Consider the following 56,882-nt stretch of genomic DNA (forward strand, 5'->3'; position numbering starts at 1 on the left):
TGCTGAGGAGGGGCTTGCGCGGTCGGGCCATGGCGCACATAGTAGGGCTGCGAACCAGAAACTAGCAGTGCTAATTAAAAGCAGGGGTTGATCAGAGTGAACCTGGAACTCAGTGAGGAGCAGACCGCCGTCCGGCGCCTGGCCAGGGACTTCGTCGCGCGCGAGATCACCCCGAACGTGATCGCCTGGGACCGCGCGGAGGAGGTCGACCGCTCGATCGTCAAGAAGCTCGGCGAGGTCGGCTTCCTCGGCCTCACCGTCGACGAGGAGTACGGCGGCTCCGGCGGCGACCACCTCGCGTACTGCCTCGTGACGGAGGAACTGGGCCGGGGCGACTCCTCGGTCCGGGGCATCGTCTCGGTCTCGCTCGGGCTCGTCGCCAAGACCATCGCGTCCTGGGGGAGCGAGGAGCAGAAGCGGCAGTGGCTGCCGGGGCTCACCTCCGGCGGGTACATCGGCTGCTTCGGCCTCACCGAACCGGGCACCGGATCCGACGCGGGCAACCTGTCGACGAAGGCGGTGCGCGACGGCGACGCGTACGTCATCAGCGGCAGCAAGATGTTCATCACCAACGGGACCTGGGCGGACGTCGTCCTGCTCTTCGCCCGCTCGACCGACGCCCCCGGCCACAAGGGCGTCTCCGCCTTCCTCGTGCCGACCGACAGCCCCGGCCTGAGCCGCCGCACCATCCACGGCAAGCTCGGACTGCGCGGCCAGGCCACCGCCGAACTGACCCTGGAGGACGTCCGGGTACCCGCCTCGGCGATGCTCGGCCCCGAGGGCAAGGGCTTCGCCGTCGCCATGTCGGCGCTGGCCAAGGGCCGGATGTCGGTGGCGGCGGGCTGCGTGGGCATCGCCCAGGCCGCGCTGGAGGCCGCCGTGACGTACGCGACCGAGCGCGAGCAGTTCGGGAAGACCATCGCCCACCACCAGCTCGTACAGGAACTGATCAGCGACATCGCCGTGGACGTGGACGCGGCACGGCTGCTCACCTGGCGCGTCGCCGATCTCGTCGACCGCGGACAGCCGTTCGCCACCGAGTCCTCGAAGGCCAAGCTCTTCGCCTCGGAGGCCGCGGTGCGCGCCGCGAACAACGCGCTCCAGGTCTTCGGCGGCTATGGCTACATCGACGAGTACCCGGCCGGAAAGCTGCTGCGCGACGCCCGGGTCATGACGCTCTACGAGGGCACCAGCCAGATACAGAAGCTGGTCATCGGGCGTGCGCTGACCGGGGTTTCGGCCTTCTGAGTACGCGCCTGAGTACCTGAGCGGATGTGCTGTCGGCCACCGCGGCCGATTCTGGTCGCATGAGTGAGACACAGGTCAAGCAGCAGTCCACCGCGGCCTTCTACGGCCAGGCGGTCCTCTCCTTCGCGGTCGCGATCATCGCCACCGCCATCGGTATCTTCAAGCTGGAGGCCGACACCTGGGTGCGCGCCTTCCTGGGAATCGCCGTGCTGTACCTCGTGACCTCGGCGTTCACTCTCGCCAAGGTGATCCGGGACCGGCAGGAGGCCGGCCAGATCGTCAGCCGTGTCGACCAGGCCCGCCTGGAGAAGCTCCTCGCCGAGCACGACCCCTTCGAGAAGCTGTGAAAGCCGTGAGTCGGTGCGGCCCCGAGCGGTGCGCCGTGCCGGATTCGCACGGCGCTGAGCGGGCACTCTAAGCGCTCGCTCAGTATCGGAGGTATGGTGTTCGTTCTGTCACTGGAAGGGGCGAACGAGCGATGAGTACGGCGGAGGAGACGGCCGACGGCGAACTGCAGCCGTGGGCCGAGGTCACCCCGGACGCGGCACGGCGGCTGCTCGTCGCCGCGGTGGAGGCCTTCGCCGAGCGCGGGTACCACGCGACGACGACCCGCGACATCGCGGGCCGGGCGGGGATGAGCCCGGCGGCGCTCTACATCCACTACAAGACCAAGGAAGAGCTGCTCCACCGGATCAGCAGGATCGGCCACGAGAAGGCCCTCGACATCCTGCGGACCGCGGGCGCCCGTGAGGGCAGCCCGACCGAGCGGCTCGCCGACGCCGTGAGCTCCTTCGTCCGGTGGCACGCCGGGGGGCGCACCACCGCACGGGTGGTGCAGTACGAACTGGACTCGCTCGGCGCCGACGCCCGCGCGGAGATCATCGGCCTGCGCCGGCAGGTCGACGCCGAGGTGCGCGCGATCATCGAGGACGGCGTGGCCGCGGGTGACTTCGACGTCCCGGACGTGCCGGGGACCACGCTCGCCGTGTTGTCGCTGTGCATCGACGTGGCCCGCTGGTTCAACGTGAACGGACCCCGCACCCCGGAAATGGTCGGCGACCTGTATGCGGATCTGGTGCTGCGGATGGTGGGGGCGCAGCGCCGTCCATAAGGCGCGGTGGGGCTGCGCCGCTTGTCGCCGGGTGGAGCGTCTGCGGGTCTGCTGTGGCTGGGGTTGCGCCGTTCCCCGCGCCCCTAAAAGCCAAAGACTGCGCCGTTCCCCGCGCCCCTGAAGGCAAAAGACTGCGCCGTTCCCCGCGCCCCTGAAACGGTCGTTCCGTGGGTTTCCGGGGGCGCGGGGGACCGCGTGGCCAGTCGCGGCGTACCCGTGGACGATCCGCGGCCCGCAGCCACCTTCGTAAACTCAGAAGTAGTACCGGGACACCGACTCGGCCACGCAGACCGGCTTCTCCCCGCCTTCCCGCTCCACGGTGAAGCCGACGGAAACCTGTACTCCCCCCGCCACCGGATCGACAGCCGTGATCTTCGCCGTGGCCCTCAGCCGTGAACCGACCGGCACCGGCGCCGGGAAGCGCACCTTGTTCGTCCCGTAGTTGACGCCCATCTTCACGCCCTCGACAGCGATCAGCTGCGGCCCGAACAACGGCAGCAACGACAACGTCAGATACCCGTGGGCGATGGTCGTCCCGAAGGGCCCGGCCGCGGCCCTGGCGGCATCCACATGGATCCACTGGTGGTCACCGGTCGCCTCGGCGAACAGATCGATCCGCTTCTGGTCGACCTCCACCCAGTCGCTGTGCCCCAACTGCTCACCCACCGCCGCCGTCAGCTCGTCGGCGGACGTGAAGATCCTCGGCTCTGCCATGTCGCTGGCCTTTCCCGTCGCGGTGTCCCGGACTGCCCTGGAGAAGAATTTCTAAGCAACTGCTTAGCATGGTCGCAGGGAAGTCCTCTGTCAACGGACCGGAAGTGTGACGGGCTGGGTAGGGTTCGAGGGGTGCCCCAGATTCCTGAGACGATCCATGAACTCACGGTCGGCCAGCTGTCGGCCCGCAGTGGTGCCGCCGTCTCGGCCCTGCACTTCTACGAGTCCAAGGGCCTGATCAGCAGCCGCCGCACGTCGGGCAACCAGCGCCGCTACCACCGTGACGCCCTGCGCCGGGTCGCCTTCGTACGGGCCGCGCAGCGCGTCGGTATCCCGCTGGCCACGATCCGTGACGCGCTCGCCGAACTGCCCGAGGAGCGCACGCCGACCCGGGAGGACTGGGCCCGGCTCTCGGAGGCATGGCGCTCCGAACTCGACGAGCGCATCAAGCAGTTGGGCCGCCTGCGGGACCACCTCACGGACTGCATCGGCTGCGGCTGCCTGTCCCTGGAGAACTGCGTGCTGTCCAACCCCGACGACGTCTTCGGCGAGCGGCAGAGCGGTTCCCGCCTCATGGTGGAGCGCGGCGGACAGCGCGGGAGCCGGAAGCCGGAACCGCGGAAGGATCCGCGGAAGGACCCGGGGAACTGCGGTTGAGGCGGTTCCCCGGGCACTCGGGGCGGGGCCCCGCCCCTCACTCGTACTCCGTGCCGCCCTTGCGCGTCAGATAGGCGGGGCTGACCGCCTTCGCGACGGCCCGGCCGCCCGTCACGGTGCTGTACCGCTCGACGACGGGCCGGACGACGACCCCCTCGCGCAGATGGATCCCCTGCCCCGAGACGCTCTCGCGGCCGGAGGCGAACTCCAGCACCCGCCCGATGTCGTACGGGCCCGTGTACAGCCTCGGTACGAGCGGCAGTTCACCGGTGAGCAGCTCCGCCGCGTCCAGCCAGCGGACCTCGCCGTCGATGTCCGCGGACACGTCGAACACCGCGTACCCGAGGGTCGCGCGGCGGCCGTCGGCGCCGTACGTCAGGTCCTGCACCCCCGCCCCGTACACCTCGCCGAAGATGCCGATGCGGCGTGCCCCGAGCCGTTCGGCGAGCCGGGCCGCGACCGCCGTGACGTCGTGGCCGTGGACGGCACGCCAGTACAGATTGCGCGGGTCCTCCTTCAGCGCCAGGCGTTTGGCGCCGAAGCCCTTCGAGGAGACCTGGACGCGGCCGTCCTCGGCGAAGTACGTGACCAGGCAGGCCGTGCCGTGCAGTTTCTCGGTCAGGACCACCTCCTCGCCCGGGGCGAAGATGCCGGGATACCGCTGGATGTTCTCGATGTCGACCCAGGGCAGCAGATCGGGAGCCGGCTCGATGTCGCCGTCCATGGTCGGAGGGACGGGCGGTACCCACTTGGTGACGCCGAGCTGTGCCGCGAAGTCCGTGCCGTCCGCGGCGGCCCGCGCCAGGTCGACGCCGGCCAGTGCCTTCGGCCGGCAGACGATCCCCTGGGACAGCTCGCCGCGCAGCCGGACCGCCTTCACCCGGTCCGAGCCGCTGCCCGCGAGACGCCCCGTCAGCCCCAGCTCCTCGATCAGCTCCCGCGGCAGCACGGACTGCTCCGGGATGTAGACGGCGCTCTCGCCGGTGCGGTACGCGCCCTTGGCGACCACGGCTCGGTACAGGCCCACCTGGGCCAGTTCGAGCGCGTCGGCGTTCGGATGCTCGTGGACGGTCAGTACTTCGGCGGTGACGCGCAGCGTCGACATGGTGGGGCTCCTCGCGGTCTCACATGGTGCTCAGCCTGGTCTCATCGCCTCCAACTGTCCGGACGGGAAAGGGGTGGAGCGAGGGGTTTCGGGGCTGCTAACGTCACGGCCGCCGCCCGGAGGAGCCGCCCCCGGACTCGGGCCCGCACTCCGCCGCGGACTCGGGCCCGGCCCCGCGCTCGTACCGGCGCAGGGCCTCCGTCACCAACTCGGCGTTGGACGCGGCCCGTCGGCCGTCCGGCAGGACCAGCGTGTCCTCCAGGCCGATACGGGTCGCCAGGCCCAGGCGCACGGCGAGACGCAGCACGGGCCAGGCGCCGCCCTCCTCCCCGTGCAGCAGGACGGGGCGGCCGTGCGCGGTGCCCAGGGCGGCCAGCAGCTCCCGGGCCGTGACCTCGGCGGAAACCGGATGCGGGTCCGTCACCTCCGCCAGTACGCGCAGCACCCGCGGCCCGAGCGGTGACGCCATGAACCGCGCGGCCCCGTCCGTGCCGGACCAGATGCCCGCCTCGACGCCCACGCCCCGCTCCAGGAGCGCCGCGGCGACCTCCTCGGCGCCCGGCTCGTGCCAGTTGACCGAGGCGTGGTCGGGCAGGACGCTCCACTCATGAACGCGCGCGACGCGGGCCGCGGGGTCGGGCTCGGCCCAGGCGCCGGTGGTCACTCCGACGGGAACGTCCACCTGCGACCGGATTTCGTCCAGTGTCGCCGCAACCGCCTTCGACGACAGCGTGTCTTCCCCACAGGGGGACTTGGGATGCACATGGATGTCCGACGCCCCGGCCGCGACGGCTTCCGCCGCGGAGTCGGCCATCGCTCTCGGCGACAGCGGTACGAGCGTGCCGTCGCCGGACCCGCGCCCCCCGTTCACACAGACCTGGACCATGCCCCCGATGGTGCCAGGCCGCACCGACAACCGGAGATCGAAAGGGGAGCAGGCGATGAGCCTGGCCATTTGCTCGCTCAAGTGGGAAGCCGCGCACACGGGGGCCCAGCGGATCACGTACGACAGTGACGGGTACCACCTCGTGCGCTTCCCCTATGTCACGGGTGAGGAGCAGTACGACCGCTGGAACATGCACGACCCGGCGAGGGGCGGCGCCGCCTCGGCGTTTCCCGACGCCCGCTCGGGTCTGATCTGGCCGAGCCACGACGGCTGGGGCGTCCTGTCGGCGCTCGTCTTCTGGGAGCCGGACGCCGCGGGTCTGGAGTACCGGGCGCGCTTCGTGCGCGACCCGCTGAACCTCACGGCGGCGCGCTACGACTCGACCGCCACCACCGACTACGCGCCCACCCGCGGTGGTCAGTACCGGACCTACATGTGGCAGATGTTCGTCCACCCGGGCACACCGGTCGGCCTCAAGGTGTCCGTGCGCGGCGCGGGGGACGCGAAGGTCTCCACACCGCTGATGTGCGTCGAGTTCAAGCTGGCCATCCACACCGACGTCAAGGTTCCGTAGGCATGTGTCCGGGGGTGCGGTTCCGCCGGCGCACCCCCGGCGTCGGCTAGCCCGCGACCGCCATCAACAGACGTCCCCGACGGCATTCCGCCAGGGCTTCGGGGGTGAGGACCGGTCGGGGGACCACGATTCCGCAGGCCGTGCAGACCGGGCCCGAGGACGGCTCGTGGGCCAGGTCGTACTTCCAGACGAGGCGCTCGCCCGAGCAGACGGGGCAGACGGCGCCGGGTTCCCGCTCCAGGGCGGCGATCAGCCGGCGCAGCACCTCGGCCAGCGGCTCATGGGGGTGGATCCCGGGGTCGTCGCACCAGGCGACCCCGAAGCCGCCCCAGGTGAGCCGGTGCCAGTCGTCCACGCTGCCGGGGCTGCGCAGACCGTCGTGCTTCTCCTTCTTGCGGCGCTGGGCGAACCCGGCCTCGTAGGTGAGCCAGACGGAGCGGGCCTCCTCCAGTTCGTCCAGCGCGGCCACGAGCCGCACCGGATCGGGGGACCGGTCCTCGGGGCCGAACCCGGCCCGGGAACACAGATGGTCCCAGGTCGCCCGGTGACCGTAAGGAGCGAACCTCTCAAGGCACTTGCGCAGTGAATAGCGCCGCAGTGCCAGATCGCTCCTCGGGTCGCGCACCTGTCTCGCCAGACTGCGGAATCCCGCCATCGCCCTGCACCTCCGTCACACCTGCACCTGTACTTCGGTCACTTCGGCGTCGTCGTAAGGACGTCGCCGAATAGACGTATCGACACGCGATTCGGCTCCATCTGTTTTTCGGCGACCGCCATAAAACCGCCAATCAGCCGGTTATCGGCCATCCGCAAGACGGTTGTCGGCCGTCTCTCGGGTCCTTCCCGGCCGTCGTCCGAGGCGGTCGGCGACCCCGGCCGGGCTCCGTCGGCCCCTCCGGCGCCAAAAGTGACGCATGTTCATCTTCAAACACGGGGATACCGGCGGTAACGTCCGGCCCACCCCCGTCGTGAGGAGTCAGCCATGCCTCGGCGTATCCCACGCACCATCCTCGACAGACTGAGAACTCCCCGCAGATTCTCCAAGTTCCTCATGGGCGCTTCCGTATGCGTTCTCATTACCGGTCTCTTGTCACCGCTTTCCCGGGCGGCCGCCGCCGACACCACCGCACCGGCCGCGAACGACTACTGCGGCAGCCAGTGTTCCGACATTCTTCCGGCAGGTCAGAACGGCAACGCGACCCTCGCGGAGATCCTTCTCAACCAGGCTTTCGGCACGCAGCCCGCCCACGCGGACGATCAGCTGGCCCCCTACGGCAATCTGGCGTCCGGCTACTCCGCGCTCACCGACGCCAAAATTAATGACTTCTTCAGGGACGCGTCGTTCGGGGTCCCCGCCGACCAGGTCGAGTCCACCCTGAAGCCCGCCGGACGCACCGACGTGACGATCGTCCGCGACAAGAAGACCGGTGTGCCGCACATCACAGGCACCACCCGCTACGGAACCGAGTTCGGCGCCGGTTACGCGGCAGCCCAGGACCGGCTCTGGCTGATGGACGTCTTCCGGCACGTCGGACGCGGCAAGCTGACCCCGTTCGCGGGCGGCGCCCCCTCCAACCAGGGTCTGGAGCAGGAGTTCTGGCGCCACGCCCCGTACACCGAGGCCGATCTGCAGGCCCAGATCGACAGCGCGGTGGCCACCAACGGGGCGCGCGGCCAGCAGGCCCTCGCCGACGTCAGGGCCTACCTGGACGGCATCAACTCCTACATAGACGCCTCCGACAGCGGCCGCTACTTCCCCGGCGAGTACGTCCTGACCGGCCACAAGGACTCCATCACCAACGCCGGGACCATCGAGCACTTCAAGGAGACCGACCTCGTCGCGCTGGCCTCCGTCATCGGCGCGCTCTTCGGCTCCGGGGGCGGCGGCGAGGTCGACAACGCCGTCTCACTGCTCGCCGCCCAGTCCAGGTACGGCGTGGCGGAGGGCACCAAGGTCTGGGAGTCCTTCCGCGAGCGCAACGACCCCGAGGCCGTGCTCACCGTCCACAACGGCGAGAGCTTCCCGTACGCCACCAAGCCGGCCACCCCGCAGGGAACGGCCCTGCCCACCGCCGGCACGGTGACCGAGGAACCCCTCGTGTACGACCGCACCGGCAGCGCGGCCACCGCCACGGCCACCGGGACGACCGCCTCGGCGACGGCGAGCGCCCTCAGCTCCGCGAAGCGCGGCATGTCCAACGCCCTCGTGGTGAGCGGCAGGTCCACGGCGAGCGGACACCCGATCGCCGTATTCGGCCCGCAGACCGGCTACTTCGCGCCACAACTGCTCATGCTCCAGGAGATCCAGGGGCCAGGACTCAGCGCCCGGGGCGCCTCCTTCGCGGGCCTGAGCATGTACGTCGAACTCGGCCGCGGCCAGGACTACGCGTGGAGCGCCACGACCTCCGGCCAGGACATCATCGACACCTACGCGGTCGAGCTGTGCCAGGACGACACCCACTACCTGTACCGCGGCACCTGCACGGCCATGGAGAAGATCGAGCAGACCAACGCCTGGAAGCCCACCACGGCCGACAGCACCCCCGCCGGCTCCTACCGGATGCAGGTCTGGCGCACCAAGTACGGCCCGGTCACCCACCGGGCCACGGTCGACGGCAAGAAGGTCGCGTACACCACGCTGCGCTCCTCCTTCATGCACGAGGCCGACTCGATCATCGGCTTCCAGATGCTCAACGACCCGGACCACGTGAAGAGCCCGCAGACCTTCCAGGCGGCGGTGCAGCACATCAACTACACCTTCAACTGGTTCTACGCCGACTCGCAGCACACCGCCTACTACAACAGCGGCGACAACCCCGTACGCGCCACCGGAGTAGACGCCGAGTTCCCGGTGTGGGCGCAGCCGGCGTACGAGTGGAGGAACTGGACGCCGACGACGAACACCGCCGACTACACCCCGGCGTCCGCGCACCCCAACTCGATCGACCAGGACTACTACATCTCCTGGAACAACAAGCAGGCCAAGGACTACACCACGGCTCCCTGGGGCAACGGGTCCGTCCACCGCGGCAACCTCCTGGAGGACCGGGTGAGGAAACTGGTCACCGCGGGCGGGGTGACCAGGGCGTCGCTCACCAAGGCGATGGCCGACGCGGCGCTGGCCGACCTGCGCGCCGAGGACGTACTGCCGAAGCTGCTGCAGGTCATCAGGAGTTCGCCGGTCACCGACACGACGGCCACGGCGGCCGTGACGAAGCTGTCCGCCTGGGTGACGGCGGGTGCCAAACGCAAGGAGACGTCGGCCGGGTCGAAGACCTACGCCGACGCCGACGCGATCCGCCTCCTCGACGCCTGGTGGCCGGCGCTGGTGAAGGCCGAGTTCGAACCCGGCCTCGGCAGCGATCTCTACACCGCCATGACCGCCAACCTCCCGGTGGACGAAGCCCCTTCGGCGGGGCACGGGCCCACCGGGTCGCACGCCGGCAGTTCCTTCCAGTACGGCTGGTGGAGCTACGTCCACAAGGACATCCGGGCGGTGCTCGGCGAGTCGGTGCAGGGCGGACTGGCCAGGTCGTACTGCGGCGGCGGCAGCCTCGGCGCCTGCCGGGACATCCTGATCAGCACGCTCAGGACGGCGGCCGGCAGGACGGCCGCCCAGGTGTATCCCGGCGACGACCTCTGCTCGGCGGGCGACCAGTGGTGCGCCGACTCGATCAACCAGCGGACGCTGGGTGGCATCAAGCACGGCAGGATCAGCTGGCAGAACCGGCCGACCTACCAGCAGGTCGTGGAGTTCGCCTCGCACCGGTGACGTACTCGCCGGTGGGGCGGGCACGCGTGTACGGGCGGCGGGTCAGCGGATGCGGCCCGCCGCCAGTACCAGCCGGGCCAGTTCCCGGTGGCAGATGTCGCTGTGGGCGCCCGACGGGGCGCCGCCGCGTCGCACCACCTCGGACGCGTCGACGTTCACGCACCCCGAGGCGGGCAGCTTCGCCCGCAGCGCCTCGGCGAGGGTGAACACCTTCGTGCCGGACACCGCCTGCACCCCGTCGTGGCCCAACGCCCCCCACCTGGTGCCGAGAAGACGGGGGAGAGCGAGGTCGGCGGCCGTCCGGTCGTCGCCCGCCGTCCGGGAGGCCAGCGGATAGACCCTGCTCAGCGCCGAGTCGAAGCGGGAGAAGCAGCAGACCAACGGGCCGTCGATACGGTCCTGTTGACCGTGCAGCACACCGCTGTCCCGTACGTCGTGCGGGAGCCGCGTCGCGAACGCGTAGTGCGAGAAGGCCGCTTGGAGCAGCGTCACCGACTTCACGGTCCGCACCCCCTTGGGCAGTCCGCGCAGCGCGAACGACACCAGGCGCCCGCCGAAGCTGTGCCCCACGAGGTGCACGCGCACCCCGGGCGCGGCCTGGGCGAGCCGCCCGATCAGCCGCCCGAGCCCACGCTCGCCGACCGTGCCCGCCCGCCGCTTCATCGCGAAGTACGTCGCCTGGCGCAGCAGTTCGTGTGCTCCGTCCCAGGCCCGCGCGAGGCGGGGCGCGGCCTGTGCTCCGTCGCTCCCGTCGCCGGCCTCCTCCTCCGCCAGTGCCCGCGCGAACTCGCGGCAGATCCGGGCGGTGTTCCCGAGGAGCATCTCCGGATCGGCCGGGGTTCCGGGCGGGGCCCCCGGCTCCGTCAGCGTGTCCGCGGCGAACGCGGCGCCCGGAGCTTCCGCGCGCAGCTCGACGAGCAGCTTCACCAGCCGCCCGTACTCCTCCAACGCGGCGTCGCCGTCCGGCTGTTGGTCGAGCATCCGGGCAATCTGGTCGACCAGGGTGGCCCGGCCGGGAAAGACCGTCAGGAGGGCGCTGCGGGTGCCCTTGTCCAGCGCCGGGCCCACGGACACCGCGGTCACGGAACGCCCGAAGTCGGGGATCGGCTCGTCGGCGAAGCGCATCGACGGCCAGATCACACCCACGTATCCGAGCCGGGCGTTCGGCGCGAGGGCGGGGATCGGCTCGAAGAAGCGGCTGTAGAGCCGGGTCGCCGCCGAGCGGTCGTTGTTCCAGCCGTGCGAGAACACGATCAGGTCCTTGACGCCCCGGTCCACGACCTCCCGGAGCAGCCGGTCGCGCTGCCTGCCGTCCACATCGCCGTCGGCGTCGAACGTCAGCTCCCAGTAGGGAGTCACGCCCACTTCAGGATCCGCCATGACAAGCCCCCTTAGGCCTCCGCAACCCGTGCGATGTGCACGCATCGTCCCGCCGACCGCGGGAGTTGGCCAGGGGCCACGTCCAGTCTGACCAGCCCGAACTCATGTCTCAGCGCAATCCGGAACGGGTGGTCCAGGATAGGGGATCCGGTGCGGGTGAGGCGCCACCGGATGGCGCCACCTGATGGCGTCACCGGCTTGGGCCGCGGTGACGCCACGGGTGACGCCGAGGCGCAGGGGCGGCCGTGTCAGCGGTAGAGGAGGTACTCCTTGCGCACGCGCCGGAACGCGGCCAGTTCGTCGTGCCAGCCCGCCACGACCTCGTCGGTGGTCGCGCCCGCGTCGATCATCGTGCGCACCAGGGTGGAGCCCGTCAGCTTGTCGATCCAGTTGTCCGGCCGCCAGGCGAAGCCGCTCCAGACCTGCTTGGCGGTGATCAGCAGCGCGATCCCGGTCCGTACGGGGTCGTACGCGGCCCGGTCGTGGACGTGGATCTGCACACCGCCGACCGTCTTGCCCTGGAACTTCGAGAAGGTGGGGGCGAAGTAGGCCTCCCTGAAGTGCACTCCGGGCAGGCCGAGCTGTCCGGCCTCGGCGGCCCAGCGGCGGTCGATCCCCTCCGCGCCGAGCAGTTCGAACGGGCGGGTCGTCCCGCGCCCCTCCGACAGGTTCGTCCCCTCGAAGAGACAGGTGCCCGAGTAGACGAGAGCGGTGTCGGGCGTCGGCATGTTCGGGCTCGGCGGCACCCAGGGGAGACCGGAGGCGTCGTAGAAGTCCGAGCGCTTCCAGCCCGACATCAGCACGGTGTCCAGGAGCACCGGTTCCGTGAGGAACTCCTCGTTGAACAGCCGGGCCAGCTCCGCGACCGTCATCCCGTGCGCCTGCGCGATCGGCTCCCGGCCGACGAACGTCGCGAACTCCTTGTGCAGCACGGGCCCGTACGCGCCACGCCCCGTCACCGGGTTCGGCCGGTCGAGCACCACGAAGCGCTTGCCCGCGAGGCGCGCCGCGTCCATGCAGTCGTACAGCGTCCAGATGTAGGTGTAGAAGCGGGCGCCCGCGTCCTGGATGTCGAAGACGACCGTGTCCACGCCCGAGGCCGTGAAGATGTCGGCCAGCGGCTGCCCGCTCTTCAGATACGTGTCGTAGACGGGGAGGCCGGTCGCCGGGTCGTCGTAGCGGCCCTCGGAGCCGCCGGCCTGCGCGGTGCCGCGGAAGCCGTGCTCCGGGCCGAAGACGGCCACCAGGTCCACGTCGTCGTCGGCGTGCATCACGTCGACGATGTGGCGGGCGTCACGGGTGATGCCCGTGGGGTTGGTGACGATGCCGGTGCGCTTGCCCTTCAGGAGGGCGTAGTCGTCTGCCGCGAGACGCTCGAAGCCGGACCGGAAACGGCGGGGCGCCGTTTCCGGGGCGTGGGCGGCTGCGGCCGTGGCTGTGGCGGGTGGGCCCGCCGAGACCGCGGCCACCGTCGTGGTGGCGGCCAGGAGACTTCGTCTGGACAGGCGGCGCATGTGGGGCCTCCGTGTTCGCGGAAGGTTGGCACGTGCACGGTATGGCTTCCGCCGGTTGTTCGTAAGCTGCGGGCTCGTCGCGGCTGGTCGCGCAGTTCCCCGCGCCCCTGACGGGCCGCTGGTCGCGCCCACGCGGCGGAGCCGCATGTCGATACGGCCCCGCGCCCCTCAGGGGGCCCTTCGCGGAGCCCTTCCAGACGGCATACCGACCGGTTAGTCTGGCGGGAGCGGAGCAGAGATGTCGTCGTGTCGAAGGAGACCGATGGTGGAAGCCATGCAGGATGCCGGAGTGGTCGTCACCGGAGCGGGCGGCGGGATCGGGGCCGCGCTGGCCCGGCGGTTCGCCGCCGCGGGAGCCAGGGTCGTGGTCAACGACCTGGACGCGGCGAAGGCAGGGGCCGTCGCCGAGGAGATCGGCGGGATCGCGGTCCCCGGCGACGCCTCCGCGATCGTGGCCGACGCCCGGGACGCCCTCGGCGGCACGGTCGACGTCTACTGCGCCAACGCCGGGCTGCCCTCCGGCGGCTCGGAGGCGGCTCCCGCGCAGGTCTGGGAGCTCGCCTGGGACGTGAACGTGATGGCGCACGTCCGGGCGGCCAACGAGCTGCTCCCCGCCTGGCTGGAGCGCGGCAGCGGCCGTTTCGTCTCCACCGTGTCGGCGGCCGGGCTGCTCACCATGATCGGCGCGGCCCCGTACAGCGTCACCAAGCACGGCGCGTACGCCTTCGCCGAGTGGCTCTCCCTCACGTACCGCCACCGGGGGGTGAAGGTGCACGCGATCTGTCCGCAGGGGGTGCGCACCGACATGCTCGCGGGCACCGGCAGCGCCGGGGACCTCGTCCTGCTGCCCACCGCCATCGAGCCCGAGGCCGTCGCGGACGCCCTCTTCGCGGGGATCGAGGAGGACCGCTTCCTGATCCTTCCGCACCCCGAGGTGGCCGAGTACTACCGGGCGCGCGCCGGTGACCCGGAGCGCTGGCTGACGAACATGAACCACATCCAGCAGAAGTGGGAGGCGGACGGCCGATGAGCACCACCTCCCCGTACGCGGCCCGGCCGTGGGTCGCGCTCCTGAACGAGGCCCAGCGTGGCCCCGTCAGCCCCGACGACTCGGCCGTCCACGCCCTGCGCCGGGCCGTCGCCGAGACCCCCGACCGCGCCTTCCTCACCTATTTCGACGGACGCCTCGGCTACCGCGAGATCGACGAGCTGAGCGACTCCGTGGCCGGGCATCTCGCCGCCCGCGGCCTGGAGCGCGGCGACCGGGTGGCCGTCCTGCTGCAGAACAGCCCGCACTTCGTGCTCGCCGTCCTCGGCGCCTGGAAGGCCGGCGCGACCGTCCTGCCCGTCAACCCCATGTACAAGTCCGGCGAGGTGACCCACGTCCTGCGGGACGGCGAGGTCGCCGCGCTGATCTGCTCGGACCGGGCCTGGGAGTCGTATCTGCGCGAGACGGCCGCCGACTCGCCCGTACGGATCGTGCTGACCGGCTGCGAGCTGGACTTCCAGACGCGGGACGACGCGCGCGTGCTGACCTTCGAGCGGCTGCCGCAGGCGCCGGACGCCGACGACCTGGTGACCGTCGCGAAGGCGGGCCACAAGGCCCCGGGAGACCGCGATCCCGGCCCGTCGGACATCGCGCTGATCAGCTACACCTCGGGTACGAGCGGCGCCCCCAAGGGGGCCACCAACACGCACGGCAACATCATGTACAACGCCGAGCGCCAGCGCACGGGCCTGGCCCTGCCCGAGGCGCCCGTGTACTTCGCGATGGCGCCGCTGTTCCACATCACCGGGATGGTCTGCCAGTTCATCGCCTGCCTCAACAGCGGGGGCACGCTCGTCCTCGCGTACCGCTTCGAGTCGGGGGTCGTCCTCGACGCGTTCGCCGAGCACCGGCCGCACTACACGGTCGGCCCGTCGACCGCCTTCATGGCGCTGGCCGCGCATCCGTCCGTGACGCCGGACCACTTCTCCTCCTTCGTGAACATCTCGTCCGGCGGCGCGCCGCTGCCGCCCGCGCTGGTCGAGAAGTTCCGGGCGGGCTTCGGGCCGTACATCCGCAACGGCTACGGACTCACCGAGTGCACCGCGCCCTGCGCCTCGGTGCCGCCCCACCTGGAGGCGCCGGTCGACCCGGTCTCCGGGACGCTCGCCGTCGGCCTGCCAGGACCCGACAGCGTCGTACGCATCATCGACGACCACGGCCAGGAGGTGCCGCTCGGGGAACAGGGCGAGATCCTCGTACGCGGCCCGCAGGTCGTGCCCGGCTACTGGCGGCGCCCAGAAGCCACCGCGGAGACCTTCCCGGACGGGGAACTGCGCACCGGTGACATCGGGTTCATGGACACCGACGGCTGGCTGTACGTGGTCGACCGCAAGAAGGACATGATCAACGCGTCCGGGTTCAAGGTGTGGCCGCGCGAGGTCGAGGACGTTCTGTACACGCATCCCTCCGTGCGCGAGGCGGCTGTCGTCGGCGTGCCGGACGGGTACCGCGGCGAGACCGTCAAGGCGTACATCAGCCTCCGGCCGGGCGCGGAGGAGGACCCGGCCGCACTGGCCGCGTACTGCAAGGAGAGACTGGCCGCGTACAAGTACCCGCGGCAGGTCGAGATCCTGCCCGACTTGCCGAAGACGGCCAGTGGGAAGATCCTCCGGCGGGAACTGCGTTCCCGGCCGCACGTGTAGAACTGAACAAAGAGAACTGGAAGGCAGGTGGCGGCAGTGCCCAGGACGACGGACGGGGACGGCACGCCCGTTCCGCGGCGGCTGCTGGCCGCCGCCACCCGGCTCTTCGCCGAGCGCGGCTACGACCGCACCTCGGTCCAGGAGATCGTCGAGGCGGCCGGTGTCACCAAGGGCGCGCTCTACCACTACTTCGGGTCCAAGGACGATCTGCTCCACGAGGTGTACGCGCGGGTGCTGCGGGTGCAGCAGGAGCGGCTCGACTCCTTCGCTGACGCCGACGCGCCGGTGGAGGAGCGGTTGCGCGGCGCCGCGGCCGATGTCGTCGTCACGACGATCGACAACCTCGACGACGCGTCGATCTTCTTCCGCTCGATGCACCATCTGAGTCCGGAGAAGAACAAGCAGGTGCGGGCCGAGCGGCGGCGCTACCACGAGCGGTTCCGTGCGCTGATCGAGGAGGGGCAGGAGGCGGGGGTCTTCTCGAAGAAGACTCCGGCCGATCTTGTCGTCGACTACCACTTCGGTTCCGTGCACCACCTGTCCACGTGGTACCGGCCCGACGGCCCGCTCACCCAGCAGGAGGTCGCTGACCACCTCGCCGACCTGCTGCTGCGGGCGCTTCGACCGTAAGCCGTCCCCTGGCGGTGGTCACCGGCACGGGGGCCGGTAGGCCAGGCCGCCGAAGTACTTGGTCCACTGAGCGGGTGTGATGGTGGGAGCGGCGGTCCGGCACACCCGGGCGGCGACGCGCTCCGGGTCGGTCTCCCACAGCCGGGCGGTGCGGGCCGCGCTCCCGCTGGCCAGCGTGTGCCCGTCGGGACCGAACGCCGCCGTGTAGGTGTGCCCGCCGTCGCCGACGAGAGAGGCGGGCGGTCCGGGCCGGTCCGGATCGCGCACGTCCCACAGCCGGACGGTGCCGTCGGCGCCCGTGGTCGCCAGCGTGCGCCCGTCGGGGCTGAAGACCGGTGAGTGGACGGCGCCGACATGACCGGCGAGGGTCGCCGTCCCGTGCAGGCGGCGGCCGTCGACACGCCACAGGCGCACCGTGTCGCCGAAGTCCGTGGTGGCCAGGGTGCGCCCGTCCGGGCTGAACGCGGCGGCGTTGACCCCTTCCCGGAGTACCGGGGAGGTGTCCAGCTTCTTCGGCCGGCGGGGGTCGGTCACGTCCCACAGCCGTACGGTGCCGTCCCAGCCCCCGGTGGCCAGCGTGCGTCCGTCGGGGCTGTGGACGGCCGTGTTGGCACCGCCGGTGTGCCCGGTGAGAGCCGCCAGTTCGCGGGGCCGGCGCGGGTCGGCGACGTTCCACAGGCGTACGGCGCCGTCCCCGCCGGCGATGGCGAGGGTCCGGCCGTCGGGACCGAACGTCACCGTGTTCACGTGCTCGCCGTGTCCGGTGAGGGTGGCAAGGACGCGGGGCCGGCGCGGGTCGCCGATGTCCCACAGCCGGGCGGTGCGGTCCCAGCTGCCGGTGGCCAGGGTGCGTCCGTCCGGGCTCAGCGCCAGTCCGCACACGGCGTCCTTGTGCCCGGTGAGGGTGGCCAGTTCGCGAGGGCGGCGCGGGTCGGTGACGTCCCACAGCCGGGCGGTGCGGTCGTCGGCGGCCGTCGCGAGGACGTGCCCGCCGGAAGGGCCGAACGCCACGGCGCAGACGGTGTCGGTGTGGCCGCCGAGAGCGGGCAGGGGGAGGTCCCACAGCCGTACGGTCTGGTCGTCCCCGGCGCTGGCCAGGGTGCGGCCGTCGGGGCCGAACGCCACGGAGACGGCGGCGTCGGTGTGGCCGCTCAGCACAGTCCCTCGCCGGGGCCGGCGCGGATCGGTGACGTCCCACAGCCGTACGTTCTGGTCCATGCCGGCACTGGCGAGGCCGCGGCCGTCCGGACTGAAGGCGACGGAGCGCACGGCGTCGGTGTGGCCGCTCAGGGTCACCGGCTTCCCCGGGCGGCGCGGGTCGGCGATGTCCCACAGCCGTACCGCGCGGTCCCAGCTCGCGCCGGCGATCGTCTTCCCGTCCGGGCTGAACGCCACCCGGGTGACGGCGGCGGTGGGACCGGTGAGAGTGGCCTTCTTGCGGGCACGCCCGGACGCGTCGAACGTCCACAGCCGCACGGCGTTGTCGAAACCGGCGGCGGCGAGGACACGGCCGTCGGGGCTGAACGCCACGGTCACCACCGCGCGTTTGTCGTCGTGCCGTCCGGGCAGCGTCCGCGTCCCGCGGGGGCGGCCCGGATCGGTGACGTCCCACAGCCGTACCGTGCCGTCGGTGCTCGCGTCGGCCAGGGCGTGGCCGTCCCGGCTGAACGCCAGCGCGTTGACGTCACCGGAGTGGCCGCGCAGGACGGCCGTCGTGCGCGGGTGGCGCGGATCGCGGACGTCCCACAGCCGGGCGGTGTCGTCCCAGCTCGCGGTGGCGAGGGTACGGCCGTCGGGGCTGAAGGCCACGTCGCTGACCTTGTCGGTGTGCCCGGTGAGGGTGGCCAGCGAGCGCGGCCGGTGGGGGTCGCGGACGTCCCACAGCCGGGCGGTGTCGTCGTTGCTCCCGGTGGCCAGTACGCGGCTGTCGGCGCGGTGGGCCACGGCGTTGACGTTGTCGGTGTGGCCGGTCAGCCGGGTGGCGTAGGGGCCGGCGAAGGAGCTCAGCAGGCTGCCGCGGGCATCGGCGGTGGGGGCCAGCCGGTAGGCGGCCAGGCTGAGCTGGGCGGCCAGCGCCGGGTCGGTGGCACGCAGCGCGGCGGCCTGGCCCGCGGCCTTCTGGGACAGGGCGATGTTGCGCTGCCGGTTGGCGGTGTCCTGCGCGCGCACCGCGGAGAAGGTGGTGGCCGAGGCGATCAAAAGCAGGACCGCCAGCAGCCCGGTGAGCCGGCGCAGGCGGCGGGCCCGGTGGCGCGCCGCGGCCTGCTCGCCGTCCGCCGCGGCCCGGCTGGCGTCGAGGAACGTCCGCTCCCGCGCCGTCAGGGCGTCCGCGGCGTGGGCGGCCCACTCCTGGGCCTGCGCGAGCCGGACACCCCGGTACAGGCTGCCCGGATCGCGGTCCAGCGCCTCCCACGCGGCCGTGGCCTCGGTGAGGTCCCGGTGGACGCGGATGCCCGCCCGGTCCTCGGCGAGCCAGTCGCGCAGCCGGGGCCAGCACCGGATCAGGGCCTCATGGGCCAGCTCCACCCGCTCGTGGTCCAGCGTCAGCAGCCGCGCGTCGGCCGCACGGTCCAGCACGTCGCGGACCTCGCCGGCCTCGGCTCCGGCCAGGCCGTTCAGCTCCTCCAGGCGGGCCGGCCGCCGAGTGTCCTCGGTCCCTTCCCCCGGGACGGTCAGCCGCTCGAACACGCGCCGGGCCAGCGTCCGTCGTGCGGCGTCCAGCCGCTGGTAGAAGTCCTCCGCGGTGTGCGCCAGGCTTCCCTCCAGCCCGCCGGCCGCCTCGAAGGCGCCCAGCGTCAGCGCGTTGCCGCGTCGCCGCCGCCAGGTCTGCAGCAGCGCGTGCGACAGCAGCGGCAGCATTCCGGCCTGCGCGTGCGCCTGTGCCATGAGCGACGCCAGCAGCGCGCCCTCGACGGTCAGCCCGGCCAGCTGCGCCGGCTTGAGCACCGCCCGGCGCAGTTCGTCCTGGCTCATCGGCCCGACCGGCACCTGCGCGTCCCGCATCGCCTCCACCAGCAGCGCGTCGCGGGTGCAGTGCGCGTAGAAGTCGGCCCGCACGCCCAGGACGACCCGGCACCGGCCCGCCTCGGCCGAGGAGGCGGTGACCAGCGCCTCGATGAAGACGTTCCGCTCGGTCTCGTCCCGGCACAGCGTGAAGACCTCTTCGAACTGGTCGATGACGAGCACCACATGACCGTCGGCCGCGCCGTTGCTCGTTCCGGTGCCCGTACCGTCGGTCGCTCCGCCGCTCGTTCCCTCGGCCGCTCCACCGGTGGCCCCGGAACGGGCGACGATCTGCCGCACCACACGGCCCAGGTTCGCCGAATCCCGCCTCAGCTCCTCGTACAGCCCGCCCGGTGTGACCCCCGCCAGCCCGCCCAGCCGTACCGAACACTCCTCCAGCGGCCGCGGCCCCGGCGTGCACACCACCACCGTCGCCCCCGCGCGCAGGCGAGGCACCAGACCCGCCCGCAACAGGGACGACTTGCCCGATCCCGAGGCCCCGATCACCGCCGCGAACGGACGGCGCTCAAGCCGTGCGGCCAGCTCCTCCACCAGCTGTTCCCGGCCGAAGAACCACCGCGCGTCCTCCTCCCGGAACGACCGCAGACCCGCGTACGGCGGGGGCGTGCCGTTGTCCTCCGCAAGGCCGGGGGCGGCGTCCTCCTCGCCGAGCTGCTCCGCCACCGCCCGCCAGCGCCGCTCCCACTCCTGTACGTCCCCGCCGCAGGCGTGCGCGTACGCCAGGGTCACCGCCAGCGTCGGGAGCCGCTGCCCGGACGCCGCGGAGGACAAGGTCGAGATCGAGTAGTGCGCCCGCTCGGCCAGCGTCCGGTAGGGCGGGCTGCCCGCCGCACGCCGCAACTCCCGCAGCCCCGTGGCGAACTCCGCTAACGGACCTTCGTCCGCGTCCAGCGGACGCTCTCTGCGCGGCATCCCCGCACCTCCCCGTCACTCCCTGGTCGCGGCCTCACGACTGCCCCGCATTTTTCACGTGTTGTTTGTTCGACACCAGTGCCCCGAAGGCGAACAACGCGCGGAGCGCTACACCTTGAGCCACCGGCCCGCACCGAGCGGACGAGCGTGTGAGGAGAAGGCATGGAGTCCAGTGCTCCGCGGTGGTATTTCGTGGTGCTCCCGGACCGCGACGAGGCCGAGGCCCTCGCGGAGCGGCTCCCCACGCGGGGGACACGTACGGTGCCGCACGCGTCCGGGAGGCCGTGGCTGGTCGTCACGCTTCCCGACGAGCAGATCGTGACGGCCGAGGCGGGAGACGACCGGGCCGCCGTGCTCGGCTTCTCCTCGGCCTCGTCCGCGGCACTGCGCGAGGCCACCGGACGAGCGGGCGGTGTCGAGGCGTTCGACGAGCTGTCCCACACCCTGGCCGGCGGATTCCATCTGGTGGCCTCGGTCGGCGGACGGCTTCGCGCGCAGGGCAGTGCCTCGGGTGTCCACCGCGTGTTCCACGCCGTGATCGACGGCGTCGCGGTCGCGTCCGACCGCGCCGACGTCCTCGCCGAGCTGGGCGGATTCCCGTACGACGAGACCGCGTTGGCCGTCCGGCTGCTGCCGACCCTCCCGCACCCGCTCGGCGAACAGCCGCTGTGGCGGGGCGTCGAACCCGTCCCCGCGGAGTCGTACCTGCGCATCGGGGCGAACGGCCGGGAGACGGCCGTACGCCGATGGTGGCGGCGCCCCGATCCGGAGCTGTCCCGCGGCCGGGGCGCCGAACTGCTCCGCACCGCGCTGGCCGAAGCGGTCGCGGTACGCACCCGGGCGGGCGGAGTCGTCCACTGCGACCTCTCCGGCGGCCTGGACTCGACCCCGGTGACCTGGTTCGCGGCGCGGGGACCCGCCGAGATCGTCGCGGCCACCGCGTACAACGACGATCCGGGCGGCCGGGAGGACCTGCGCTGGGCGAGGCGCGCACTGGCGGCCATGCCGGACGTACGGCACCGGACCCAGTCGCTCGACGCACCACCGGCGGTCTACGAGGGACTGCCGCAGCTGGCCAACCGGCTGGACGAGCCGACGCACACCTACCTCTCCGCTCCCCGCGTCAACGCCAACATCCAGGACGCGCTGCGGCACTCGGCGCGGATGTACCTCAACGGGCTGGGCGGCGACCACCTGCAGAGCGGGCTGCCGAACTGGGAGCACACCCTCTTCCGCGGACGCCCGCTGCTCGCCTGGCGCCGCGCCCGTACCCATCCCATGCTCGGCCGGACCTCGGCAGCCGCGACGGTCCGCGGCCTGCTGGACCGTCGCGGCTACGCCGACTGGCTGCGTACCGCCGCGCTCGCGGCCGACGGAGCACGGCGGGACGGCGCCGCCGGCTTCGGCTGGGACCTGCCGCTCACCTGGCCGCGCTGGATGACCCCGGACGCGGTGCGAGCGGTACGAGCCCGCATCACCGCGCTCGCCGCCGGCGCGGAGCCCCTCGGGCCGGACCGCGCCGGGCACGCCGAGCTGGCACTGGTGCGGGACGGCGCCCGGGTGATCCGCGGCACCGGTCAGCTGGGCGCGGACGCCGACCTGCCCTACCAGGCGCCGCTCCTGGACGACCGGGTCCTGGAGGCGTGTCTGTCCGTCCGGCGCGAAGAGCGCGTCTCACCACTGGAGTTCAAGCCGCTGATGAAGGAGGCGATGCGCGGCCTGCTGCCCGGGGACTTCCTGGCCAGGACGACGAAGACGGGCGGCGACCCCCAGGCCGTACGCGGCTGGGCCGCACACCACACCGAGATCCTCGACCTCTGCACCGCCTCGCCCCTCGTGGAGCTGGGGTTCGTCGACGAAGCCGCGCTCAGGCGGTACAACAGGCCGCAGCCGGGGCGGATGCCCGACAGCGCCTTGAGGCCCACGGTCAACTGCGCCGTGTTCCTGCGCAACCAGACACGCGAACGCTTCGTGGCCCCGGCCCGTGCGGCGACCGGGAGCGGAACATGAGCCCCGGCCCGCGGGTGTCCGAGCACGTGTCCACGGCGAGCACCGAGTACGGCACGGTGCTGCTCGACGAACGCACCGGCCACTACTGGCAGTTGACGCCGAGCGCCTCGTTCGTCATGGCCCGGCTGCAGGAGGGCGACGGAGTCGAGGAGGCGGTCGCGGCACTCACGCACACCTACGACGTCGACGAGGAGACGGCCCGCCGGGACACCCTCGCGCTCATCGACCGGCTCCGGTCGCTCGGGGTGGTGACGCCGTGAGCCTGCCCGTCCTGCCCGGCCGCCCCCTGCGGCCGACGCCCGCGGTCCGGCTGAAGGTACATGCGGCCGTGTGGCTCGCGAGGCGGCTGGCCAGGAGATCGCCACAGCGCCTCAGAGCGGCGATGACCCTGCTGAGCCGGGGTGCGCGCGTGGCCGACCACGCGGAGGCGCGACAGGCCAGGGACGAGGTGCTCAGCGTCTGCCCGCGGCACTGCGGTTCGCCCACCGCCTGCCTGCCGCGGTCGATCGCGGTGGCGCTGGTGTGCCGGAGCCGCGGCACCTGGCCCACCTGGTGCGTGGGGGTGCGGGCGGCTCCGCCGTTCCTCGCGCACGCCTGGATCGAGGTGGCGGGAGAGATGGTCGACGAACCGGTCGACGGCGACTGCTACCGGAAGTTCTTCACGGTGGGCACACCGGAAGAAAGGGATGAAAGGGAGAAAAGCAAGTGAAGCAGATGGAGAACATGGAACAGACCGAGCGGATCCCCTACGAGACCCCGGCCGTCGTGGACCTGGGCGAGTTCGCCACGGAGACCGGATTCCTCTTCGTGGACTCCAACGAACTGGGCGTCCCCTGGCCTCTGTATTTGTGGTGACCCCGGCCCCGCGCCCCTTCAGGGGCGCGGGGAACCGCGCACCGGGGGTCCGGGGGCGGAGCCCCCGGGCAGTGACGGGACGGGTAGGGGCGGCGGGGGCGAAATCCCGCCCCCGGCCACCACGCTGCCTCAGACGTACTTCTTCAGCTCGTGCCGCGCCAGCGACCGCTGATGCACCTCGTCCGGCCCATCGGCCAACTTCAAGGTCCGCGCCCCGGCCCACAGCTCGGCCAGCGGGAAGTCCTGACTCACACCCCCCGCACCGTGCAACTGAATCGCCTTGTCGATGATGTCGACCACCGTCCGAGGCGTAGCGATCTTGATCGCCTGGATCTCCGTGTGCGCACCCTTGTTGCCGACGGTGTCCATCATCCAGGCCGTCTTGAGGACCAGCAGCCGAAGCTGCTCGACAGCCACCCGCGCGTCGGCGATCCAGTTGTGCACAACCCCCTGCTGGGCCAGCGACTTGCCGAAGGCCTCACGGGAGACCGCCCGCCGGCACATCAACTCGATCGCCCGCTCGGCCATGCCGATCAGCCGCATGCAGTGGTGGATCCGGCCGGGCCCGAGCCGCGCCTGCGCGATGGCGAAGCCGCCGCCCTCCTCGCCGATGAGGTTCGCGACCGGCACCCGCGCCCCGTGGAAGACGACCTCCGCGTGGCCCCCGTGGGAGTGGTCCTCGTAGCCGTACACCTGCATCGCGCGCTTCACCTCGACGCCCGGGGTGTCGCGCGGCACCAGGATCATCGACTGCTGGCGGCGGATGTCGGAGCCCTCGGGGTCCGTCTTGCCCATCACGATGAAGATCTTGCAGTCGGGGTTCATCGCCCCGGAGATGTACCACTTGCGGCCGGTGACGACGTACTCGTCCCCGCCGCCCGTGCCGTCCGCACCGCCGCCGGAGGTCCGCTCGATCAGCGTGGTGATGTTGGTGGCGTCCGAGGAGGCCACCTCCGGCTCGGTCATCGCGAACGCCGACCGGATCTCCCCGGCGAGCAGCGGCTCCAGCCACTGCTTGCGCTGCTGCTCGTCGCCGAACTGGCTGAGCACCTCCATGTTGCCGGTGTCGGGCGCCGCGCAGTTCAGCGCGGTGGGCGCCAACTGCGGGGACCGGCCGGTGATCTCGGCGAGCGGCGCGTACTGGAGGTTCGTCAGCCCGGCCCCGTACTCGGCGTCCGGCAGGAAGAGGTTCCACAGCCCCTGGCGGCGGGCCTCGGCCTTCAGCTCCTCGACCACGGCCGGGGTGTCCCACGGCGAGGCCAGTTGCTGACGCTGCTCGTGGGCGACGGCCTCCGCCGGATAGACGTGCTCGTCCATGAAGGCGAGCAGCTTGGCACGCAGTTCCTCGGTGCGCGCGTCGAATGCGAAGTCCATGTGCGGTCAGCCTTCCTGAAGGGTGGTCAGGCCGTGCTCGATGAACACGGGGACCAGGTCGCCGATACGGTCGAAACCCGCGCCGACGGTCTGGCCGAGCGTGTAGCGGTAGTGGATGCCCTCCAGGATCACGGCGAGCTTGAACCACGCGAACGCCGTGTACCAGGCGACGGCGGACACGTCGCGCCCCGAGCGTGCGGCGTACCGCTCGATCAGCTCGGCCGGCGACGGGTGTCCGGCGGCCGTCGCGGTCGTGGAGACGGGGGAGTCGGTCAGCCCCAGCGGCATGCTGTACATGACCAGCAGGCCCAGGTCGGTGAGCGGGTCGCCCAGCGTGGACATCTCCCAGTCGAGGATCGCCCTGATCCGGTCGTCCTCGCCGATCAGCACGTTGTCGAGGCGGTAGTCACCGTGTACGACCGTGGCCGTGGGGGAGGTCGGCAGCTCGCGCCCCAGGGCGGCGTGCAGTTCGTCGATGCCGGCCAGTTCGCGGTTGCGTGAGGCGTCCAACTGCTTGCCCCAGCGCCGCAGTTGCCGGTCGAGGAAGCCCTCGGGCCGGCCGAAGTCGGCGAGACCCACCTCGGCGGGGTCCACGGCGTGCAGTTCGACCAGGGTGTCGACGAGGCCGAGAACCGCGCCGCGGGTGCGCTCCGGGCCCAGCGGGGCGAGCTGCTCGGCGGTCCGGTAGGGGGTGCCCTCCACGAAGTCCATGACGTAGAAGGGCGCGCCGAGCACGTCCACGTCCTCGCACAGCAGCAGCGTCCGCGGCACGGGTACGGCGGTCGGGTGCAGGGCGCTGATCACCCGGTGCTCGCGCTTCATGTCGTGCGCCGTGGCCAGTACGTGCCCGAGCGGCGGCCTGCGTACGACCCACTTCGAGGTGCCGTCCGTCACCGCGTACGTGAGGTTCGACCGTCCGCCCTCGATCAGCCGGCCGGTCAGCGGGCCGTCGACCAGCCCGGGCCGCTCGCCGTCGAGCAGGCCGCGCAGCCGGTCGAGATCGAGACCTGGCGGGTGGTCTGGACTCATCGTGTTCCTCCGTAGGCGGGAATCAGGACTCCCCACATGATGCCGACCGGTCGGTATGCCGTCCAGTGGGCAAACGAAACGTGACCGGCGTCTCGGCCACGAAAGGCTACGAGAAACCCCCGAGCCGTCGCTTGCGGCTCGGGGGTCCCGGGGTCTCCGTGGGGCTGTCGGGGGCCCCGCGATGCCTAGTGGTCGTCCCAGTGCCCTTCGTGGCGGGCATGGCGGTGACCGTCATGAACGTAGTCCACGTGGTCGCCGTGCGTCACGGCCGGGTGTCCGCAGCCGTCACCGTGCTCGTGGCCGTGCCCGGCGTGGGAGACGTGCCCGGCGGGCTCGCACTCGTCCCAGTGCTCCGAGTGCCTGCGGTGCAGATGCCCGTCGTGCGCGTAGTCCACGTGGTCGCCGTGCGGCACCTCGGCGTGCCCGCAGTCCGGACCGTGGGTGTGCTGGTGGGAGGTGTGTTCCTGGTGAAGGGTGGTGGTCATGGTGCTCGCTCGCCTTCGAGGTGCGGAGTGTGACGCCGGTCAGGCTAGCCACCAGAACCCCATAAATCCCCTCGAAACGTCACATATGCCTCTGGAGCCGTCAGTACGTCAGTACCTCAGTACCCGGACCCTCACCAGACCCTCAGAAGACGAGAGCCGCCGCGCAGACGGCCAGCGCGATCGTGCACAGGGCGGCGACGCCCGCGTGCCTCGGGGTGAACGCCTCCGGGGGCACGCTCCCGGACAGGGTGCGGATCCGCCGGTGCGCCACGGCGAGAAACCCCAGCCACAGCCCGCAGCACAGCGCGCACACCACCAGCGCCGTCACGCCCGGTCCGTCGCGCAGTGCCGATTTCCCGGCGAGCACGGCGGCCACGGTCGCCGCCAGGGTCGTACGCCGCCAGGCCAGCCGCGTGCGCTCCGGCTGCAGTCCCGGGTCGCGTGCCGTCACGACTCCCACCCCGCCAGCACGACCACCACCATCGCGATGGCCACCAGGGCCACGCCGATGCTCAGCAGGGCCGGAAAACGGGACACCGGCAGGTCCTCGCCCCTGCGCATCGCGCGCTCGCAGCGGATCCAGTGGTTCACCGACCGCAGAGCGCACAGCACTCCCGCGGCCAGCAGCCCGAGCGCCAGTCCGGCCCGCCACTCCCACCGCAGATCGGGCAGGAACTGGTCCACGGCGAACCCGCCGCCGATCAGCGCGAGCGAGGTCCGCAGCCACGCCAGAAACGTCCGCTCGTTCGCCAACGAGAACCGGTAGTCGGGGGTGACCCCTTCTTCCTCGATCCGCTCAGGCGCGAACCACAACCGGACGTTCCGCACAAATTCGATCACCCCAGCGACAGTACCGGGACCGCAACCCCCACAAGCGGGCACGCCCCCGCAAGGGACACGGGGAACGCCACAGCCTTGTGCCCTCAGGGGTGCGGGGAACGGCGCAATCCTGTCGCTTTCAGGGGCGCGGGGAACGGCGCGACCAGCCCCCACTCACCCGCACCCGACAACGAACCTCAGCCGGCCCCCCGAAAAGCCCGCAGCCGCGAATACGCCGCCATCCCGTCCGGCACGAACTCCCACTCCGCAAGCCGCTCCCGAACCTCCCCCTCGGAGAGGAACGCATACCAGGCGACCTCCTCCACCTGCGGAGAAACCGCCACCTCGCACCGCACCTCGTACACCGCCGACCACCAGCTCTTCCCGGCCCCGTCGTCGTAGAGGAACTTGAACAGGAAGGACGGCCGGGCCAGCCCGGACACTCCCAGCTCCTCCTCGGCCTCCCGCAGCGCCGCGTCGTCGTAGCTCTCGCCCGCGCCCACGACCCCGCCGACGAACAGGTCGTACAGGGAGGGGAACACCAGCTTGGTCGACGTGCGCCGGTGCACGAACAGGCGCCCTTGCGCGTCTCTGACCTGGATGAACGTGCATCGATGCCGCATCCCGCGCGCGTACACGTCCCCGCGCCGGGCCCGGCCCACCACCTCGTCGTGCTCGTCGACGACGTCGAGAATCTCGTCAGCGGAACTCATCCGGCCATCAAAGCAGCACACCCTCGGCGGTGGACGTCACCGAGACGTCAGCGAAGCGGAATGCGCCGCGGCCGCCAACCGCTCCTTGAGCGCGACCCCGTTCGGCATCGCGGGGTGCAGCCCCAGCAGGACGACCCCCACCACGATTCCGGCGAGCCCGGCGGCCTCCCAGGCCAGCGCCCCGGAATCGGCCCGCAACCGGTCCCCGAGGAATCCCACCCCGCACACGATCCCGGCGAGCGGCTGCGCGGCGGTGAGCGCGGGCAGCGACATCCGCAGCGGCGCGGTCTCGAAGGCGCTCTGGACGAGCACGAGCCCGGTGATCCCGAGTGCGACGACCGCGTACACCTGCCAGCCGGTGACGAGCGCCGTCCAGCCGCCGTCGGAGAACCGCTGTCCGCTCACCCGGGTGAGCGCGTCCTGCACCCCGTACAGCAGGCCCGCCGCCACCCCGAGCGCCGGTCCCGAGCTGAGCCGGGACCGCTTGGCGTACCCGGTGAGCAGCAGCGCGAGGCCCACCATCACGCCGATGATCAGCCAGTGCCGCACCGGGTCGGAGACGGCGTCGCCGCCCTCGGGCTGTCCGGCCACGATGAAGGCCGTCACCCCGCCGGCGAGCAGCAGGAGCCCGCCCCAGCCCTGCCGGCCGAGCGGCCGGCGGGTCTGGCGCCGGGAGAGCACGAGCGCGAAGAGCAGATTGGTCGCGAGGAGCGGTTCGACGAGGGACACCTCACCGTGTGCCAGCGCGATCGCGCCGAGCACCATGCCGACCGCCATGAACGCGATCCCGCCCAGCCAGCGCGGCACCTTCACGAGGTCGAGGAGCAGCCGGGGGGAGAGGAAGTCGCCCAGGGGAGCGTGTGCCGCCGCGTTCTGCTGGAGGACGAATCCGACGCCCAGGCAGCAGGCCGCGCCGACAGCGAGGACGAGAACCAGAACCGACACGCTGCGTACCTCAAGACTTCGGACGGTTACGGGGCGAGGTGTGGGTATCGATCGACTGTAGCCCGAGTACCCGCGACCCGGCAGTTGACTGGGTCACTCCCTTGCCCAAGGATCTGACCGATCAGTAGCAACCGATCAGTAACAAGGCCGAAGGGGACCTGCTCATGGCGTACGACGCAGATGTGATCGTGATCGGAGCGGGGCTCGCCGGGCTCGCGGCGACCGCGGAACTCGTCGACGCGGGACGCAAGGTGATCCTTCTCGACCAGGAGCCGGAGCAGTCGATCGGCGGTCAGGCGCACTGGTCGTTCGGCGGCCTGTTCTTCGTGGACTCGCCCGAGCAGCGCCGGATGCGGATCAAGGACAGTCACGCGCTGGCCCTCCAGGACTGGATGGGCACCGCGGCCTTCGACCGCCCCGAGGACCACTGGCCCCGCAAGTGGGCCGAGGCGTACGTCGACTTCGCGGCCGGTGAGAAGCGGAGCTGGCTGCACAAGCAGGGCGTCCGCTGGTTCCCGGTGGTCAGCTGGGCCGAGCGCGGCGGTTACGACGCGGGCGGCCACGGCAACTCCGTACCGCGCTTCCACATCACCTGGGGTACGGGTCCGGGTCTGGTCGCGCCCTTCGAGCGGCGGGTCCGCGCGGGCGTCGCGCGGGGCCTCGTACAGCTCAAGTTCCGCCACCGCGTCACCGGTCTGTCGCGCAGCGCGGGCTCGGTCGACACCGTGAGCGGCGAGATCCTGGAGCCGTCGGGCGTCGAGCGCGGCCGGGCCAGCGGCAGGACGGTCACCGGCGCCTTCGAGCTCAGGGCCCAGGCGGTGATCGTCACCTCGGGTGGCATCGGCGGCAACCACGACCTCGTCCGCGCCAACTGGCCCGAGCGCCTGGGCACCCCGCCCGAGCGGATGATCTCCGGCGTGCCCGCGCACGTGGACGGCGAGATGCTCGGCATCGCGGAGGACGCCGGCGCGCACCTCATCAACCGCGACCGCATGTGGCACTACACCGAGGGCATCCAGAACTGGAACCCCATCTGGGACAAGCACGGCATCCGCATCCTGCCCGGCCCGTCCTCGCTCTGGCTGGACGCCCGCGGCAACCGGCTGCCCGTACCGCTGTTCCCGGGTTTCGACACGCTCGGCACGCTCGAACACATCATGAAGACCGGCCACGACTACACGTGGTTCGTGCTCAACCAGCGGATCATCGGCAAGGAGTTCGCGCTCTCGGGCTCCGAGCAGAATCCCGACCTCACCGGCAAGTCCGTCAAGGGTGTCTTCCAGCGGGCCAGGGCCGACGTACCGGCGCCGGTACGGGCGTTCATGGACAACGGCGCCGACTTCGTCATCGAGAAGGACCTCGGCGCACTCGTCCGCGGTATGAACGCGCTGACCAAGGAACCGCTCATCGACGAGGCCGAACTGCGCGGCCTGATCGTCGCGCGCGACCGGGAGATCGCCAACCCCTACACCAAGGACCTCCAGGTGATGGCGGTCCGCGGCACCCGCGCCTACCTCGGCGACAAGCTGATCCGTACGGCCACCCCGCACCGCATCCTCGACCCCAAGGCCGGTCCGCTCATCGCCGTCCGCCTCAACATCCTCACCCGCAAGACGCTCGGCGGCCTGGAGACCGACCTGTCGTCCCAGGTCCTCACCGAGGGCGGCGACCCGCTGTCCGGGGTGTACGCGGCGGGGGAGGCGGCCGGGTTCGGCGGCGGCGGAGTGCACGGATACCGGTCCCTGGAGGGGACGTTCCTCGGCGGCTGCCTGTTTTCCGGGCGCACGGCGGGGCGGGCCGCGGCGAAGGCCGTGAACTGACGGATGAGTCCCAACTCACTTCGCCGGGGCCCGGGTTGACGCGTGTCAGTGAGAGGCGGGCCTTGACGCGAACACGCGGTGGGGGTTGGCTGTCCGTGATCGGCCGCTGACAAAAACCGGTCATCGGTAAATGTCAACCGGTTGTACAAAACATCCACGAATACACCAGACCACTGAATATCCGCGTCGTGCGAGGGAGTTCCGCGGTGTCCCCACCTCCGCCACCCCTCGGCCGAGCCCGCAAGCGCGCGGTCCAGTCCTTCGACGCCGCACTCGACGACACCGAACTCGTCGCCGCCCGCGCCGCGTTGGCCCAGGGGCGGTGGACCACCGTACGGGCCCTGCTGGCCGACACCGGTGACGACTGGGACCGCCGGGGGCACCGCGTCACGACCCTGGCCCAGGAGGGCGGCACGCTCGCCTGGGCCCGCGACTGGCAGCTCGCCGAACCCGAGTCGGGCGACGCCGCCGTGCTGCTCGCCGTCGCCACCGTCCAACGCGCCCTGAACGGCAAGGAGAAGCCGACCAGGGCGCGTGAGGCGTGCCGCGCCGCGGCCGACGCGCTGCCCGCCGACCCGACGCCCTGGCTCGGGCTGCTGATGCTGGAGCGCGTCCTCGGCGCCGACCAGGACGTGGTCCAGCTCTTCGACGAGGTCCGCCACCGCTACCCCGACCATCACCACGCCCACCATCTGATGGTCGCCCGGCTCGCCGAACGGCGCCCCGACGCCGGGCAGGACCCGCTGCACGAGGTCTACGACTTCGCGACCTGGTCCGCCGAACAGGCGCCCGCCGACTCCCCGCTCGCGGTCCTGCCCGTCGTCGCGCACGCCGAGCGCTACCGCGTCCTGGCCGCGGCCGGCAGCGAATCGGCCGACCCCGTGGCCTCCGGGCACTGGGTGGGGCGCCGGGCGCGCCAGGTGATGAAGTCGGCCTTCGACTGGTGGCTGGAGTGGGAGCGCGACGACCATCCGCGCAGCCGGCTCGACCTCAACTTCCTCGTCCACGCCAAGTACTGCGAGGGCCGGGGCGCCGAGGCCGCCGCCCTGTTCCACCGCATCGGACCGTACGCGACCGCGGTGCCGTGGTCGTACCCCGACCGGGATCCGCACAAGGCCTTCCATGCCGCACGCGACAGCGTGCTCGGCACGGTCTGAACGACAGCCCCGCCCGACAGCCAGCCCGGCCGGCCGAACGCCGCCGGCCTGCCAGCCGAAAGGACGACCCCGCCATGACGACGGGCAGTTCACGCACCACGAGTGCGTCGAGCACGAGCAAGAGCGCAAGCACGAGCAGACAGGGCGCCGCGGAGAGCGGCATCAGCACCTTCAAGGGCCAGGACCGGGCCCTGCGTTCCGACCGGCTGGGGACGGGGGGCCTGCTGCTCTCCGTCCTCGCGGCGACCGCCCCTCTCATGGTGGTCGCGGGTGTCATGCCCACTACATTCGCGGTGATGGGCATCGTCGGGCAGCCCCTGCTCTTCGTGCTGCTCGGCGTCGTGCTCGTCCTCTTCAGCGTCGGGTACGCCGAGATGAGCCGCCACGTCCACAACGCGGGCGCCTTCTACGCGTACATCTCCCGGGGACTCGGCGCCATGGCGGGCTCGGGCGCCGCGGCGGTCGCGCTCGTCGCCTACAACGCGCTCCAGATCGGCATCTACGGCATCTTCGGCTTCGAGGTGTCCGGCCTGTTCGCCACCTACCTCGACCTCGAACTCGCCTGGTGGATACCGGCGCTGGTGGCCGCCCTCCTCGTCGGCGCCCTCGGCTGGCTGAAGATCGACGTCAACGCGCGCGTGCTCGGCGTACTGCTGCTCATCGAGGTCGCGCTCGTCGTGATCTTCGACATCGCGGCCGTCGCCGACCCCGCCAAGGAAGGCCTGTCGCTGCACGCCTTCAACCCGGACACCCTCACCGGAGCGGGTCTCGGCACCGCGCTGTGCTTCTGCATCGCCGCGTTCCTCGGCTTCGAACAGGCCCCCGTGTACGCGGAGGAGACCAGCCGCCCGCACATCCTGGTCCCGCGCGTGATGTTCCTCGCGATCGGCTTCGTGGCCGTGTTCTTCGCGCTCAGCTCCTGGGCGCTGACCGTCGCCGCGGGCCCCTCCGGGATCGTGGGCGCCTCGCAGAAGCAGAGCGCCGGACTGCTGTTCTTCCTCACCGAGTCACGGCTCGGCGGCACGTTCACCGACGTGCTCCACGTCCTGTTCGTGACCGGCATGTTCGCCGCGATGCTCAGCTTCCACAACGTCGTCGCCCGGTACGCCTTCGCCATGGGCCGCGAGGGACTGCTGCCCGCCGCCTTCGGCAGGACCACGGGCGCGAGCGGCGCCCCCGGCACGGGCTCGCTGCTCCAGTCGGCCGTCGCCGTGGTGGTCGTCGTGGCGTTCGCCGTCGCCGACGACAAGCCGGTCGGCGACCCGACAGCGCCCGTACTGCACCTCTTCACCTGGATGGGCAACGTCGGCGCGCTCGGCGTCATCGTGCTGATGGCCGCGGCCTCGCTCTCCGTCGTCGCCTTCTTCGTCCGCAGGGGCGCCGGGCGCGCCCAGGCCTGGCGCCTGGCCTGCTCGGTGATCGCGGGACTCTCGCTCCTCGTCATCGCCGTCTACACCGTCAAGGACTTCGACGTCCTCGTCGGCGCGGGCCCCGGCTCATCGCTGAGCTGGCTGCTGCCCGGCATCATCGTGCTGGCCGCCGCCGCGGGCGTCGCCCAGGGCCTGTTCCTGCGCGCCCGCAGGCCCCAGGCGTACGCGGGCATCGGACTCGGCAACGAGGCGTTCCAGCTGGACAAGGCGGCGAAGTCCGACTCCTGACCGCCCGGGTCCGCGGGGTCCCGCTCCCGGACGCCCGCTCCTGACCTCCGGCCTCCCTCTCCTGACCTCCTGTCCCTGCCTTCCCGCGCCTGAGAAACGCGTAAGAAGTCATTACGGAACGCTGACGAGCACCCTCGGACCCTGGCTTCGGGGGTTCAGGGGTGCTCGAATCAGTGTGTGAACCCGGAACCTTCGTCAGCGGCCGCGGGCGACCCCGAAGAGGGCGGCGCCCCGGTGGGGCGCCGGCTCATGCTCGGGATGCTCGGACTCGGCGCCCTCGGCGTGGCCACCGCGCCCACCCTCCAGCGCGGCCTGGAGTCCTTCCTCGGCAGCGCCGCCGACAAGGACCCCACCGGTCTGACCGGCCTGCTCCCCAACGGTGGCGGCTTCCGCTACTACTCGGTCACCTCCTCCGTCCCGCACAAGGACGAGGACTCCTACCGTCTGAAGATCGACGGCCTGGTCGACCACCCCGGTACGTACACCCTGTCCGATCTGCGTGCCCTGCCGCAGACACGGATGGTCCGTGACGTCCAGTGCGTCACCGGCTGGCGGGTGCCCGACACCCCCTTCGAAGGGGTACGCCTGTCCCGGCTGCTGGACGCCGCGGGGGTGCGCCCTTCGGCCGGGGCGGTGCGCTTCACCTGCTTCGACGGGGCGTACTCGGAGAGCCTGACCCTGGACCAGGCCCGCCGCGCCGACGTCCTCGTCGCCCTGCGCATGCAGGACAAGAACATCAACCACGCCCACGGCGGTCCCGTGCGCCTCTATGTGGCCCCCATGTACTTCTACAAGTCGGCGAAGTGGCTCTCCGGCATCACCGTGACCTCGGACGTCCGCCCCGGCTACTGGGAAGAGCGGGGCTACGACGTGGACGCATGGGTCGGCCGGTCGAACGGACGTGACGATGAGACCACCTGAGACGCCCGAGACCGACGCTTCGAAGGCACGGGCCGCCGTACAGCCCGTTGCACCGGACACCGCACCGGCCGTCGCATCGGAAGCCGGGGAGCGTCTCGCGGGTGCGTTGCGGGTCCGCCGTTTCACGCCCGCCGAACGCTGGGTGCACCGCACGACAGCACTCCTGATGGGGGTGTGCGTGCTGACCGCGGGCTGCCTCTACCTGCCCCAGCTCGCCGAACTCGTCGGCCGCCGCGAGCTGGTCGTGCGGCTGCACGAGTGGTCCGGACTGCTGCTTCCCGTACCCGTCCTCGCCGGGCTCGTCTCGCGTGCCTTCCGGGCGGACCTGCGGCTGCTCAACCGCTTCGGGCCGCACGACCGGGTCTGGCTGCGGTCCGCGCTGCGCCGGGACGCCCGGCCCGAGTCCCGGCCGGCCGGGAAGTTCAACGCGGGTCAGAAGACGTACGCGGCCTGGATCGCCGGTGCCGTCCTGGTCATGGTCGGCACGGGGCTGCTCATGTGGTTCACCCACCTCGCCCCACTGGTCTGGCGCACGAGTGCGACCTTCGGGCACGACTGGCTCGCGCTGACCATCGGCCTCGTCCTCGCGGGACACATCGGGATGGCCCTCGCCCGCCCGGAGTCCCGACGGGGACTGCGGACGGGGTCGGTCAGCCGCGAGTGGGCCGAGCGGGAGCATCCGCTCTGGCGGCCGTAGGGCCCTGGCGCTGCTGGTTCTAGCCCAGCGCCGGCGCCAGGAGTCTGGCCGCCTCGGCGACGAGTTCGTCGTCCTTCGGGGCGTCCTCGTCGGGCTTGGTGGACAGGACTGCCAGGACGATGGGTGTCCCGTCCGGCGTCCATGCGATGCCCACGTCGTTGCTGGTGCCGTACCTGCCCGTGCCCGTCTTGTCGCCGAGCGCCCAGTCCGTGGGCAGGCCCGCGCGGAAACGATTCGTGCTGGTGGTGTTGGCCAGCAGCCACTCGGTCAGCTGTCGCCTGTCCCGGGGCACGAGCGCGTCACCGAGGGTGAGCCTCGCGTACGTCCGTCCGATGGCGGCGGGGCTGGTGAGGTCCGTCGTGCGCCACGGCTCGGCCGAGTTCAGTTCGGGCTCCAACCGGTCGAGGCGGGTTGTGGGGTCCCCGATCGAGCGGCAGAAGCGGGTGATCGCGGTCGGGCCGCCCAGCTCGTGGAGCAGGAGGTTCGCCGCGGCGTTGTCGCTGTGGGCGATGGCCGCGTGGCAGAGGGCGGCGACGGTCATGCCGTTGGCGAGGTTCTCCTTGAGCCCCGTGACGGGGGAGCCGCCCGCCCTTTTGAGGTCCTGCTCGGTGTACCGGATCAGCAGGTCCAGGAACTCGCCTCGGCGGTCGAGGTCCCGTAGGACGGCCGCGGCGGCGAGGGTCTTGAAGACCGAACACATCGGGAACGTTTCGTCTGCGCGGTACCGCACGGTTTTGCCTGTGGCGGTGTTGCGGGCGTAGATGCCCAGGCGGGCCGCGTGGGTGTGCTCCAGCTCGGCGAGCGCCTTGACGATGACGTGGTTCGCCGTGTCCGCCGTGTCCGCCCTCGTTTTCGGCTTCGCCGCCGCGTGGGCCTGCGGGGTCGCGCCTGTGGCCAGCGCGGCGGCGCCGGCGGCGGCTCCGAGGGTCAGGGCGGTTCGGCGGCTGGGGTGGAGGTTTGCGCTTTCCAAGGTGGCTCTCTCTTCCGCTGCGAGGATGATCACTTGCGTAGAGGGAGACTTCGGAGGGGCTCGTGTGGTTCCTCGTGCGTGGGGAAGTGGCCGGTTGTGGGGGCTGGTCGCGCCGTTCCCCGCGCCCCTGGAGGCCGCAGGCCGCGCGCCTGGAGGCGACAACACTGCGCCGCTGCCCGTGCCCCTAGTGAGGGGTGAAGTCCAGTAGGACCTTGCAGGATTCTGCTCTGTTGGTTGCGAGGGTGAAGGCTGGTTCCGCTTCTGTGAGGGGGAGTACCGCGCTGATCAGGCGGTCGAAGCGGGGCTCGCTCGCCAGGAGGGTGAGTGCGGTGTCGAACTCCCTGTCGAAGCGGAAGGCTCCTCGGAGGTCGATCTCGCGGCTGACGAGAAGGTTGCCGGGGAAGGCGCTCCGGCCGGGCGGCAGCATGCCGAGCTGGACGACGACCCCGCCGCGCCGCACGAGGCGCAGGCAGGTGTCCAGACCGGCGGCGACCCCGGAGGCCTCGACGGCCGCGTCCACCTCGGACGGCCAGTCGGGGGAGGACGGTTCGTCCGCCCGTACGACGGAGTCGGCGCCCGCGGCCACCGCGTACTCCAGTGCCCGTGGCAGCAGGTCGGTCGCCGTAACGCGCGCGGCCCCCGCCGCCTTCGCCGCCGCGACGACCAGACAACCGATCGGACCGGCACCGGTCACGAGGACGTGCTTCCCCCTGACGTCACCCACCCGGCCCACCGCGTGCAGGGCGACGGACAGCGGCTCGGCCAACACGGCCCGCCGCAGGGGGAGATCCGGCGGCAGCGGCCTCAACTGTTCGGCGGGGACGACGACCTGGGTCGCGAATCCGCCCTGTACGTGAGGGGTGCGGGCCGCACTGCCGAGGTAGCGGGTGTCACGGCACACGTTCCGGCGGCCGTCGGCGCACTCCGGGCACACACCGCACGGGGTGGCGGGGTGCACGGCGACTGCCGTACCCGGGACGGGGAGAGTACCGGTGGCGCCGGTTCCGTACGCGAGGACCGTGCCCACGATCTCGTGGCCCAGGACCATCGGCTCGCGGAGCCGGAAGTCGCCCACTCCGCCGTGCCGCCAGTAGTGGAGATCGGATCCGCACACCCCGCCGTAGCGCACGGCGACAAGTGCCTCGCCGGGGCCCGGGGAGGGGGTGGGGAGTTCGTCCACCCGGAGGTCGCCCTGACCGTGGATCACGCAACCGAGCATGGGTGAAGCCTCCTAGAGAACGCTGGTCATGCCGCCGTCGACGTACAGCACCTGGCCGCCGACGAAGTCCGCCGCCGGAGAGGCGAGGAACAGCACGCCGCCGACCAGGTCCTCCGTACGACCCCAGCGGCCTGCCGGGGTCCGGCGCCTGACCCACGCGCTGAACTCCGGGTCGTCCACGAGGGGTTGGGTGAGTTCGGTCTCGATGTAGCCGGGGCCGAGCCCGTTCACCTGCACCCCGTGCGGGCCCCAGTCGGCGCACATGCCCTTGGTGAGCATCTTCAGCGCGCCCTTGGTGGCGGCGTACGGCGCGATGCCGGGCCGTGCCACCTCGCTCTGCAGCGAGCAGATGTTGACGATCTTGCCGTGACCGCGCGCGGTCATGCCCCGGGCGGCCTCGCGGCCCACCAGGAAGGCGCTGGTCAGGTTGGTGTCGAGCATGCGGTGCCAGTCGGCGTCGGTGAACTCCAGGAGCGGGGCCCGCAGTTGCATTCCGGCGTTGTTCACGAGGATGTCCAGTGGACCCACCCGCTCCTCGACGTCCGCGATCCCGGCGGCCACCGACGGACCGTCGGTCACGTCGAAGGCGGCGGTGTGGACCTCGCCGGGCAGCTGTGCCGCGGCCTCGGCGAGCCGGCCGGTGTCGCGGCCGTTCAGCACGACCGTGCAGCCCGCTTCCGCGAGCCCCCGGGCCAGCGCGAGGCCGATGCCCCGGCTGGACCCGGTGACCAGCGCCGTACGGCCGCTGATGTCGAAGAGGGGGTGGGTCATCGCCGTACTGCTCCTTCTGGCCGTGGGCCGTGGTGACTGCCTGGGTGGCCGGCTAGATGACAAGCGAGAGCAGCAGCACCAGGCCTCCGGCGACCACCGAGATGATGGTCTCCATGACCGACCAGGTCTTGATGGTCTGGCCGACACTCAGCCCGAAGTACTCCTTGACCAGCCAGAACCCGGCGTCGTTCACATGGCTGAAGAACAGCGAACCGGCGCCGATCGCGAGGACGAGCAGCGCGGTGTGCGTGGTCGACATGTCGGCCGCGAGCGGAGCCACGAGACCGGCCGCCGAGATGGTGGCGACGGTCGCGGAACCGGTCGCGAGCCGGATCGCCACCGCGATCAGCCAGGCGAGCAGCAGGGCGGGGATCGACCAGTCCTTGGAGATGTCCAGGATCATCTGGCCCACCCCGCAGTCGATCAGCGTCTGCTTGAAGCCGCCGCCCGCGCCGACGATCAGCAGGATGCCCGCGATGGGGCCGAGCGACTTCTCGACGGTCGTGGAGAGCCGGCCCTTGGTGAAGCCGGCCGCGCGGCCGAGGGTGAACATGGCGACGATCACGGCCACGAGCAGCGCGATCAGCGGGGAGCCGATCACGTCGAAGACGCGCTGCACCATGTGCGTCGGGTCGTCGACGACGATGTCCACCAGCGCCTTGGCCAGCATCAGCACGACCGGCAGCAGCACGGTGGCGATGGTGACGCCGAAACCGGGACGCGTCTCCAGGTCTTCGGAGGCGCGCTGGGGGATCATCTTCTCCGGCGCCGGGACGTCCACCCAGCGGGCCGCGTACTTGGAGAAGACCGGCCCCGCGATGATCACGGTGGGGATGGCGACGAGGATGCCGAGGGCCAGGGTGACACCGAGGTTCGCGTCGACCGCGTCGATCGCGACCAGCGGGCCGGGGTGCGGCGGAATCAGCCCGTGCATCACGGACAGGCCCGCGAGTGCCGGGATGCCGATGCGCATCAGCGAGTAGTTGCCGCGCTTGGCCACCATCAGGACGACCGGGATGAGCAGGACGATGCCGACCTCGAAGAAGAGCGGCAGTCCGATCACCGAGGCGATCAGCACCATCGCCCAGGGCATCGAGCGGCCGCCCGCCTTGGCGAGGATCGTGTCGACGATCTGGTCGGCGCCGCCGGAGTCCGCGAGCAGCTTGCCGAGGATCGCGCCGAGCGCGATCAGCACGCCCACGCCGGCGACGGTCGAACCGAGACCGGCCGAGAAGCTGGTGATCGCCTTGTCGAGCGGTGCTCCGGCGAAGGCGCCGAGCGCCAGCGACCCGATGGTCAGCGCGAGGAAGGCGTGGAGCTTGAACTTGGTGATGAGCAGGACGATGACGGCGATGCCCGCCAGAACGGCGATGCCCAGCTGAGCATGGCCCGCCGAGGTGATCGGCTCGACGGGATCCGCTGCCAGCATCTCGACGCTGAGTCTGGTCACGGTGCGTTTCCTTGCATGGGGAGGGGGAGAGGGGAGGGGCCTTGCAGGGTGGGGGGCGGGGGCGGGGGCTTTACCGGGCGAGGCCGTCCAGCGCGGTCACGGCCCGCCCGGTGATCTCGTCGGGGGTGCCGATGACGTCCACGGCGACACCCGACTCGTCCTCCTGGAGCGGCTGGAGGGTGGCGAACTGGGAGTCGAGGAGTGCCGTGGGCATGAAGTGGCCCTTGCGGTGAGCCATCCGGTCCTCGATGAGTTCGCGATCACCGGTGAGGTGAAGGAAGACGACGTCGGGAGCGGCCGCCCTGAGCCGGTCCCGGTAGTCGCGCTTCAGCGCGGAACAGCTGACCACCCCGCCGAGTCCGGCCCGCCCGTGTGCCCAGGCGCCGATGGCGTCTAGCCAGGGGCGGCGGTCCTCGTCCGTGAGTGGAGTACCGGCCGACATCTTGGCGATGTTGGCCTCGGGGTGGAAATCGTCGGCCTCGGCGTAGGGAACGCCGAGCCGGTCCGCAAGCAGGGGCCCGATGGTGGTCTTGCCCGTGCCTGCCACGCCCATCACCACGACGACGTGGGGGGTAGTCATAACTGCCTCGCTGTCTTCTTCGACATCGGATGCCGGATGAACGTCGGGTGCCGCATCCGTCACGACACTGAAACCCATAGGTCAGATGAATTCAAGAGTCTGTGACGTATAAGTCTGACTTTTTGTTCGCGCTCTCTTCCTCGTACCCTGAACCCATGAGCACATCGGGCCGGGGGCTGCACGGCCATGTACTGGAACGCCTCGGTCCTTCGATCACCGCGGGCGAGTACCCCCCGGGCAGTGTTCTGCGCACGGATGAGCTGGCGCAGCGTTTCGAGGTCTCACGTTCGGTGATGCGTGAGGCCGTCCGGGTCCTGGAGTCGATGCACCTCGTCGAGTCCCGTCGCCGCGTCGGCGTGACCGTACGTCCCGCGAACGAGTGGAATGTCTACGATCCGCAGGTCATCCGTTGGCGTCTGGCGGGCGCCGACCGGCCGCGGCAGCTGCGCTCGCTGACCATGCTGCGCTGTGCCGTCGAGCCCGTCGCGGCGGGGCTGGCCGCGAAGCACGCTACGGCCGAGCAGTGCGCGGAGCTGACCGAGTGCGCGCTCGGCATGGTGGCCCATTCACGCGGCCACAAGCTGGAGGGGTACCTCGTCCACGACATCGCGTTCCACCGGATCGTGCTGAACGCCTCCGGGAACGAGATGTTCGCTCGGCTGGGGGATGTGGTCGCCGAGGTCCTCGCCGGGCGTACGCATCATCAGGTGATGTTCGAGGATCCCGATCCGGCGGCGGTCACGCTGCATGTGCAGGTCGCCGAGGCGGTCCGGGCGGGCGACGCGGTTCTTGCCGAGGCGTTGACTCGGGAGGTCGTGCTGGGGGCGCTTCAGGAGTTGGACATTCTCAGCCCGGAGGGCTGAATGTCCTGAACGGCTCCGCGTTCGTGGGTGGTTGCTCCGGTGCGGGTGCGGGTGCGGGTGCTTGTGCGTCGTGTCTGGGCGCGCCGATCCCCGCGCCCCTTGGGGCTGCGCCCCTGAAAGACAAAAGATCGCGCCGTTCCCCGCGCCCCTGAGACGCCGTTCCCCGCCCCCTAGGAGATGTCTCCGTCCACGTACACCCATGTGCCGTCCGCCCGTTCGAAGCGGCTGTGTTCCTGGAGCGAGCCGCCCGCGTAGGTCGCGCGGAACGTCACCGTGCCCGTGGTGTGGAAGGGCGTGCCCTCCGTGGTGGCGAGAATCTCCAGGGCGGTCCAGCGCGTCGCCGGGTCCAGGTCCAGGCGGGTCGGACGGGTGCGCGGATGCCAGGTCCGCAGCAGGTACGCCTCGTCCCGCTTCACGAATGCGCAGTAGCGCGAGCGCATGAGTGCCTCGGCGGTCGGAGCCGCGCCCTCACCCCGGTGAAACCGGCCACAGCACTCCTCGTACGTCTTCGCGAGACCGCAAGGGCAGGAGGGGTCGTGCGCGGGAGCGGAACGGCGCTGGTTGCGAGAGTGCGAGGTGCGTCGGGACATGCGCTCCATTCTGCTGCCACACGGCCTGTGGGAACGGCGCACCCAGCCACATCGGACCCGCATGTTCCGATAACGGTCAGGTAGAGTCCCGCGGCTCGTGCCGGACATCAGCCCGGCGCGCGAACAGGCGGGACCGGTAAGTGATGTCAGCGGCTGGGGGGGGGGAGCGGGGAGCGTGAACGAGGACGCACTCGACGGCCGACTCGTATCGGCGGTGCAGGCGGCCGATGCCGAGGCGGTGCGGACCCTGTTGGAGACAGGAGCCAACCCCAACGCGGTGGACTGCGCCGGGCTGCCGGTGCTGTGCTCGGCCGTGGCAGCCTACGACGCCCCGGTGGCTGAGGTGTTGGTTCGGGGTGGTGCGGACCCCGACCGAACGCTGCCCGACGGGACCACCCCACTGTGGCGGGCCGTGGACGGCGGCTCCCCGGCGGTCCTTTCGGCGGTGCTGGGCGACGAGCCCCGACTGCGGCTGCCGGAAGCCGTCCGTGAGCAGCTTCTCGCCCTGGCCCGCGACCGGTACGAGACGGGCTCGGCCGAGCAGTTGCGGCGCCTGACGGGGGCGCAGGGCCCCGCCGTCACAGTCTCGGTTCAGGACGGCACGTACGCCTGGGAGTCGGTCCCGCAAGTCTCCTTGGGCGGCCTCGTCACGCGGTCCGGGCACGGCGCCGTCCTGACCTCGCTGGAGTGGGCTTTCCGCATCCTCACTCCCGTGGACGAACTGATCGCCCGCGCCGCACAGCAGCCGGATGAGGACCATGTGACGTGGTGGGAGGTCTGTTCGGTGCTCCGTCAGCGCCGCAGTTTCGAGACGTGGTCGGCCGTGGTGGCCTTTCGCCACCACCCCGACGCCTCGTACCGCCGTACCGTCGCGCGCTACTTGTGGATGCGGGGAGTCAGCGGCTGCGCCCCGTCCTACGCGACGAAGGAGAGCGACATGCTGGCCGTCTGGGCAGCCGAAGAAGGCGACAGCACGGTGCTCGCGCACGTACTCAACGCCTTCGCCGAGTACGAGCACCCCGGCCGAGAGGCACTCGGGCTGCGCCACGCCGGCCATCCCGATGCCCTCGTACGCCGTGAAGTCCCCGCTGTCCTTTCGGGCGATGACGCTTCCCTCACCCGTGCAGCCAGGGCCGCGCTGCTCTCCCTCACCCACGACCCGGACGCCACGGTACGGACCAACGCGTGCCGGGCGGGCAGAGGAGACGCCGGTCTCCTCCCGCAGGTCACCCAGGCGCTGGTGCTCCTGGCCGAAGACTCGGACCCCGTCCTGCGGGGGGTGGTGGCAGCTGAACTGGCTGCCTCCCCGGACCGGAGCACCGCCGTCGCCGCCGCTCTGTGGGCGCTGCTCGACGAGGACGACCCCATCACCCGGCTGGAGGCCGCGTACGGCCTCGCGCTGCGCGACGATCCGCGCACCGCCAGGGCCATCGGCCGAGCCGATCCCTTCAGCGCCCGCTTCGAACACGATCACCGTGCCAATGAGCTCTGGAAGTGGCAAAGAACAAACCCACCCACAGACTGACGACCCTGCCCCCACCCCCTGGGGGCGCGGGGAACGGCGCACTCAACCCCGACGCACCCGCACTGTCCTGACACCGCTCACCCCCACCCCCTGGGGGCACGGGGAACGGCGCGCCCGGCCCCTACGGACCCGCACGTTCCCGACGACGCTCACCCCCACCTCCTGGGGGCGCGGGGAACGGCGCACTCAACCCCGACGCACCCGCACTGTCCTGACACCGCTCACCCCCACCCCCAAGGGGCGCGGGGAACGGCGCAACCAGCCCCTACGGACCCGCACGCCACCGACGACGGTCACTCCCGCTGGGCGGATAGGACGGCCGCTCAGGAATCCCCGCCCCCGCCGAGGGCAACGCAGGCAACGCAGCCTCGAAAACCCACGCGGCGAACAGCTCGTCCAACGGCTCCACCGCATACCGAGCCACATGCGCGACAAACGCGGCAGTGGTGACCGCCCCACCCCGATGCACGGAAACCCACCCCCGCAACATCCGGAAGAAGACTTCATCCCCCAACGCACACCGCACCGCGTGCAGAACGAGCCCGCCCCGCTCGTACAGCCGGTCGTCGAACATCAGCTTCCGACCGGGATCGGCCAGTTTGAGATCCTGCGGCTTCCCGGCCAGCCCCCGATGGGCGAGCCCGGCCAGAGTCTGGGCGCTGCGCCCGCCCGACCGCTCGGACCACAGCCACTCCGCGTACTTCGCGAACCCCTCGTTCAGCCAGATGTGCCGCCAGTCGGCGATGCTCACACTGTTACCGAACCACTGGTGCGCCAACTCGTGCGCGACCAACCGCTCGGACCCCCGCCCCCCGTCCACATGGTTGGCGCCGAACAGCGAGAGCCCCTGCGCCTCGACCGGGACGTCGAGCTCCTCCTCGGTGACCACGACCGCGTACTCACCGAACGGATAAGGCCCGAACAACTCCTCGAAGAGCGTCATCATCGCGGGCTGCCGGGCGAAGTCCCGCGAGAACTCCGTGAGCAGCCGCGCCGGGATGTGCCCCGACTGCGGCACCCCGCCGAGCCCCGGGTCGCCGAGCAGCACGGTCTGGTACTTGCCGATGGAAAGACCGACCAGATAACTGGACGTCGGCGCCGACTGCTCGTACACCCACGTCGTCGTGGACGCCTTGGGCGTACGTGTCAGCAGCCGTCCGCCCGCCACCACCGAGTACGCCGACGGCGTGGTCACGGCGATCTGGTACGAGGCCTTGTCGGCGGGCCGGTCGTTGCACGGGTACCAGGACGGCGCGCCCACCGGCTGGCTCGCCACCAGCGCCCCGTCCTCCAGTTCCTCCCAGCCGAGGCCGCCCCACGGGCTGCGTACCGGCTTGGGGTTGCCCGACCAGTGGACCTCCACGGTGAACGCGGCTCCGGCCCGGACCGGCTTCGCGGGGCGGATCCGCAGTCTGCCGCCCCGGTGCGTGTAGTGCGTGGCCCGCCCGTCGATCCGGACCCGCCCGATCCGGAAGTCGGCGAGGTTCAGCTGGAACTCGGCGAGCGGCGACCGGCCCGCTATGGCGTTCAGGCGCGCGGTGCCGGACAGCCGGTTGGGTCCCGGACGGTAGTCCAGGGCGAGTTCGTACCGATGCACCCGGTAACGGGGATCACCGTTCGCCGGGAAGTACGGATCCGCTCCCACTGTCTGCTGAACCACTGAAGTGTCTGCTCCCCTGCACTGTGCCCGTACGACGGCCGGTACGCCGACCGCTGCCCGATCCGCCCGAGGACCGCCGTACGAGGCCGCCGTACGGGGTCGCGCCTAGGGACGCCACGCCTCGATCGGGTTGCCCAGCCAGCGGGTGTCGGCGGGAACGGATTCGGCCGCCATGACGAGGGACGCGGGTCCCAGTGTGCTGCGCGCCCCGACGGTGCTGCCGGGCAGAACGATTCCGCCCGGACCCAGGGTGGCGCCCTCACGGAGGACCACAGTATCCGTCCTCAAGATCCGGTCGTGGAAGAGGTGGGTCTGCAGCACACAGCCACGGTTGACCGTCGCCGCGTCCTCCAGTGTCACCAGATCCGTCTCGGGCAGCCAGTAGCTCTCCACCCAGACACCCTTGCCGATATGGGCGCCGAGGCCGCGGAGCCACAGGTTCAGGACCGGAGTACCCGGCACGGACCCGGCCAACCACGGCACGGCGACGACCTCGACGAAGGTGTCGGCCAGCTCGTTGCGCCACACGAAACCGCTCCACAGCGGGTGCTCACCGGCGCGGTGCCGCCCCACGAGCACCCACTTCGCGACCACGGACAGCAGCCCGGCGGCCGCCCCGGCGCCCAGCAGCACCAGCCCGGCGACCGCCCAGGCCCACGCGCCCAGCGCGCTCAGCGCGGCCACCGTCAGCACGGCGAGCGCCGCCGAGCAGAAGACGGGCACGATCCGGCACAGCTCGACGAGCCCGCGCGCCCACAGCAGCCGTACCGGCGGGTCGTACGTGAGGCTCTGGTCGCCGCCCTGTGTCGAGCGGGGCAGCCTGACCGGCGGCAGCCCCAGGTAGGAGCTGCCCTTCTTGGCCTTCTTCGGCGTCGCGGACAGCACACCCACCAGGCCGCCGTCCGGCACCGAGCGGCCCGGTCCGGTCATCCCGGAGTTCCCGAGGAAGGCCCGGCGCCCGATCTCGGCCCGTCCGATCCGCATCCAGCCGCCGCCGAGCTCGTACGGCGCGGTCAGCGTGTCGTCGGCCAGGAACGCGCCCTCGCCGACCGTCGTCAGGCTGGGCAGCGCGAGGACCGTCGACACCTCGGCGCCCCGCCCGATCCGCATGCCGAGCAGCCGCAGCCACACCGGCGTGACCAGTCCGGCGTACAGGGGGAACAGCGTCTCCCGGGAGCGGTCCATCAGCTGGGTGACCGTCCAGGCCTGCCAGCCGATCCTGCTGTGCGTCGGATGCGTACCGGGCCGCAGTCCGAGGCTGAGCAGCCGCACGGCGACCAGCAGGAGCAGCGCGAACGCGAGACCGAAGGCGAGCGTCGCCGGCACCAGCGCCACGGCGGCGCCGCGCAGCGCGTCGACGAGCCCGGCGTCCGGCGAGACGAAGACACCCACGACGAGCAGTGCGGCAAGCCCCGAGACCACCGGCAGCATCGTCAGCGCGAACCCGGTCGCCCCGTACATCACCCGCCAGTACGTGCCCTTCTGGGGGCGCTCCTTGGGCCAGTCCCGCTTGGCCTTGCCGAGCTTGGCCGCGGGCGCGCCGGCCCACCGCTGACCGGTGGGGACGTGCCCGACGACGGCGGAGCCGGGAGCCACCTCGGCCCGCTTGCCCACGCGGGCGCCGGGGAAGAGGATGCTGCGGGTGCCGACCACGGCGTGCGCGCCGACCTTGACCGTGCCGATCTCCAGCCGGTCGCCGTCCAGCCAGTGCCCCGACAGGTCCACCTCGGACTCCACGGCGGCGCCGCGGCCGAGCTTGAGCAGGCCGGTCACGGGCGGCAGGGAGTGCAGATCGACGTCGGGCCCGATCTTGGCGCCGAGCGCACGCGCGTACCGCTCAAGCCAGGACCCGGTCAGCGAGGTCGCCCCGCTGAACTCGGCGAGCCGTTCGGCCGTCCACAGCCGCAGATGCACACTCCCGCCGCGTGGATACCGCCCCGGCGTCACGTTCCGCAGCAGCAGCCGTGCGCCACCGGCCCCGATCGCGAGCCGTCCGGGCGGGCTGAAGAGCAGGATGGCCAACGGTCCGACCAGCCACCAGGAGGCGGTCGGCGCCCATGGATACGCCCCGAACCAGTGGAGCGCGTTGCCGAGCGCGGCGAGCGCCACGGTCCAGCGCAGCCCGAGCAGTGCGAACAGGGGGAGCAGTACGAGCAGCTGGACCGCCTTGGCCCGCGGCGGAACCGGCGCGATCAGCCGCTCGGCACCGTCGCCCTGCGCGGACTTCTCCAGATGCCGGGCCAGCTTCCGCAGCACGGGCTGCTGGTAGATGTCGAGCACGGCGGCGCTGGGGTAGCGGGTCCGCAGCCGTGTGGTGAGCAGGGCTGCGGCGAGACTGCCGCCGCCGATCGCGAAGAAGTCGTCCCGGGCGGAGCCCACCGGGATGCCCAGCACCTCGCTCCACTGCTCGGCGAGCCAGGCCTCGGTCCCGTAGAGCTGCTCGGTGGGTCCGCCGGTCTCCAGGTTCTCCAGCGGCCAGGGCAGCGCGTCCCGGTCGACCTTGCCGGACGTACGGGTCGGCAGCTCGGGCACGAGCGCGATCAGCGGGACGAGGGCCGCGGGCAGCTCCGCGCGCAGCCGCTCGACGGCCGCCGCGTGATCCCAGCCGCCACCCTCGACCCCGTTCTCCTCCTGGACCTCGTCCTGGAGCACGACATAGCCGACGAGGAGCTGATTTCCCCCGCGCGCGGTCCGCACGGCGGCAGCGGCCCCGGCCACCCCCGGCAGCCCCTGGAGAGCGGTGTCCACTTCCCCCAGCTCGATCCGGCGACCGCCGAGCTTGATCTGCTCGTCGGCGCGCCCGAGGAAGACCAGTCCCTCCGGCTCCGCCTTGACCAGGTCACCGCTGCGGTACGCGCGCTCCCAGCCGAGCGATTTCAGCGGGGCGTACTTCTCGGCGTCCTTCTCCGGGTCGAGATAGCGGGCGAGCCCCACCCCGCCGATGACGAGCTGCCCGCTGCCGCCCATCGCCACGGGCTCCCCGGCCTCGTCGACGACGGCCAGCTCCCAGCCGTCGAGCGGCAGCCCGATCCTGATCGGCTCCTCGCCGGTCATGAGCGAGGCACAGGCCACGACGGTCGCCTCGGTGGGCCCGTAGGTGTTCCACACCTCACGCCCCTCGGTGACCAGGCGCTGCACCAGCTCGGGCGGGCAGGCCTCACCGCCGAAGATCAGCAGCCGTACCTCGTTGAGCGCCTCCGGCTCCCACAGGGCGGCCAGCGTGGGCACGGTGGAGACGACGGTGATTTCCTGCTCGACCAGCCAGGGCCCCAGGTCGGCGCCGCTGCGCACCTGGGAGCGCGGTACGGGCACCAGGCAGGCCCCGTAGCGCCAGGCCAGCCACATCTCCTCGCAGGAGGCGTCGAAGGCCACGGAGAGCCCGGCCATGACCCGGTCACCGGGCCCGATGGGATCCTCGGTGAGGAAGAGACCGGCCTCGGCGTCCACGAAGGCGGCGGCGCTACGGTGGCTGACGGCCACGCCCTTGGGCTTGCCGGTCGAACCGGAGGTGAAGATGATCCACGCGTCGTGGCCGACCCCGGGCCGCGAGGCCGGGACCTCGCTCCGCCCTTCGACGGTCAGCTCGTGCCCGGCCCCGACGACGGCGCGTACGCCCGCCTCCCCGAAGACCAGCTCGGCCCGCTCGTCCGGGTCCTCGGCGTCCACCGGGACGTAGGCGGCCCCGGCGGCCAGCACGGCCAGAACGGCCACGTACAGATCGTTGGTACCGGACGGAACGCGCACGCCGACGCGGTCGCCGAGTCCCACCCCCGCGTCACTGAGTCGCCGCCTCAGCGCCTCGACCTCTATCGCCAGGGCGCGGTAGGTGAGGGCTCGGCGGCCGTCGTCGAGGGCGGGCTCGTCGGGATACGCGCGCACGGAGGCGTCGAGGATGTCGACGAGCGTGCGTGAAGAGGGTGCGGAGGCCGCGGAGAATCGCGCCCGGTCGCCGAACTCGGCCCGTACCTCGTCGTCGGACAGCTGGAACGCGGGGCCGTGCTGGAGGGCTGCCATCGGGTCCTCACATGTCGTTCCCGGGTCTCCCGGGGGAGCCGGCGGACCCCAGGTATGCCTGGGGGTATTCCGGTCAGCTCCGAACAAGCGTGGAATTTTAGTACGACGCTAGCCCCGGCTCCGCGCCCCAGCGACGCGAACGGGTCTGTACGGGCCCCTCGGAGCGGACTCCGCACCTCTCTGACGTGGTGGTATGTCACGTTGACGAGATCTGCCCCACACAAGCCGCTCACAAGCCGGAAACACGATGTACTCGCGACCTGCCGGGGCGTTCGTGCCCGACCGGGCCCCGGCAAGAAGCGGCAGGAAGCCTGTGAAAGGGATTCCCCATGGCCAGAGAAGCGCTGACCGTGTGTCTGCCACCCGTCGTGCCTGACCTCGTGCGGCAGGCGATCGCGAAGGCCATGGCCCCCTTCGACCACAACAGCGAGGGGGAGGGCCTACCGCGGGGCGAGAGGGACGCGTGGTGGACGGGATCCGCCGGCCACGAATTCTGGAGCAAGCCCGGGTTCGTGGACGACCCCCGTCTGATCCGCGCGTACGAACCTTCGCGCGAGAGTGCTCGGCGCCGGTACGTGGCTCAGCCGGTGATGCGCGCGGTGCTCGACGGCGATGCTCCGCAGGCCGGGTTCGGACAGCGGGCGGTGGGGGACTTCGGTGTCGGACGCGAGCGCTTCGTACGCCGCAAGGCAGACGCGGCCCTCGCCCGTCATCGCGGGCGGTGTCGCGGCGATGCTGCACGGCGTTTTCCGGATGGTGGATCCCGATCGTTCCTGCCCGGCACCGGCACCGGGGCCGACCAGCCGGCGTCTGCGTGCCGCACCCCCGCCCGTTCAGGGGCCCTCATATGTGAATCTGCCCTGCGCGCGGGCGGACCGCCGCAGTGGTCACGGGGTTGCTCAAGCTCACGGCGTGGCTATGAAACGCAGAAGACCCCACATTAAGTGGGGTCTCAGCTGGTGTCCGAGGGGGGACTTGAACCCCCACGCCCGATAAAGGGCACTAGCACCTCAAGCTAGCGCGTCTGCCATTCCGCCACCCGGACAAGGTGTCTGTCGCGCGGGGTTCCCCTCGCGGCGACGAAGGAAACATTACCAGGCTTTGGAGAGCCCCCGATCACGGGGCGGTGCCGGGCGGCGGGGCGTGAACGGCGTGTGACGGGCGTGGTCCGGCCTTGGGCGGGGAGGACCGGAGAGAGAGGATGAGGGGGAAGGACGTGGGGGACCACCAGCAGTGACAGTGGGAGGAAGCACGTGAGCGAGCAGGACACGACCAAGGGCATCAAGGGTGAGGACGAGGTCGTCGACCTCTGCCGCGAGCTGATCCGGATCGACACCAGCAACTACGGCGACCACTCGGGTCCGGGTGAGCGCAAGGCCGCCGAGTACGTCGCGGAGAAGCTCGCCGAGGTGGGCCTCGAACCGCAGATCTTCGAGTCGCACACCGGCCGCGCCTCCACGGTGGTCAGGATCGAGGGCGAGGACCGCTCGCGGCCCGGCCTGCTCATCCACGGCCACACCGACGTCGTACCGGCGAACGCCCAGGACTGGACGCACCACCCGTTCTCCGGCGAGATCGCCGACGGCTGTGTCTGGGGCCGCGGCGCAGTCGACATGAAGGACATGGACGCGATGACCCTCGCGGTCGTACGCGAGCGGATGCGCGGCGGCCGCAAGCCTCCCCGTGACCTCGTGCTGGCATTCCTGGCCGACGAGGAGGCGGGCGGCAAGTTCGGCGCCAAGCACCTCGTCACCAAGCACCCCGATCTCTTCGAGGGTGTGACGGAGGCGATCGGTGAGGTCGGCGGTTTCTCCTTCACTGTCAACGAGAACCTGCGGCTGTATCTGGTGGAGACCGCCCAGAAGGGCATGCACTGGATGAAGCTGACCGTGGACGGCACCGCCGGGCACGGCTCGATGATCCACAAGGACAACGCGATCACCGAGCTGTCGGAGGCCGTGGGACGGCTCGGGCGGCACAAGTTCCCGGTGCGCGTGACGAAGACGCTGCGGCACTTCCTGGACGAGCTCGGCGACGCCCTCGGCACCGAGCTGGACCCGGAGAACATGGACGCGACGCTGGCCAAGCTCGGCGGTATCGCCAAGCTCATCGGCGCCTCGCTCCAGAACACCGCCAACCCGACCCAGCTCGGCGCGGGCTACAAGGTGAACGTGATCCCGGGGCAGGCCACCGCGCACGTCGACGCCCGCTACCTGCCCGGTTACGAGGAGGAGTTCCTCGCCGACCTCGACCGGATCCTCGGCCCGAACGTGAAGCGCGAGGACGTGCACGCGGACAAGGCCCTGGAGACCACCTTCGACGGGGCCCTCGTGGACGCCATGCAGACCGCGCTGATCGCCGAGGACCCGATCGCGCGGGCCGTCCCGTACATGCTCTCCGCCGGCACCGACGCCAAGTCCTTCGACGACCTCGGCATCCGCTGCTTCGGCTTCGCCCCGCTGAAGCTGCCGCCGGAGCTGGACTTCGCCGGGATGTTCCACGGTGTCGACGAGCGGGTACCGGTCGACGCCCTGAAGTTCGGCGTGCGGGTGCTCGACCGGTTCATCGAGGCCTCCTGAGCCGGGATCGAAGCTTCCTGAGTGATGCCGGACGGGTGTGTCCGGCATTAACCCGCTGAAACGACACTCCAATAATCGCCAGCGCGTACGGAGTCGACTGAGAAGAGTGAATGCGCTCATAAGCTCGTAGCCCTATTACTCCCTCCTCGTTACTGCTGATGTGATCCGCGGCTGGGATCACATGTGACTACTAGGAGGAACAATGATCAAGAAGATCGTCGCCGCTGCGGCTGCCACGGGTGGCCTCGTTCTCGCCGGTGCGGGTCTTGCGGTTGCCGACGCCGGTGCTCAGGGCGCTGCTGTCGGCTCCCCCGGCGTGCTCTCGGGCAACGTCGTCCAGGCGCCCATCCACATCCCGGTGAACGTCTGCGGCAACACGGTCTCCGTGATCGGGCTGCTGAACCCCGCCTTCGGTAACACCTGCACCAACGTCTGACGTTGTGCTCACCTCATGAGGGCCTGCACCCCATGAAGGTCTGAATTCCATGAGGGTCTGAGTCCGCGGCCCCGGAGTGCGTGCCATGCGCTCCGGGGCCGCCGACATTCCGTATACCGCGCTATCGCGCACCACACGGCTTTACAAGGGGCAGGGAAAAGCTATGCGACAGGTCACCCGCAAAGGCCTGATGACGGTGGCGGCGGCGACCGGTGTCCTCGCGGCCACCGGCGGCTACGCGCACGCCGACTCGGGGGCGCACGGCACCGCTTCGGGCTCCCCGGGCGTACTCTCCGGGAACTCGGTGCAGGCGCCGGTGCACGCGCCGGTCAACGTCTGCGGCAACACCGTGAACGTGGTCGGGGTGCTCAACCCGGCGGTCGGCAACAAGTGCTCCAACAAGGGGGCCGGCAAGGGCACCGGCTCCGGCCACCACGGCTCCGGTCACCATGGGTCGGGGCACCACGGATCGGGCGGTGGATCGCAGGCCGGGGGGCACACCGACGACTCGCCCGGAGTGGGCTCCGGCAACCATGTGCGGATCCCGGTCGACGTGCCGGTCAACGTCTGCGGCAACAACGTCTCCGTCGGCGGCCTCGGCAACACGGCCACGGGCAACTCCTGTGCGAACACCGGCAGCGGACACGGGGAGACGTCCCCCGGCCACGGGGGGCCGAACTCTCCGGGCAAGCCGGGCCAGCAGGGCGACCACGGGCAGCCGGGCACGCCTGGAGGGCACGGCAAGCCGGGGCAGCCGGGACAGGACGGCGACTCGGACCGGCCCGGTGGGTCCGGCAACGGGAACGGCAACGGCAACCAGGGCGCCTCGCACGCGAATGCCCAGGGTGCCCAGGGTGACGTCCGGTCCGACGGTTCGGCGCACCTCGCGCAGACCGGCGCCGGGGTGCCGCTGGGCCTCGCGCTGCCGGTGGGTGCGGGCGCGCTGCTCGCGGGCGCCGTGCTCTACCGCAAGGCACGCGCCTCGGTGTGAGTCACCGGCACCATAACGTCTCAAATCGGGTCATGGTGTGATGAATTGCCTGGGGTGTGGGTCCTTGTCCCCGAGCAGGTCGAACGGAGCGGGCCCCGCGTGTGCGGGGCCCGCTGCGTTTCAGCCGTCCCGCGTCACCACGTGGCGCGCACCTGGCGGATGATCCGTCGGCGCAACCGCACCCTGCGGCTGCCGTCGGTGTGCAGGCTGAGGCGGTCCAACTCCCAGTGTCCGTACTCGGCATGGTCCGTCAGCAGGCGTGTCGCTTCCTTGCGGGAGACCCCGCGCGGCACATACACGTCGACAAATTCGTATTCCGGCATCGCATCTATTGTGCGTGCGGAGGCCCTGTACGGATAGCGTCTGCACTATGTCTGATGCTGCGCAGCCCACCGCTGCCGAGGTACGCGCCGCCGCCGAGGCGGTCAAGACCGCGCTCGACCGCCACCTGGCGGCGGTAGAGCGCAGGTCGGGTGAGGACGACCCGGCCGTCTACGAGGCGTTCAACGAGCTGGCCGCGGCCGCCGAGGAGTACGACGAGCTCCTCTACGACCGCTACGACGAGGTCACCCCTTTCGAGATCCCGGGGTCGGACGACGCCCTGCCGCCGTACACCGGTCCGGAGGAGCCCAACTCGCTGAGCGTGCTGATCCGCCGGGACTACGCGGTGGTGGAGCCGCAGCGGCTGCTGGCGCAGGCCCAGCGGGTCGAAGCGGTGGAGGAGTCGGGGGTCGTGACCGCGGGCTTCGACGCCGCTTCCGGGACCGTGCACGGAGCGCTCGGTGTCCTCTTCGGCGAGTTCGAGCCCGACGAGATCGCCTCCCGGCACAAGGAGTTCGGCCTGGAGGAGGGCGACTCGACGCTGTGGGTGACCGCCTCGGACGAACCGGCCGAGCCGGGTGAGTGGCTGGACGCGCCGTTCGACCAGGCCGACACCCACCAGGTGGTGTGCCGCTTCGACGTCAGCGCGGTCTTCGACGACGACGCCGACGACGACATCGAGGACGAGGTGGACGACGCCGTCGAGCCGGAACTCGAAGGCGCCCTCGACGAGGCCGAGGTCGAAGCCGAGAACCTGAGGGCTCGGAACGCGGACCGCTGACGGCCCACCGCACCCCGACGGTCCGCTGCACTTCCACGGTGGCGGTCACCGGCCCCGAGGGCCCGGTGACCGCCACCGCCGCGTTCCGAACCGGGCCGGTACGGGGCCGGGCTCAGCCCGACGCCGGGACCTGGGCCGTGAGCAGGGCCGGCAGCCTCGTCGTACGGGGCTTCGCGGCGACCTCCGCCACCGCGTGCGGCAGCGCCTGCTCCACGCCGTGGACCACGGACAGATGCCGGTCGGCGCGGCCGAAGGCGGTGTAGACCCAGGGCCTGGAGAGTGCCTGTGCCGCGTCGCCGGGCAGCACCACGACCACGGCGGGCCAGTGCACCCCGACGGACTGGTGGGCGGTGAGCGCCCAGCCGTGCCGCACGGTCTGCTCCACCCGCTCCTTCGGCACGACGACGGGCTCACCCGCGCACTCCAGGTGCAGCCCGGCGGCGTCGGCCTTCACCACATGGCCCGGGACGGAACGGCCCGGTGTGGGCGTGTACGCGATCCGGTCGCCCGGGTCGAAACCGCCGAAGCGGCCGGGGCCCGGGTTGAGCCGCTCCTTCAGCGCGGCGTTGAGCACCCGGGTGCCCGCGGCGCCGCCGTGGCCCGGAGTGATCACCTGGGTCTGTCCGGCAGGGATGCCGATCGCGCGCGGCACCGAGTCGGCGACCAGCTGCACGGTGCGGTGGACCGCCTCCCCGGCGTCACGCACCGGGATGATCACCACTTCCTTGCCGGGGGCCTCGACCTGGTTCAGCTCGCCGATGCCGATGCCCGAGACCAGTTCGCCCACGGGACCCGGGTCCGGCGTCCGCGAGGCGATCTGCGGGCACACCCGCGCGGCGAGCAGGTCCGCGAAGACCCGCCCGGGCCCCGCCGACCACAGCACGCCGGGGTCCCCGCTCAGCATGAGCCGGGCGCCGTCGGGCAGCGACTCGGCGAGCATCGCCGCGCTCTCGATGTCGAGCTGCGGCGCGTCCAGCACGACCAGGAGGTCGGTCCGGAGCATCCCGTCGGAATCCCGCCCCGGACCTTCCTCGCCGGAGAGCAGACCGGCGACGGTGGCCACGATCGGGTCGGGACGACCGTCCTCGGCCGTGTCACGCGCGTCCCGCGCGGTGGCGAGCAGCTCGGCGAAGCGGCGGCGGCCGTCCGGGTGGTGGGCGGCGGCGCACACCCGCAGGCCGAGGGACCGGGCCGCCGCCACCAGGGACGCGGACTCCGCGCGGGACGCCTCGCCGCCGGTGTGCAGGACGAGGCCGTGGCCCGCGACCGCCCGGATCAGCTCGGCGGCCGAGCCGGTCGCGGCCGGCTCCCAGGCCGCGGCGGAACCGTCCTCCTTGGGCAGCGAGTTGACCACCCGGGCGAGTCCGTCCGCGAGGCTCTCCTCGGCGAGCGCGTACCGCTCCAGGCCGATGAGGACGCGTACCGGACGCACTTCCCCGGCCTCTTCGCCGTCCTCGCCGTCCTGGGTGTCGCCCTCCTCGGACCGGCGGGGAGCCGGCGGCGCGCCGGGCTCGTCCAGCGCGTCCTGGAAGACCAGGGCGTCGCCCTCGGCGAGCGCGCTCTGCACGGCGGCGTCGGGGTCGGGCACCGAGCGCTGCACGAGTGCGGCGTGCAGGGCCGGGGCCTCCAGGGCGGTGTGCCCCGCCAGCGCGGCCTGTTCGAGGAGCCACACCGTGACCGCGCGGCCCCGCCGCTCGTCGTCCGGACCGCACTCATCGCCGAGCAGGGCCCGGGCGAACCCGTCGGCCTGCTCGGGCCGCACCCCCGCCACGCGAAGCAGCTGCCAGGGGTCCTCGCGCAGTTGTCCGTCCGCTCCCTCACCGAGGGTGGCGGCGGTCTGCGGCGCCAGAGCCTCCGGGGCGCCGCCCCGGACGAGCACGGCGCGCACCGCCTCGACGGACTCGGAGGCCATCGACGCCGGGGCGCCGGAGGGCACGGGCTGCGGGCGCCGCACCGGCTCCTGCGCGACCCTGCGCGGTGTGGGCTCCGCGCTGAAGACGCTCGCCGAGGGCTTCTCCCCGCTCTCCACCGCCCGGACGGCCGCGAGCAGATCGGCGGCCTTCCCGCTCAGCGCCGTCCCGGCCAGGACCGGCCCGGCCTTCTCCGCCTTCCGGCGCTCGATCCGCTCCCGGAACTCCCGCTGCGCGGCCAACTCGGCCTCGGCCTCGGACAACTGGACCGCACCTTCGGCGGCGCCCTCGTCGGTGCCGTCGCCCGCCCCGGTGCCCCCTTCGAGGGCGCGGGTCTCGTCCGGGGACCCCTCCCCGGTGTCCGCCGGGTCCCCCTCACCCGTGGTGTCCGGGGAGGCGGTCCCGCGGGGCCCGGTGTCCGGCTGATCCCCCGCGCCTGGCATCTCGGACTCGGGACCGGCGTCCGGCGTCCCCGGCTCGGCTTCCTCCGCGGCGGCGGACGGCTCCGTGGTCACAGCGTGCTCCAGTCGTGATCGGGATAGTGGTGCACGGGCGCCGACACGTCGTCGAGCGCTCGGCAGATCTCGTCAGGAAGACTAAGGGTCTCCACTGACAACGCGGCCGTGAGCTGCAGCGCGTTGCGCGCGCCGATGATGGGGGCGGCCACGCCCGGCCGGTCGCGGACCCAGGCGAGGGCCACCTGGAGCGGAGTCACCGCGAGGCCGTCCGCCGCCGTGGCCACCGCTTCCACGATGCGGCTCGCCGCGTCGTCCAGATACGGCTCGACGAACGGCGCCAGCTGCTCCGAGGCGCCCCGCGAGTCCGCGGGCGTCGCGTTGCGGTACTTGCCCGTCAGGACGCCCCGGCCCAGCGGGGAGGACGGGAGCAGGCCGATCCCCAGATCCAGCGCCGCGGGCAGCACCTCCCGCTCGACACCGCGCTGCAGCAGCGAGTACTCCATCTGCGTACTGGCCAGGCGCGTACGTATCCCGGGGGCCGCGAGCTGCCATGTCGCGGCCTTCGCGAGCTGCCAGCCGCAGAAGTTGGACACCCCGGCATATCTGGCCCGGCCGCTGCTGACAGCGATGTCGAGAGCCTGCAGGGTCTCCTCCAGCGGCGCGGCCGGGTCGAAGGCGTGGATCTGCCACAGGTCCACATGGTCCGTGTTGAGCCGGGCCAGCGAGGCGTCGAGGGCGGACAGCAGGTGCCCGCGCGAGCCGTCGAAACGCCGGTCCGGGTCGGGCACGCTGCCCGCCTTGGTGGATATGACGAGGTCCCGGCGGGGGACCAGCCCCTCCATGAGCTGTCCGAGCAGATACTCGGCCTCGCCGTCCCCGTACACGTCGGCCGTGTCGACGAGGGTTCCGCCCGCCTCCCAGAAGGCCTTCAACAGGTCCGCGGCGTCGTGTTCGTCGGTGTCCCTGCCCCAGGTGAGGGTGCCGAGTCCGATGCGGGACACGCGCAGGCCGGTGCGGCCGAGATGCCTCTGCTCCATGGGGGCTGAGATTACTGGCCACGAGT

The 56,882-nt window shown here is 71.5% G+C and carries 50 protein-coding genes and 1 tRNA gene (1 of these 51 running past the window's edge); 24 read left to right on the forward strand and 27 right to left on the reverse strand.

All coding sequences use genetic code 11. The features are described from left to right. Positions 1–40, reverse strand: partial view of a TetR/AcrR family transcriptional regulator gene (locus OHS59_RS34905; RefSeq protein WP_328497335.1) — the 5' portion only. Its footprint begins 605 nt before the window's first position; the window shows 40 of its 645 coding nt (coding positions 1–40); its start codon is at positions 38–40; its stop codon lies off the left edge, out of view. Between the two features lie 56 nt (positions 41–96). On the opposite strand from OHS59_RS34905, the gene OHS59_RS34910 reads away from it, so the two are divergent. The 3 genes from OHS59_RS34910 (at position 97) to OHS59_RS34920 (ending at position 2,359) form a co-directional block, all read left to right on the forward strand. Next, on the forward strand, positions 97–1,248 hold the full coding sequence (locus tag OHS59_RS34910) for an acyl-CoA dehydrogenase family protein (RefSeq protein ID WP_328499474.1): 1,152 nt from the start codon (positions 97–99) through the stop codon (positions 1,246–1,248). A 59-nt stretch (positions 1,249–1,307) separates the two neighbouring features. Further along, complete coding sequence (locus tag OHS59_RS34915; protein WP_328497336.1) at positions 1,308–1,595, forward strand: YiaA/YiaB family inner membrane protein; 288 nt, start codon at positions 1,308–1,310, stop codon at positions 1,593–1,595. A 131-nt stretch (positions 1,596–1,726) separates the two neighbouring features. After that, positions 1,727–2,359 carry a TetR/AcrR family transcriptional regulator gene (locus tag OHS59_RS34920; protein ID WP_328497337.1) on the forward strand — a complete coding sequence of 211 codons (633 nt, stop codon included), beginning with the start codon at positions 1,727–1,729 and terminating at the stop codon, positions 2,357–2,359. 252 nt (positions 2,360–2,611) lie between these two features. On the opposite strand, the gene OHS59_RS34925 is transcribed toward OHS59_RS34920, so the two are convergent. Continuing rightward, a complete protein-coding gene (locus OHS59_RS34925) occupies positions 2,612–3,073 on the reverse strand; it encodes a MaoC family dehydratase (RefSeq protein WP_328497338.1) in 462 nt (153 codons plus the stop codon). 132 nt (positions 3,074–3,205) lie between these two features. On the opposite strand from OHS59_RS34925, the gene soxR reads away from it, so the two are divergent. Further along, complete coding sequence (gene soxR / locus OHS59_RS34930; protein ID WP_328497339.1) at positions 3,206–3,730, forward strand: redox-sensitive transcriptional activator SoxR; 525 nt, start codon at positions 3,206–3,208, stop codon at positions 3,728–3,730. Positions 3,731–3,767: 37 nt separating this feature from the next. On the opposite strand, the gene OHS59_RS34935 is transcribed toward soxR, so the two are convergent. Continuing rightward, positions 3,768–4,835, reverse strand: a complete 1,068-nt coding sequence (locus OHS59_RS34935) for an RNA ligase (ATP) (protein WP_328497340.1) — start codon at positions 4,833–4,835, stop codon at positions 3,768–3,770. Positions 4,836–4,938: 103 nt separating this feature from the next. Next, positions 4,939–5,721: a 3-keto-5-aminohexanoate cleavage protein gene (locus tag OHS59_RS34940; RefSeq protein WP_328497341.1), complete on the reverse strand. Its 783-nt coding sequence runs from the start codon at positions 5,719–5,721 to the stop codon at positions 4,939–4,941. A 55-nt stretch (positions 5,722–5,776) separates the two neighbouring features. On the opposite strand from OHS59_RS34940, the gene OHS59_RS34945 reads away from it, so the two are divergent. Further along, complete coding sequence (locus tag OHS59_RS34945) at positions 5,777–6,295, forward strand: hypothetical protein (protein WP_328497342.1); 519 nt, start codon at positions 5,777–5,779, stop codon at positions 6,293–6,295. Positions 6,296–6,341: 46 nt separating this feature from the next. Here OHS59_RS34945 and OHS59_RS34950 read toward each other — a convergent pair whose 3' ends face one another. Beyond that, positions 6,342–6,950 carry a hypothetical protein gene (locus tag OHS59_RS34950; RefSeq protein ID WP_328497343.1) on the reverse strand — a complete coding sequence of 203 codons (609 nt, stop codon included), beginning with the start codon at positions 6,948–6,950 and terminating at the stop codon, positions 6,342–6,344. A gap of 327 nt (positions 6,951–7,277) precedes the next feature. On the opposite strand from OHS59_RS34950, the gene OHS59_RS34955 reads away from it, so the two are divergent. After that, positions 7,278–10,067 carry a penicillin acylase family protein gene (locus tag OHS59_RS34955; protein ID WP_328497344.1) on the forward strand — a complete coding sequence of 930 codons (2,790 nt, stop codon included), beginning with the start codon at positions 7,278–7,280 and terminating at the stop codon, positions 10,065–10,067. A gap of 42 nt (positions 10,068–10,109) precedes the next feature. Here the strand turns inward: OHS59_RS34955 and OHS59_RS34960 are convergent, their stop codons facing one another. Together OHS59_RS34960 and OHS59_RS34965 are read right to left on the reverse strand one after the other, a co-directional pair. Continuing rightward, positions 10,110–11,447 (reverse strand): serine-threonine protein kinase, encoded by a 1,338-nt coding sequence (locus OHS59_RS34960; RefSeq protein ID WP_328497345.1) that lies wholly within the window; start codon positions 11,445–11,447, stop codon positions 10,110–10,112. Positions 11,448–11,695: 248 nt separating this feature from the next. Next, positions 11,696–12,961, reverse strand: a complete 1,266-nt coding sequence (locus OHS59_RS34965; RefSeq protein ID WP_328497346.1) for an exo-beta-N-acetylmuramidase NamZ family protein — start codon at positions 12,959–12,961, stop codon at positions 11,696–11,698. Between the two features lie 262 nt (positions 12,962–13,223). Between OHS59_RS34965 and OHS59_RS34970 the strand changes: the two genes are divergently transcribed. Genes OHS59_RS34970 through OHS59_RS34980 form a run of 3 tightly spaced genes read left to right on the forward strand, consistent with a single transcriptional unit; the run spans position 13,224 to position 16,282 of the window. Continuing rightward, positions 13,224–13,991: an SDR family oxidoreductase gene (locus OHS59_RS34970; RefSeq protein ID WP_328497347.1), complete on the forward strand. Its 768-nt coding sequence runs from the start codon at positions 13,224–13,226 to the stop codon at positions 13,989–13,991. Then, positions 13,988–15,652 (forward strand): class I adenylate-forming enzyme family protein, encoded by a 1,665-nt coding sequence (locus OHS59_RS34975; RefSeq protein ID WP_328497348.1) that lies wholly within the window; start codon positions 13,988–13,990, stop codon positions 15,650–15,652. Before OHS59_RS34970 ends, OHS59_RS34975 begins: the two co-directional genes overlap by 4 nt. Positions 15,653–15,688: 36 nt before the next feature. Next, complete coding sequence (locus tag OHS59_RS34980) at positions 15,689–16,282, forward strand: TetR/AcrR family transcriptional regulator (protein WP_107021099.1); 594 nt, start codon at positions 15,689–15,691, stop codon at positions 16,280–16,282. Between the two features lie 18 nt (positions 16,283–16,300). Here OHS59_RS34980 and OHS59_RS34985 read toward each other — a convergent pair whose 3' ends face one another. Further along, positions 16,301–20,218, reverse strand: coding sequence for an nSTAND1 domain-containing NTPase (locus tag OHS59_RS34985; RefSeq protein WP_328497349.1), 3,918 nt, complete (start codon positions 20,216–20,218; stop codon positions 16,301–16,303). 162 nt (positions 20,219–20,380) lie between these two features. Here OHS59_RS34985 and OHS59_RS34990 point away from each other — a divergent pair, with 162 nt between their 5' ends. Genes OHS59_RS34990 through OHS59_RS35005 form a run of 4 tightly spaced genes read left to right on the forward strand, consistent with a single transcriptional unit; the run spans position 20,381 to position 23,083 of the window. After that, complete coding sequence (locus tag OHS59_RS34990; protein ID WP_328497350.1) at positions 20,381–22,228, forward strand: asparagine synthase-related protein; 1,848 nt, start codon at positions 20,381–20,383, stop codon at positions 22,226–22,228. Beyond that, positions 22,225–22,488, forward strand: coding sequence for a lasso peptide biosynthesis PqqD family chaperone (locus OHS59_RS34995; RefSeq protein ID WP_328497351.1), 264 nt, complete (start codon positions 22,225–22,227; stop codon positions 22,486–22,488). The genes OHS59_RS34990 and OHS59_RS34995 overlap by 4 nt, the downstream gene beginning before the upstream one ends. After that, a complete protein-coding gene (locus OHS59_RS35000; protein WP_328497352.1) occupies positions 22,485–22,937 on the forward strand; it encodes a lasso peptide biosynthesis B2 protein in 453 nt (150 codons plus the stop codon). Before OHS59_RS34995 ends, OHS59_RS35000 begins: the two co-directional genes overlap by 4 nt. A 5-nt stretch (positions 22,938–22,942) precedes the next feature. After that, complete coding sequence (locus OHS59_RS35005) at positions 22,943–23,083, forward strand: lasso RiPP family leader peptide-containing protein (protein ID WP_328499475.1); 141 nt, start codon at positions 22,943–22,945, stop codon at positions 23,081–23,083. A 129-nt stretch (positions 23,084–23,212) separates the two neighbouring features. On the opposite strand, the gene OHS59_RS35010 is transcribed toward OHS59_RS35005, so the two are convergent. The 7 genes from OHS59_RS35010 to OHS59_RS35040 all read right to left on the reverse strand — a co-directional run bounded on the left by OHS59_RS35010 (position 23,213) and on the right by OHS59_RS35040 (position 28,448). Next, positions 23,213–24,457, reverse strand: coding sequence for an acyl-CoA dehydrogenase family protein (locus OHS59_RS35010; RefSeq protein WP_328497353.1), 1,245 nt, complete (start codon positions 24,455–24,457; stop codon positions 23,213–23,215). Positions 24,458–24,463: 6 nt separating this feature from the next. Further along, on the reverse strand, positions 24,464–25,486 hold the full coding sequence (locus OHS59_RS35015) for a phosphotransferase family protein (RefSeq protein WP_328497354.1): 1,023 nt from the start codon (positions 25,484–25,486) through the stop codon (positions 24,464–24,466). Between the two features lie 185 nt (positions 25,487–25,671). After that, entirely contained in the window at positions 25,672–25,971 is a 300-nt protein-coding gene (locus OHS59_RS35020; RefSeq protein ID WP_328497355.1) for a hypothetical protein, read from the reverse strand. Positions 25,972–26,113: 142 nt separating this feature from the next. After that, positions 26,114–26,422 carry a DUF202 domain-containing protein gene (locus OHS59_RS35025; protein WP_328497356.1) on the reverse strand — a complete coding sequence of 103 codons (309 nt, stop codon included), beginning with the start codon at positions 26,420–26,422 and terminating at the stop codon, positions 26,114–26,116. Then, positions 26,419–26,811 carry a YidH family protein gene (locus OHS59_RS35030; RefSeq protein WP_328497357.1) on the reverse strand — a complete coding sequence of 131 codons (393 nt, stop codon included), beginning with the start codon at positions 26,809–26,811 and terminating at the stop codon, positions 26,419–26,421. Before OHS59_RS35030 ends, OHS59_RS35025 begins: the two co-directional genes overlap by 4 nt. A gap of 176 nt (positions 26,812–26,987) precedes the next feature. Next, complete coding sequence (locus OHS59_RS35035) at positions 26,988–27,503, reverse strand: NUDIX hydrolase (protein ID WP_328497358.1); 516 nt, start codon at positions 27,501–27,503, stop codon at positions 26,988–26,990. A 36-nt stretch (positions 27,504–27,539) separates the two neighbouring features. After that, positions 27,540–28,448 carry a DMT family transporter gene (locus OHS59_RS35040; protein WP_328497359.1) on the reverse strand — a complete coding sequence of 303 codons (909 nt, stop codon included), beginning with the start codon at positions 28,446–28,448 and terminating at the stop codon, positions 27,540–27,542. A gap of 164 nt (positions 28,449–28,612) precedes the next feature. Here OHS59_RS35040 and OHS59_RS35045 point away from each other — a divergent pair, with 164 nt between their 5' ends. The 5 genes from OHS59_RS35045 (at position 28,613) to OHS59_RS35065 (ending at position 34,701) form a co-directional block, all read left to right on the forward strand. Then, entirely contained in the window at positions 28,613–30,268 is a 1,656-nt protein-coding gene (locus OHS59_RS35045; RefSeq protein ID WP_328497360.1) for an FAD-binding dehydrogenase, read from the forward strand. Between the two features lie 206 nt (positions 30,269–30,474). Further along, complete coding sequence (locus OHS59_RS35050; RefSeq protein WP_328497361.1) at positions 30,475–31,425, forward strand: hypothetical protein; 951 nt, start codon at positions 30,475–30,477, stop codon at positions 31,423–31,425. A 74-nt stretch (positions 31,426–31,499) separates the two neighbouring features. Then, positions 31,500–33,083 carry an APC family permease gene (locus OHS59_RS35055; protein WP_328497362.1) on the forward strand — a complete coding sequence of 528 codons (1,584 nt, stop codon included), beginning with the start codon at positions 31,500–31,502 and terminating at the stop codon, positions 33,081–33,083. Between the two features lie 177 nt (positions 33,084–33,260). Next, a complete protein-coding gene (locus tag OHS59_RS35060; protein ID WP_443061550.1) occupies positions 33,261–34,004 on the forward strand; it encodes a molybdopterin-dependent oxidoreductase in 744 nt (247 codons plus the stop codon). Then, positions 33,991–34,701 (forward strand): cytochrome b/b6 domain-containing protein, encoded by a 711-nt coding sequence (locus OHS59_RS35065; RefSeq protein WP_328497363.1) that lies wholly within the window; start codon positions 33,991–33,993, stop codon positions 34,699–34,701. Before OHS59_RS35060 ends, OHS59_RS35065 begins: the two co-directional genes overlap by 14 nt. A 19-nt stretch (positions 34,702–34,720) precedes the next feature. Here the strand turns inward: OHS59_RS35065 and bla are convergent, their stop codons facing one another. From bla to OHS59_RS35090, 5 genes are all read right to left on the reverse strand, one after another. After that, on the reverse strand, positions 34,721–35,671 hold the full coding sequence (gene bla / locus OHS59_RS35070) for a class A beta-lactamase (protein ID WP_328497364.1): 951 nt from the start codon (positions 35,669–35,671) through the stop codon (positions 34,721–34,723). Positions 35,672–35,855: 184 nt separating this feature from the next. After that, positions 35,856–36,890, reverse strand: a complete 1,035-nt coding sequence (locus OHS59_RS35075; RefSeq protein ID WP_328497365.1) for an L-idonate 5-dehydrogenase — start codon at positions 36,888–36,890, stop codon at positions 35,856–35,858. Positions 36,891–36,902: 12 nt separating this feature from the next. Then, complete coding sequence (locus OHS59_RS35080; protein WP_328497366.1) at positions 36,903–37,661, reverse strand: SDR family oxidoreductase; 759 nt, start codon at positions 37,659–37,661, stop codon at positions 36,903–36,905. Positions 37,662–37,713: 52 nt separating this feature from the next. After that, entirely contained in the window at positions 37,714–39,111 is a 1,398-nt protein-coding gene (locus OHS59_RS35085) for a GntT/GntP/DsdX family permease (protein WP_328497367.1), read from the reverse strand. Positions 39,112–39,181: 70 nt separating this feature from the next. After that, on the reverse strand, positions 39,182–39,691 hold the full coding sequence (locus OHS59_RS35090) for a gluconokinase (protein ID WP_328497368.1): 510 nt from the start codon (positions 39,689–39,691) through the stop codon (positions 39,182–39,184). A 155-nt stretch (positions 39,692–39,846) separates the two neighbouring features. Here OHS59_RS35090 and OHS59_RS35095 point away from each other — a divergent pair, with 155 nt between their 5' ends. Further along, entirely contained in the window at positions 39,847–40,554 is a 708-nt protein-coding gene (locus OHS59_RS35095; RefSeq protein WP_328497369.1) for a FadR/GntR family transcriptional regulator, read from the forward strand. Positions 40,555–40,724: 170 nt separating this feature from the next. On the opposite strand, the gene OHS59_RS35100 is transcribed toward OHS59_RS35095, so the two are convergent. After that, a complete protein-coding gene (locus OHS59_RS35100; protein WP_328497370.1) occupies positions 40,725–41,144 on the reverse strand; it encodes a YchJ family protein in 420 nt (139 codons plus the stop codon). A gap of 175 nt (positions 41,145–41,319) precedes the next feature. On the opposite strand from OHS59_RS35100, the gene OHS59_RS35105 reads away from it, so the two are divergent. After that, positions 41,320–42,669 carry a hypothetical protein gene (locus OHS59_RS35105; protein ID WP_328497371.1) on the forward strand — a complete coding sequence of 450 codons (1,350 nt, stop codon included), beginning with the start codon at positions 41,320–41,322 and terminating at the stop codon, positions 42,667–42,669. Between the two features lie 265 nt (positions 42,670–42,934). Here the strand turns inward: OHS59_RS35105 and OHS59_RS35110 are convergent, their stop codons facing one another. The 3 genes from OHS59_RS35110 to OHS59_RS35120 form a co-directional block, all read right to left on the reverse strand. After that, entirely contained in the window at positions 42,935–44,329 is a 1,395-nt protein-coding gene (locus OHS59_RS35110) for a M1 family metallopeptidase (RefSeq protein ID WP_328497372.1), read from the reverse strand. Between the two features lie 105 nt (positions 44,330–44,434). After that, on the reverse strand, positions 44,435–48,343 hold the full coding sequence (locus OHS59_RS35115; protein WP_328497373.1) for a Pls/PosA family non-ribosomal peptide synthetase: 3,909 nt from the start codon (positions 48,341–48,343) through the stop codon (positions 44,435–44,437). Between the two features lie 957 nt (positions 48,344–49,300). Then, positions 49,301–49,388, reverse strand: a tRNA-Leu gene (locus OHS59_RS35120). A gap of 208 nt (positions 49,389–49,596) precedes the next feature. Here OHS59_RS35120 and OHS59_RS35125 point away from each other — a divergent pair. The 3 genes from OHS59_RS35125 (at position 49,597) to OHS59_RS35135 (ending at position 52,349) form a co-directional block, all read left to right on the forward strand. After that, on the forward strand, positions 49,597–50,922 hold the full coding sequence (locus OHS59_RS35125) for a M20/M25/M40 family metallo-hydrolase (protein ID WP_328497374.1): 1,326 nt from the start codon (positions 49,597–49,599) through the stop codon (positions 50,920–50,922). A gap of 202 nt (positions 50,923–51,124) precedes the next feature. Further along, a complete protein-coding gene (chpH, locus tag OHS59_RS35130; protein ID WP_107021063.1) occupies positions 51,125–51,358 on the forward strand; it encodes a chaplin ChpH in 234 nt (77 codons plus the stop codon). A 163-nt stretch (positions 51,359–51,521) separates the two neighbouring features. Then, complete coding sequence (locus tag OHS59_RS35135) at positions 51,522–52,349, forward strand: chaplin (RefSeq protein WP_328497376.1); 828 nt, start codon at positions 51,522–51,524, stop codon at positions 52,347–52,349. A gap of 134 nt (positions 52,350–52,483) precedes the next feature. On the opposite strand, the gene OHS59_RS35140 is transcribed toward OHS59_RS35135, so the two are convergent. After that, positions 52,484–52,672 (reverse strand): DUF5703 family protein, encoded by a 189-nt coding sequence (locus OHS59_RS35140; protein WP_221351341.1) that lies wholly within the window; start codon positions 52,670–52,672, stop codon positions 52,484–52,486. 47 nt (positions 52,673–52,719) lie between these two features. Here OHS59_RS35140 and OHS59_RS35145 point away from each other — a divergent pair, with 47 nt between their 5' ends. Continuing rightward, positions 52,720–53,451, forward strand: a complete 732-nt coding sequence (locus OHS59_RS35145; protein WP_328497377.1) for a hypothetical protein — start codon at positions 52,720–52,722, stop codon at positions 53,449–53,451. A 112-nt stretch (positions 53,452–53,563) separates the two neighbouring features. Here OHS59_RS35145 and OHS59_RS35150 read toward each other — a convergent pair whose 3' ends face one another. Both OHS59_RS35150 and OHS59_RS35155 read right to left on the reverse strand, forming a co-directional pair. After that, entirely contained in the window at positions 53,564–55,876 is a 2,313-nt protein-coding gene (locus tag OHS59_RS35150; protein WP_443061551.1) for a helix-hairpin-helix domain-containing protein, read from the reverse strand. Beyond that, positions 55,873–56,856, reverse strand: coding sequence for an aldo/keto reductase (locus OHS59_RS35155; protein ID WP_328497378.1), 984 nt, complete (start codon positions 56,854–56,856; stop codon positions 55,873–55,875). Before OHS59_RS35155 ends, OHS59_RS35150 begins: the two co-directional genes overlap by 4 nt. Positions 56,857–56,882: the final 26 nt, after the last annotated feature.

The organism is Streptomyces sp. NBC_00414, assembly GCF_036038375.1.
Taxonomy (GTDB): Bacteria; Actinomycetota; Actinomycetes; order Streptomycetales; family Streptomycetaceae; genus Streptomyces.

Excerpts from the sequence above, each read along its gene's own strand:
- OHS59_RS34915 (WP_328497336.1), top strand. The coding sequence starts at position 1,308 with ATGAGTGAGACACAGGTCAAGCAGCAGTCCACCGCGGCCTTCTACGGC.
- OHS59_RS34920 (WP_328497337.1), top strand. The coding sequence starts at position 1,727 with ATGAGTACGGCGGAGGAGACGGCCGACGGCGAACTGCAGCCGTGGGCC.
- OHS59_RS34925 (WP_328497338.1), bottom strand. The coding sequence starts at position 3,073 with ATGGCAGAGCCGAGGATCTTCACGTCCGCCGACGAGCTGACGGCGGCG.
- OHS59_RS34935 (WP_328497340.1), bottom strand. The coding sequence starts at position 4,835 with ATGTCGACGCTGCGCGTCACCGCCGAAGTACTGACCGTCCACGAGCAT.
- OHS59_RS34940 (WP_328497341.1), bottom strand. The coding sequence starts at position 5,721 with ATGGTCCAGGTCTGTGTGAACGGGGGGCGCGGGTCCGGCGACGGCACG.
- OHS59_RS34945 (WP_328497342.1), top strand. The coding sequence starts at position 5,777 with ATGAGCCTGGCCATTTGCTCGCTCAAGTGGGAAGCCGCGCACACGGGG.
- OHS59_RS34950 (WP_328497343.1), bottom strand. The coding sequence starts at position 6,950 with ATGGCGGGATTCCGCAGTCTGGCGAGACAGGTGCGCGACCCGAGGAGC.
- OHS59_RS34955 (WP_328497344.1), top strand. The coding sequence starts at position 7,278 with ATGCCTCGGCGTATCCCACGCACCATCCTCGACAGACTGAGAACTCCC.
- OHS59_RS34960 (WP_328497345.1), bottom strand. The coding sequence starts at position 11,447 with ATGGCGGATCCTGAAGTGGGCGTGACTCCCTACTGGGAGCTGACGTTC.
- OHS59_RS34965 (WP_328497346.1), bottom strand. The coding sequence starts at position 12,961 with ATGCGCCGCCTGTCCAGACGAAGTCTCCTGGCCGCCACCACGACGGTG.
- OHS59_RS34970 (WP_328497347.1), top strand. The coding sequence starts at position 13,224 with ATGGTGGAAGCCATGCAGGATGCCGGAGTGGTCGTCACCGGAGCGGGC.
- OHS59_RS34975 (WP_328497348.1), top strand. The coding sequence starts at position 13,988 with ATGAGCACCACCTCCCCGTACGCGGCCCGGCCGTGGGTCGCGCTCCTG.
- OHS59_RS34985 (WP_328497349.1), bottom strand. The coding sequence starts at position 20,218 with ATGCCGCGCAGAGAGCGTCCGCTGGACGCGGACGAAGGTCCGTTAGCG.
- OHS59_RS34990 (WP_328497350.1), top strand. The coding sequence starts at position 20,381 with ATGGAGTCCAGTGCTCCGCGGTGGTATTTCGTGGTGCTCCCGGACCGC.
- OHS59_RS34995 (WP_328497351.1), top strand. The coding sequence starts at position 22,225 with ATGAGCCCCGGCCCGCGGGTGTCCGAGCACGTGTCCACGGCGAGCACC.
- OHS59_RS35005 (WP_328499475.1), top strand. The coding sequence starts at position 22,943 with ATGGAGAACATGGAACAGACCGAGCGGATCCCCTACGAGACCCCGGCC.
- OHS59_RS35010 (WP_328497353.1), bottom strand. The coding sequence starts at position 24,457 with ATGGACTTCGCATTCGACGCGCGCACCGAGGAACTGCGTGCCAAGCTG.
- OHS59_RS35015 (WP_328497354.1), bottom strand. The coding sequence starts at position 25,486 with ATGAGTCCAGACCACCCGCCAGGTCTCGATCTCGACCGGCTGCGCGGC.
- OHS59_RS35020 (WP_328497355.1), bottom strand. The coding sequence starts at position 25,971 with ATGACCACCACCCTTCACCAGGAACACACCTCCCACCAGCACACCCAC.
- OHS59_RS35035 (WP_328497358.1), bottom strand. The coding sequence starts at position 27,503 with ATGAGTTCCGCTGACGAGATTCTCGACGTCGTCGACGAGCACGACGAG.
- OHS59_RS35045 (WP_328497360.1), top strand. The coding sequence starts at position 28,613 with ATGGCGTACGACGCAGATGTGATCGTGATCGGAGCGGGGCTCGCCGGG.
- OHS59_RS35055 (WP_328497362.1), top strand. The coding sequence starts at position 31,500 with ATGACGACGGGCAGTTCACGCACCACGAGTGCGTCGAGCACGAGCAAG.
- OHS59_RS35065 (WP_328497363.1), top strand. The coding sequence starts at position 33,991 with ATGAGACCACCTGAGACGCCCGAGACCGACGCTTCGAAGGCACGGGCC.
- OHS59_RS35075 (WP_328497365.1), bottom strand. The coding sequence starts at position 36,890 with ATGCTCGGTTGCGTGATCCACGGTCAGGGCGACCTCCGGGTGGACGAA.
- OHS59_RS35080 (WP_328497366.1), bottom strand. The coding sequence starts at position 37,661 with ATGACCCACCCCCTCTTCGACATCAGCGGCCGTACGGCGCTGGTCACC.
- OHS59_RS35090 (WP_328497368.1), bottom strand. The coding sequence starts at position 39,691 with ATGACTACCCCCCACGTCGTCGTGGTGATGGGCGTGGCAGGCACGGGC.
- OHS59_RS35095 (WP_328497369.1), top strand. The coding sequence starts at position 39,847 with ATGAGCACATCGGGCCGGGGGCTGCACGGCCATGTACTGGAACGCCTC.
- OHS59_RS35100 (WP_328497370.1), bottom strand. The coding sequence starts at position 41,144 with ATGTCCCGACGCACCTCGCACTCTCGCAACCAGCGCCGTTCCGCTCCC.
- OHS59_RS35115 (WP_328497373.1), bottom strand. The coding sequence starts at position 48,343 with ATGGCAGCCCTCCAGCACGGCCCCGCGTTCCAGCTGTCCGACGACGAG.
- chpH (WP_107021063.1), top strand. The coding sequence starts at position 51,125 with ATGATCAAGAAGATCGTCGCCGCTGCGGCTGCCACGGGTGGCCTCGTT.
- OHS59_RS35135 (WP_328497376.1), top strand. The coding sequence starts at position 51,522 with ATGCGACAGGTCACCCGCAAAGGCCTGATGACGGTGGCGGCGGCGACC.
- OHS59_RS35140 (WP_221351341.1), bottom strand. The coding sequence starts at position 52,672 with ATGCCGGAATACGAATTTGTCGACGTGTATGTGCCGCGCGGGGTCTCC.
- OHS59_RS35145 (WP_328497377.1), top strand. The coding sequence starts at position 52,720 with ATGTCTGATGCTGCGCAGCCCACCGCTGCCGAGGTACGCGCCGCCGCC.
- OHS59_RS35155 (WP_328497378.1), bottom strand. The coding sequence starts at position 56,856 with ATGGAGCAGAGGCATCTCGGCCGCACCGGCCTGCGCGTGTCCCGCATC.